At 68.5% G+C, this 54,463-nt stretch carries 70 protein-coding genes (1 of these 70 cut by a window edge); 64 read left to right on the forward strand and 6 right to left on the reverse strand.

Going from position 1 to position 54,463, the window contains the following annotated elements:
• Positions 1-546: thiamine pyrophosphate-binding protein (locus DW297_RS01910; protein ID WP_342589018.1), on the forward strand; the 546-nt coding region annotated here is incomplete at its 5' end.
• Positions 547-562: 16 nt separating this feature from the next.
• A complete protein-coding gene (locus DW297_RS01915; RefSeq protein ID WP_136028843.1) occupies positions 563-1,405 on the forward strand; it encodes a polyphosphate kinase 2 family protein in 843 nt (280 codons plus the stop codon).
• A 15-nt stretch (positions 1,406-1,420) separates the two neighbouring features.
• Here the strand turns inward: DW297_RS01915 and DW297_RS01920 are convergent, their stop codons facing one another.
• Positions 1,421-2,674: an isochorismate synthase gene (locus DW297_RS01920; RefSeq protein WP_136028845.1), complete on the reverse strand. Its 1,254-nt coding sequence runs from the start codon at positions 2,672-2,674 to the stop codon at positions 1,421-1,423.
• 54 nt (positions 2,675-2,728) lie between these two features.
• Between DW297_RS01920 and DW297_RS01925 the strand changes: the two genes are divergently transcribed.
• From DW297_RS01925 to DW297_RS01950, 6 genes are read left to right on the forward strand one after another with little or no spacing between them, the layout of a single operon-like run.
• Positions 2,729-3,292 (forward strand): DUF402 domain-containing protein, encoded by a 564-nt coding sequence (locus tag DW297_RS01925; RefSeq protein ID WP_136028847.1) that lies wholly within the window; start codon positions 2,729-2,731, stop codon positions 3,290-3,292.
• Positions 3,289-4,008, forward strand: a complete 720-nt coding sequence (locus DW297_RS01930) for a class I SAM-dependent methyltransferase (RefSeq protein WP_136028849.1) — start codon at positions 3,289-3,291, stop codon at positions 4,006-4,008. Before DW297_RS01925 ends, DW297_RS01930 begins: the two co-directional genes overlap by 4 nt.
• Positions 4,009-4,051: 43 nt before the next feature.
• On the forward strand, positions 4,052-5,113 hold the full coding sequence (locus DW297_RS01935; protein WP_136028851.1) for a polyprenyl synthetase family protein: 1,062 nt from the start codon (positions 4,052-4,054) through the stop codon (positions 5,111-5,113).
• 56 nt (positions 5,114-5,169) lie between these two features.
• A complete protein-coding gene (locus DW297_RS01940; protein WP_136028853.1) occupies positions 5,170-6,543 on the forward strand; it encodes an FAD-dependent oxidoreductase in 1,374 nt (457 codons plus the stop codon).
• A gap of 60 nt (positions 6,544-6,603) precedes the next feature.
• A complete protein-coding gene (locus DW297_RS01945; protein ID WP_136028855.1) occupies positions 6,604-7,635 on the forward strand; it encodes a hypothetical protein in 1,032 nt (343 codons plus the stop codon).
• 37 nt (positions 7,636-7,672) lie between these two features.
• On the forward strand, positions 7,673-8,683 hold the full coding sequence (locus DW297_RS01950; protein ID WP_136028857.1) for an alpha/beta hydrolase: 1,011 nt from the start codon (positions 7,673-7,675) through the stop codon (positions 8,681-8,683).
• Here the strand turns inward: DW297_RS01950 and DW297_RS01955 are convergent.
• Positions 8,674-9,306, reverse strand: a complete 633-nt coding sequence (locus tag DW297_RS01955) for a GntR family transcriptional regulator (RefSeq protein WP_136028859.1) — start codon at positions 9,304-9,306, stop codon at positions 8,674-8,676. The two genes, DW297_RS01950 and DW297_RS01955, sit on opposite strands and share 10 nt — an antisense overlap.
• A 409-nt stretch (positions 9,307-9,715) precedes the next feature.
• Positions 9,716-10,204, reverse strand: coding sequence for a YajQ family cyclic di-GMP-binding protein (locus DW297_RS01960; protein ID WP_136028861.1), 489 nt, complete (start codon positions 10,202-10,204; stop codon positions 9,716-9,718).
• Positions 10,205-10,393: 189 nt separating this feature from the next.
• On the opposite strand from DW297_RS01960, the gene DW297_RS01965 reads away from it, so the two are divergent.
• The 42 genes from DW297_RS01965 to rplQ all read left to right on the forward strand — a co-directional run bounded on the left by DW297_RS01965 (position 10,394) and on the right by rplQ (position 39,139).
• Complete coding sequence (locus tag DW297_RS01965) at positions 10,394-11,602, forward strand: sugar ABC transporter substrate-binding protein (RefSeq protein WP_136028863.1); 1,209 nt, start codon at positions 10,394-10,396, stop codon at positions 11,600-11,602.
• 72 nt (positions 11,603-11,674) lie between these two features.
• Positions 11,675-13,279 (forward strand): ABC transporter permease subunit, encoded by a 1,605-nt coding sequence (locus DW297_RS01970; RefSeq protein WP_136028865.1) that lies wholly within the window; start codon positions 11,675-11,677, stop codon positions 13,277-13,279.
• A gap of 1 nt (position 13,280) precedes the next feature.
• Positions 13,281-14,183: a sugar ABC transporter permease gene (locus DW297_RS01975; protein ID WP_136028866.1), complete on the forward strand. Its 903-nt coding sequence runs from the start codon at positions 13,281-13,283 to the stop codon at positions 14,181-14,183.
• 69 nt (positions 14,184-14,252) lie between these two features.
• Positions 14,253-14,405 (forward strand): hypothetical protein, encoded by a 153-nt coding sequence (locus DW297_RS18710; protein ID WP_168387200.1) that lies wholly within the window; start codon positions 14,253-14,255, stop codon positions 14,403-14,405.
• 116 nt (positions 14,406-14,521) lie between these two features.
• Positions 14,522-15,664 carry an ABC transporter gene (locus DW297_RS01980; protein WP_136028868.1) on the forward strand — a complete coding sequence of 381 codons (1,143 nt, stop codon included), beginning with the start codon at positions 14,522-14,524 and terminating at the stop codon, positions 15,662-15,664.
• Between the two features lie 65 nt (positions 15,665-15,729).
• A complete protein-coding gene (locus DW297_RS01985) occupies positions 15,730-16,164 on the forward strand; it encodes a hypothetical protein (RefSeq protein ID WP_240744491.1) in 435 nt (144 codons plus the stop codon).
• Between the two features lie 49 nt (positions 16,165-16,213).
• Positions 16,214-16,861 (forward strand): spermidine/putrescine ABC transporter substrate-binding protein, encoded by a 648-nt coding sequence (locus DW297_RS01990; protein ID WP_205812819.1) that lies wholly within the window; start codon positions 16,214-16,216, stop codon positions 16,859-16,861.
• Positions 16,862-17,078: 217 nt separating this feature from the next.
• A complete protein-coding gene (rpsL, locus tag DW297_RS01995; protein ID WP_013584051.1) occupies positions 17,079-17,447 on the forward strand; it encodes a 30S ribosomal protein S12 in 369 nt (122 codons plus the stop codon).
• A gap of 5 nt (positions 17,448-17,452) precedes the next feature.
• Positions 17,453-17,923 (forward strand): 30S ribosomal protein S7, encoded by a 471-nt coding sequence (rpsG, locus tag DW297_RS02000; RefSeq protein WP_017201608.1) that lies wholly within the window; start codon positions 17,453-17,455, stop codon positions 17,921-17,923.
• An 87-nt stretch (positions 17,924-18,010) separates the two neighbouring features.
• Positions 18,011-20,125 (forward strand): elongation factor G, encoded by a 2,115-nt coding sequence (gene fusA / locus DW297_RS02005; protein WP_136028870.1) that lies wholly within the window; start codon positions 18,011-18,013, stop codon positions 20,123-20,125.
• A gap of 148 nt (positions 20,126-20,273) precedes the next feature.
• On the forward strand, positions 20,274-21,464 hold the full coding sequence (gene tuf / locus DW297_RS02010) for an elongation factor Tu (protein WP_136028873.1): 1,191 nt from the start codon (positions 20,274-20,276) through the stop codon (positions 21,462-21,464).
• A 154-nt stretch (positions 21,465-21,618) separates the two neighbouring features.
• Positions 21,619-21,831 (forward strand): hypothetical protein, encoded by a 213-nt coding sequence (locus tag DW297_RS02015; protein WP_105723378.1) that lies wholly within the window; start codon positions 21,619-21,621, stop codon positions 21,829-21,831.
• 841 nt (positions 21,832-22,672) lie between these two features.
• Complete coding sequence (gene rpsJ, locus DW297_RS02020) at positions 22,673-22,981, forward strand: 30S ribosomal protein S10 (protein ID WP_017201594.1); 309 nt, start codon at positions 22,673-22,675, stop codon at positions 22,979-22,981.
• Positions 22,982-22,989: 8 nt separating this feature from the next.
• Entirely contained in the window at positions 22,990-23,649 is a 660-nt protein-coding gene (gene rplC / locus DW297_RS02025) for a 50S ribosomal protein L3 (RefSeq protein WP_136028875.1), read from the forward strand.
• A gap of 2 nt (positions 23,650-23,651) precedes the next feature.
• Positions 23,652-24,314, forward strand: coding sequence for a 50S ribosomal protein L4 (gene rplD, locus DW297_RS02030; RefSeq protein ID WP_136028877.1), 663 nt, complete (start codon positions 23,652-23,654; stop codon positions 24,312-24,314).
• Positions 24,311-24,634, forward strand: a complete 324-nt coding sequence (rplW, locus tag DW297_RS02035) for a 50S ribosomal protein L23 (RefSeq protein WP_025102406.1) — start codon at positions 24,311-24,313, stop codon at positions 24,632-24,634. Before rplD ends, rplW begins: the two co-directional genes overlap by 4 nt.
• A gap of 20 nt (positions 24,635-24,654) precedes the next feature.
• Positions 24,655-25,494, forward strand: coding sequence for a 50S ribosomal protein L2 (gene rplB, locus DW297_RS02040; RefSeq protein WP_136028879.1), 840 nt, complete (start codon positions 24,655-24,657; stop codon positions 25,492-25,494).
• 12 nt (positions 25,495-25,506) lie between these two features.
• Positions 25,507-25,788: a 30S ribosomal protein S19 gene (gene rpsS / locus DW297_RS02045; RefSeq protein WP_017201589.1), complete on the forward strand. Its 282-nt coding sequence runs from the start codon at positions 25,507-25,509 to the stop codon at positions 25,786-25,788.
• Between the two features lie 25 nt (positions 25,789-25,813).
• Positions 25,814-26,212 carry a 50S ribosomal protein L22 gene (rplV, locus tag DW297_RS02050; RefSeq protein WP_136028881.1) on the forward strand — a complete coding sequence of 133 codons (399 nt, stop codon included), beginning with the start codon at positions 25,814-25,816 and terminating at the stop codon, positions 26,210-26,212.
• Positions 26,212-26,964, forward strand: a complete 753-nt coding sequence (gene rpsC, locus DW297_RS02055) for a 30S ribosomal protein S3 (protein ID WP_025102403.1) — start codon at positions 26,212-26,214, stop codon at positions 26,962-26,964. The genes rplV and rpsC overlap by 1 nt, the downstream gene beginning before the upstream one ends.
• Positions 26,964-27,383, forward strand: a complete 420-nt coding sequence (gene rplP / locus DW297_RS02060; RefSeq protein ID WP_025102402.1) for a 50S ribosomal protein L16 — start codon at positions 26,964-26,966, stop codon at positions 27,381-27,383. The genes rpsC and rplP overlap by 1 nt, the downstream gene beginning before the upstream one ends.
• Complete coding sequence (rpmC, locus tag DW297_RS19290; RefSeq protein ID WP_067121112.1) at positions 27,383-27,700, forward strand: 50S ribosomal protein L29; 318 nt, start codon at positions 27,383-27,385, stop codon at positions 27,698-27,700. The genes rplP and rpmC overlap by 1 nt, the downstream gene beginning before the upstream one ends.
• Positions 27,700-28,017, forward strand: coding sequence for a 30S ribosomal protein S17 (gene rpsQ, locus DW297_RS02070; protein ID WP_136028883.1), 318 nt, complete (start codon positions 27,700-27,702; stop codon positions 28,015-28,017). Before rpmC ends, rpsQ begins: the two co-directional genes overlap by 1 nt.
• Complete coding sequence (rplN, locus tag DW297_RS02075; RefSeq protein WP_102191664.1) at positions 28,014-28,382, forward strand: 50S ribosomal protein L14; 369 nt, start codon at positions 28,014-28,016, stop codon at positions 28,380-28,382. The genes rpsQ and rplN overlap by 4 nt, the downstream gene beginning before the upstream one ends.
• 2 nt (positions 28,383-28,384) lie before the next feature.
• A complete protein-coding gene (gene rplX, locus DW297_RS02080; RefSeq protein ID WP_136028885.1) occupies positions 28,385-28,744 on the forward strand; it encodes a 50S ribosomal protein L24 in 360 nt (119 codons plus the stop codon).
• The gene (gene rplE, locus DW297_RS02085; protein WP_136028887.1) at positions 28,744-29,334 is read left to right on the forward strand and encodes a 50S ribosomal protein L5; all 591 of its coding nucleotides are present in this window, start codon (positions 28,744-28,746) and stop codon (positions 29,332-29,334) included. The genes rplX and rplE overlap by 1 nt, the downstream gene beginning before the upstream one ends.
• Positions 29,335-29,467: 133 nt before the next feature.
• Complete coding sequence (gene rpsH, locus DW297_RS02090) at positions 29,468-29,866, forward strand: 30S ribosomal protein S8 (RefSeq protein ID WP_136028890.1); 399 nt, start codon at positions 29,468-29,470, stop codon at positions 29,864-29,866.
• Positions 29,867-29,872: 6 nt separating this feature from the next.
• A complete protein-coding gene (rplF, locus tag DW297_RS02095) occupies positions 29,873-30,409 on the forward strand; it encodes a 50S ribosomal protein L6 (RefSeq protein ID WP_136028892.1) in 537 nt (178 codons plus the stop codon).
• Between the two features lie 2 nt (positions 30,410-30,411).
• The gene (gene rplR, locus DW297_RS02100) at positions 30,412-30,771 is read left to right on the forward strand and encodes a 50S ribosomal protein L18 (protein ID WP_136028894.1); all 360 of its coding nucleotides are present in this window, start codon (positions 30,412-30,414) and stop codon (positions 30,769-30,771) included.
• A gap of 20 nt (positions 30,772-30,791) precedes the next feature.
• Positions 30,792-31,466, forward strand: coding sequence for a 30S ribosomal protein S5 (rpsE, locus tag DW297_RS02105; protein ID WP_200838869.1), 675 nt, complete (start codon positions 30,792-30,794; stop codon positions 31,464-31,466).
• Positions 31,466-31,651, forward strand: a complete 186-nt coding sequence (rpmD, locus tag DW297_RS02110) for a 50S ribosomal protein L30 (RefSeq protein ID WP_067121122.1) — start codon at positions 31,466-31,468, stop codon at positions 31,649-31,651. Before rpsE ends, rpmD begins: the two co-directional genes overlap by 1 nt.
• Entirely contained in the window at positions 31,651-32,286 is a 636-nt protein-coding gene (rplO, locus tag DW297_RS02115; protein WP_136028896.1) for a 50S ribosomal protein L15, read from the forward strand. Before rpmD ends, rplO begins: the two co-directional genes overlap by 1 nt.
• 152 nt (positions 32,287-32,438) lie before the next feature.
• Positions 32,439-33,761: a preprotein translocase subunit SecY gene (gene secY / locus DW297_RS02120; RefSeq protein ID WP_136028899.1), complete on the forward strand. Its 1,323-nt coding sequence runs from the start codon at positions 32,439-32,441 to the stop codon at positions 33,759-33,761.
• Positions 33,758-34,363 (forward strand): adenylate kinase, encoded by a 606-nt coding sequence (locus DW297_RS02125; RefSeq protein WP_136028900.1) that lies wholly within the window; start codon positions 33,758-33,760, stop codon positions 34,361-34,363. Before secY ends, DW297_RS02125 begins: the two co-directional genes overlap by 4 nt.
• Before the next feature lies 1 nt (position 34,364).
• Positions 34,365-35,216, forward strand: coding sequence for a type I methionyl aminopeptidase (map, locus tag DW297_RS02130; protein WP_136028902.1), 852 nt, complete (start codon positions 34,365-34,367; stop codon positions 35,214-35,216).
• Positions 35,216-35,887 carry a DsbA family protein gene (locus DW297_RS02135; protein WP_136028904.1) on the forward strand — a complete coding sequence of 224 codons (672 nt, stop codon included), beginning with the start codon at positions 35,216-35,218 and terminating at the stop codon, positions 35,885-35,887. The genes map and DW297_RS02135 overlap by 1 nt, the downstream gene beginning before the upstream one ends.
• 168 nt (positions 35,888-36,055) lie before the next feature.
• Positions 36,056-36,277 (forward strand): translation initiation factor IF-1, encoded by a 222-nt coding sequence (gene infA, locus DW297_RS02140; protein ID WP_028496510.1) that lies wholly within the window; start codon positions 36,056-36,058, stop codon positions 36,275-36,277.
• A 64-nt stretch (positions 36,278-36,341) separates the two neighbouring features.
• Positions 36,342-36,458 carry a 50S ribosomal protein L36 gene (gene rpmJ, locus DW297_RS02145; RefSeq protein ID WP_005050492.1) on the forward strand — a complete coding sequence of 39 codons (117 nt, stop codon included), beginning with the start codon at positions 36,342-36,344 and terminating at the stop codon, positions 36,456-36,458.
• Between the two features lie 149 nt (positions 36,459-36,607).
• The gene (gene rpsM, locus DW297_RS02150; protein ID WP_062632862.1) at positions 36,608-36,982 is read left to right on the forward strand and encodes a 30S ribosomal protein S13; all 375 of its coding nucleotides are present in this window, start codon (positions 36,608-36,610) and stop codon (positions 36,980-36,982) included.
• 30 nt (positions 36,983-37,012) lie between these two features.
• Positions 37,013-37,411, forward strand: coding sequence for a 30S ribosomal protein S11 (gene rpsK, locus DW297_RS02155; RefSeq protein WP_045249905.1), 399 nt, complete (start codon positions 37,013-37,015; stop codon positions 37,409-37,411).
• Positions 37,412-37,542: 131 nt separating this feature from the next.
• Positions 37,543-38,532, forward strand: a complete 990-nt coding sequence (locus DW297_RS02160; protein ID WP_136028906.1) for a DNA-directed RNA polymerase subunit alpha — start codon at positions 37,543-37,545, stop codon at positions 38,530-38,532.
• A gap of 34 nt (positions 38,533-38,566) precedes the next feature.
• On the forward strand, positions 38,567-39,139 hold the full coding sequence (gene rplQ / locus DW297_RS02165) for a 50S ribosomal protein L17 (protein WP_136028908.1): 573 nt from the start codon (positions 38,567-38,569) through the stop codon (positions 39,137-39,139).
• Positions 39,140-39,203: 64 nt separating this feature from the next.
• Here rplQ and DW297_RS02170 read toward each other — a convergent pair whose 3' ends face one another.
• Positions 39,204-40,424, reverse strand: coding sequence for a PAS domain-containing protein (locus DW297_RS02170; protein WP_136028910.1), 1,221 nt, complete (start codon positions 40,422-40,424; stop codon positions 39,204-39,206).
• A 160-nt stretch (positions 40,425-40,584) separates the two neighbouring features.
• Here DW297_RS02170 and DW297_RS02175 point away from each other — a divergent pair, with 160 nt between their 5' ends.
• From DW297_RS02175 to DW297_RS02240, 14 genes are all read left to right on the forward strand, one after another.
• Entirely contained in the window at positions 40,585-41,604 is a 1,020-nt protein-coding gene (locus DW297_RS02175) for a Bug family tripartite tricarboxylate transporter substrate binding protein (RefSeq protein WP_136028913.1), read from the forward strand.
• A gap of 1 nt (position 41,605) precedes the next feature.
• Complete coding sequence (locus DW297_RS02180) at positions 41,606-42,163, forward strand: tripartite tricarboxylate transporter TctB family protein (protein WP_136028915.1); 558 nt, start codon at positions 41,606-41,608, stop codon at positions 42,161-42,163.
• Positions 42,163-43,710 (forward strand): tripartite tricarboxylate transporter permease, encoded by a 1,548-nt coding sequence (locus tag DW297_RS02185; RefSeq protein ID WP_136028917.1) that lies wholly within the window; start codon positions 42,163-42,165, stop codon positions 43,708-43,710. Before DW297_RS02180 ends, DW297_RS02185 begins: the two co-directional genes overlap by 1 nt.
• 46 nt (positions 43,711-43,756) lie before the next feature.
• Complete coding sequence (locus DW297_RS02190) at positions 43,757-44,554, forward strand: sulfite exporter TauE/SafE family protein (RefSeq protein ID WP_136028919.1); 798 nt, start codon at positions 43,757-43,759, stop codon at positions 44,552-44,554.
• 187 nt (positions 44,555-44,741) lie between these two features.
• Positions 44,742-45,746: an SIS domain-containing protein gene (locus DW297_RS02195; RefSeq protein WP_136028921.1), complete on the forward strand. Its 1,005-nt coding sequence runs from the start codon at positions 44,742-44,744 to the stop codon at positions 45,744-45,746.
• A gap of 16 nt (positions 45,747-45,762) precedes the next feature.
• The gene (locus tag DW297_RS02200) at positions 45,763-47,049 is read left to right on the forward strand and encodes an extracellular solute-binding protein (RefSeq protein ID WP_168442772.1); all 1,287 of its coding nucleotides are present in this window, start codon (positions 45,763-45,765) and stop codon (positions 47,047-47,049) included.
• A 63-nt stretch (positions 47,050-47,112) separates the two neighbouring features.
• Entirely contained in the window at positions 47,113-47,994 is an 882-nt protein-coding gene (locus DW297_RS02205) for a carbohydrate ABC transporter permease (RefSeq protein WP_136028925.1), read from the forward strand.
• A 1-nt stretch (position 47,995) separates the two neighbouring features.
• Entirely contained in the window at positions 47,996-48,838 is an 843-nt protein-coding gene (locus tag DW297_RS02210) for a carbohydrate ABC transporter permease (RefSeq protein WP_136028928.1), read from the forward strand.
• Positions 48,835-49,767 (forward strand): PfkB family carbohydrate kinase, encoded by a 933-nt coding sequence (locus DW297_RS02215; RefSeq protein WP_168442773.1) that lies wholly within the window; start codon positions 48,835-48,837, stop codon positions 49,765-49,767. Before DW297_RS02210 ends, DW297_RS02215 begins: the two co-directional genes overlap by 4 nt.
• The gene (locus DW297_RS02220) at positions 49,764-50,501 is read left to right on the forward strand and encodes a GntR family transcriptional regulator (RefSeq protein ID WP_136028931.1); all 738 of its coding nucleotides are present in this window, start codon (positions 49,764-49,766) and stop codon (positions 50,499-50,501) included. Before DW297_RS02215 ends, DW297_RS02220 begins: the two co-directional genes overlap by 4 nt.
• Before the next feature lie 46 nt (positions 50,502-50,547).
• Positions 50,548-51,006, forward strand: coding sequence for an FAS1-like dehydratase domain-containing protein (locus DW297_RS02225; protein ID WP_136028932.1), 459 nt, complete (start codon positions 50,548-50,550; stop codon positions 51,004-51,006).
• Positions 51,006-51,407, forward strand: coding sequence for a MaoC/PaaZ C-terminal domain-containing protein (locus tag DW297_RS02230; protein WP_136028934.1), 402 nt, complete (start codon positions 51,006-51,008; stop codon positions 51,405-51,407). Before DW297_RS02225 ends, DW297_RS02230 begins: the two co-directional genes overlap by 1 nt.
• On the forward strand, positions 51,404-52,534 hold the full coding sequence (locus tag DW297_RS02235) for a UDP-N-acetylmuramate dehydrogenase (RefSeq protein ID WP_136028937.1): 1,131 nt from the start codon (positions 51,404-51,406) through the stop codon (positions 52,532-52,534). The genes DW297_RS02230 and DW297_RS02235 overlap by 4 nt, the downstream gene beginning before the upstream one ends.
• A 30-nt stretch (positions 52,535-52,564) precedes the next feature.
• Positions 52,565-52,969: a VOC family protein gene (locus tag DW297_RS02240; protein WP_136028939.1), complete on the forward strand. Its 405-nt coding sequence runs from the start codon at positions 52,565-52,567 to the stop codon at positions 52,967-52,969.
• 73 nt (positions 52,970-53,042) lie between these two features.
• On the opposite strand, the gene DW297_RS02245 is transcribed toward DW297_RS02240, so the two are convergent.
• Positions 53,043-54,242, reverse strand: coding sequence for a pyridoxal phosphate-dependent aminotransferase (locus DW297_RS02245; protein WP_136028942.1), 1,200 nt, complete (start codon positions 54,240-54,242; stop codon positions 53,043-53,045).
• A gap of 81 nt (positions 54,243-54,323) precedes the next feature.
• Positions 54,324-54,463 carry the 3' end of an alanine dehydrogenase gene (gene ald / locus DW297_RS02250; protein WP_136028944.1) on the reverse strand. It continues 952 nt past the right edge of the window, so 140 of the gene's 1,092 nt are visible here — the last part of the coding sequence; its start codon lies off the right edge, out of view; it ends in the stop codon at positions 54,324-54,326.

Raw genomic sequence — 54,463 nt, forward strand, 5'->3', positions numbered from 1 at the left:
CCGCTCGACCGCGAGCGGCTGGTCGACGCGGTGTGGCGGGCCACGTGGCCGCACGACCGCCTCGTGTTCGGGTCGTCCCGGCTCGTGCGCGTGGCCGACGAGGTCCTGGCGGGCAAGAAGGTCCCGGTGCACGCCAACCGCGGGCTCGCGGGCATCGACGGCACGATCGCCACCGCCACCGGTATCGCGGTCGCGAGTCAGGCCGCCGGCGCCCCCGGGATCACGCGGGTGCTGCTGGGTGATCTCGCGTTCCTGCACGACGTCGGGGCGCTGCTGCTGCCGCCCGGAGAGCAGGAGCCGCGGCTGCAGGTGATCGTCGGCAACGACGGCGGCGGCACGATCTTCGACGGGCTCGAGGTGGCGTCGTCGGCGCCGTCCGCGCATCTCGACCGGGTCTTCTACACCCCGCATGGCGTGCGCCTGGAGCATCTCGCGCTGGCGTACGGGTGGGAGTATCAGCGCGTCACGACCCGGACGGCGCTGGATCAGGCCCTCACGTCCCCGCACGGCGGACGTCAGATCATCGAGGTGCCGCTGGCGCGGTGACTGGCAGGATGTGCGTATGAACGCGCACACCTGGACTCAGAACCTGCGGGTGGGGCCCGGCTTCCGCCTCGCCGATGTCGATCCGGACGCCACGCCGGGGTACGACCACGGCAAGTCGCGCGGGAGGGAGGACCTCGCCGCCGGGCTGGAGCGGTTGAACGACCTGCAGGAGCGTCTGTTCGCGCAGAGTCGGGTCGGCACGGCGCAGGACGCGGTGCTTCTGGTGCTGCAGGCGATGGACTCGGCGGGCAAGGGCGGCATCGTCCGGCACGTGGTCGGCGGTGTGGATCCGCAGGGCGTCGCGCTCGCCGCGTTCAAGGCCCCGACCGAGGAGGAGCGGCGGCACGACTTCCTGTGGCGCGTCGAGAAGCGCCTCCCGGAGCCCGGCTTCATCGGGGTGTTCGACCGTTCGCACTACGAGGACGTGCTGATCGGGCGGGTGCGGCAGCTCGCCGATGCCGCGGAGATCGAGCGCCGCTACGACGCGATCACCGCGTTCGAGGAGCGGGTCGCGGCCTCCGGCGTCCGCATCGTCAAGGTGATGCTGCACATCTCGCCCGAGGAGCAGAAGGCGCGACTCATGGAGCGGCTGGAGCGTCCGGACAAGCACTGGAAGTACAACCCGGGCGACGTGGACGAGCGGATGCTGTGGCCGCAGTACATGCAGGCCTACCAGACGGTGTTCGACCGCACCTCGACCGACGCGGCGCCGTGGTACGTGGTGTCGGCGAACGCCAAGTGGTACGCGCGGCTCGCGGTGCAGGAGCTGCTGCTCGCGGCGCTGCAGGACATCGACCCGCAGTGGCCCGTCGCCGACTTCGACGTGGAGGCGGAGAAGAGGCGGCTGGCCGCGAGCTGACCGGGGCTGTGGTCGTCAGGCCAGGGCGTCGACCAGGGGGCGGAACTTCACGCGGGTCTCCAGCAGTTCGCTCTCGGGATCGGATCCCGCCACGATCCCGGCGCCGGCGTAGGCGGTCACCGCGATCGCGCCTCCGGTCGCCGTGAACTGCGCGCACCGGAGCGCGATGGCCCACTCGCCGTTGCCGTCCGCGTCGACCCAGCCGACCGGTCCGGCGTAGCGCCCGCGGTCGAAGGGTTCCAGGTCGCGGATGGCGGAGACCGCCGCGGCCGTGGGCGTTCCGGCGACCGCCGCGGTCGGATGCAGCGCGCGCACGAGGTCGAGGGCCGATCTCCCCTCCTCGAGCTCGCCCTCCACATCGGTCGCGAGGTGGAACAGGTTCGGCAGCTTCAGGAGGAACGGCTGCTCGCTCGCGGCCAGCGCCCTGGTGTGCGGGCGGAGCTCCGTGAGCACGCTCTGCACCGCGTACTGGTGCTCGTCGAGATCCTTGACGCTGGAGGCCAGGTGCGTCGACGCGGCCGTGTCGGCGTCGGCGTCGGCACCGCGGCCGATGGTGCCGGCGAGCACGCGCGCGGTGACGGTGCGGTCCTGCACGGTCACGAGGGTCTCCGGGCTCGCGCCGATGAGCCCGTCCACCGCGAACGCCCAGGTGTCGGGGTAGCCGGTCGCGAGGGCTCGCACGAGGCGCCGTAGATCGGACCCGGCGGGGACGGTGCCGCGCAGGTCGCGCGCGAGCACGACCTTGCTGAGCTCCCCGTCGGCGATGCGCTCGAGCGCGGCGCGGACCGCGTCCTGGTAGCCCTGCGGGCTCTGCGCGCCGGGGCCGACCGTACCGGCCCAGTGCGGACCGTACGGGCGGGTCTCGAGCGCTGTGGGTCGCGCGGTGTCCTCGGCCAGGCGGATCCGCGTCTCCCAGAACCGGTCGCCGTGGCGGCCGAGCACGCGGGAGGGGATCGTGAGCACGCTGTCGGCGGTGGACGACGGATCGAACGTGAAGGCGCCGAACGCCACGAGCCCGGTGCCCGGCAGCCCCAGGGGGTCGGTCACGTCGGCCTGGGCGGACAGCCCCCGCCAGAACGTCGCGAGGGCTTCGAGACGCGTCTGCCCCGGTTCGGCGGTCGGACGGATCTCGGCGAACGGCTCGCCGACCGCGACGATCCCGTCTCCACGGCGGAGCCAGGCGAGGGGGCGTGCGGGGTCGGCGTAGGCGAGGAGGTCTTCGACCGGGTCGATCTGTCGGGTCTCCACGACCAGGTGGGTGTGATGCACGTGTCCAGCCTAGGCCGCGGCACGGGCGGCGATCCCGCGTCGTAGGGTGGGCGGATGAGCGACGCGCGCCCCGCACCCGGCACCGAGATGGTCTTCCAGTGGCGCAAGTGGGACGGGTCGCCGCACTGGCGGCACGAGTGCGTCTACCTGGGTGCCGATCACTGGGGCGACTGGGTCGGTCAGCCCGCCGGCTGGCACAGCGTCCGCCCGGGGGCGGAGTTCCACGCCGCGACGCCCAATGTGACGCTGGTCCCGCCGAGTCGCGACTTCGCCCTGACCGTGAACCGGCGGCACCCGCGCGGCCTGCGCATCTACATCGACCTGGGGTGGGAGGTGCAGTGGTCGGACGACCCACTGCGTGCCGTCGGGATCGACATGGACCTCGACGTCGTGCGCGTGGAGGGGGAGCGCGGCACCTGGGTCGACGACCGCGACGAGTGGGCCGAGCACAGCGTCGTGTACGGGTATCCGGCCGACGTCATGACCCACCTGGAGGCGCTCGCGCTCGACCTGGAGGGGCGGGTGCGGGCGAGGGTCGCGCCGTTCGACGATGCCACCGCCGACGTCTGGCTCGACCGGCTGGAGGCGCTTGATCTCGCGCCTAGACTGAACGCGTGACCTCGAACGACAAGAACCGCGCCGACCTCGGCAAGGACCCCGCCCGCGTGAGCGGCATGTTCGACCAGGTCGCGGCGGGCTACGACCGCACGAACACGGCCATGACCTTCGGCAACGACGCCCTGTGGCGCGCCGCCACCACCCGGGCCGTGGCGCCGAAGCCGGGGGAGCGCATCCTCGACCTCGGGGCGGGCACGGCGTCGTCCTCGGCGTCCCTGGCCCGCAGCGGCGCGCAGGTCGTCGCGGCCGACTTCTCGCCGGGCATGCTCGCGGAGGGCCGACGTCGGCACGGAGCGATGCGCAACCTGTCCTTCGTGCAGGCCGATGCCACCGCCCTCCCGTTCGAAGACGGGGAGTTCGACGCGGTCACCATGTCGTACGCGCTGCGCAACGTGAACGATCCGAAGAAGGCCCTGCGCGAGCTCTACCGCGTGACCAAGCCCGGCGGACGCCTGGTGATCAACGAGTTCTCGACGCCGCCGGGCAAGCTGTTCCGCGGGGCGTACCGCTTCTACAACGCCCAGGTGCTCCCGCGGGTGGCCCGGGTGGCCGGGACGAACGGCGATGCGTACGACTATCTGAACGAGTCGATCCGCGAGTGGCCGGACCAGAAGCGGCTGTCCGCGTGGATCCGCGATGCCGGGTGGCAGGACGTCGCGTACCGCAACCTCTCGTTCGGCATCGTCGCCCTGCACCGCGCGCGCAAGCCCGCGTGAGCACGGCGCGAACCGCGGCATCCGACGCGGGTAGGCTGGGAGCGTGACTTCGAGCCCCCACCCCCCGGGTTCGCGACTGGCGAGCCGTCTCGGCTTCAGCGATCGCGTGTTCATCGGCCCCGCCGGACGCCGGGTGGCCCGCACGATCGAGGACGGGCTCGAGCTCGTGGAGACCGGGCTCGCCGATGACGTCCGCGTGGCCGATCCGCTGGCCGACGCTGCGAGCCGCTATCTGTACGAGGCCGGCGGCAAGCGCATCCGGCCCGTGCTCACGCTGCTCGCCGCGCAGCTGGGTGACGGCAACACCCCCGAGGTGATCGACGTCGCGAAGGCGCTGGAGATCACCCACCTCGGATCGCTGTATCACGACGACGTCATGGACGGCGCCGACCGCCGCCGCGGGGTGCCCGCTGCCCATGCGGTCTGGGGCAACAACATCGCCATCCTCACCGGCGACATCCTGTTCTCCCGGGCCAGCCAGCTCATGTCGCGGCTCGGCGAGCGGGCGATCCGTCTCCAGGCCGACACGTTCGAGCGCCTCGTCCTCGGACAGATGCACGAGACGCTCGGTCCGCAGCCCGATGACGACCCGATCGCGTTCTACATCCAGGTGCTGGCCGACAAGACCGGTTCGCTCATCGCCGCGGCGACGCAGGGGGGCGTGATCTTCTCGAACGCGCCGACCGAGTACGAGGAGCCGCTGCGGGTGTACGGCGAGAAGATCGGCGTCGCGTTCCAGCTGCTCGACGACGTGATCGACCTGTCGGCCAAGCCGGAGGAGACCGGCAAGGTGCCGGGCACCGACCTGCGCGCCGGCGTGCCGACCATGCCCTACCTGCTGCTCAAGGCGCAGAAGGATGCGACGGCCGAAGACCTGGCGGCCCGCATCGACGACGGCGTCGCGCTCATCGCGGACGGAGCCGACCCCGCGATCCTCGACGGCCCCCTGGACGAGCTGCGCGACCACCCGGTCACGCAGAAGACCCTCGAACTCGCGCATGCGTGGACCCAGGAGGCGATCGACGCCCTCCGGCCGTTGCCGCGCGGCACCGTGCGCGAGGCATTGACCCGATTCGCCGAGACCCTCGCCGAGCGCTCGAGCTGACGCGACCCGCGGCTTCGCGCCGCGTGACGGCGGCGACGGCATACGAAAGGACCTCCATGACCAAGCTCCGACTGGCCATCGTCGGCGCCGGCCCCGCCGGTATCTACGCCGCGGACATCCTGCTGAAGGCCGAGCGCAAGTTCGACGTCTCGATCGACCTGTTCGAGCAGCTGCCGGCCCCCTACGGGTTGGTGCGGTACGGGGTCGCCCCGGACCACCCGCGCATCAAGGGCATCATCACGGCCCTCCGCGATGTGCTCGACCGCGGCGACATCCGCCTGTTCGGCAACGTGCGCTTCGGCGAGGACATCACGCTGGACGACCTCAAGCGGCACTATCACGCGGTGATCTTCGCGACGGGCGCGATCCGCGACACCTCCCTCGACATCCCCGGCATCGATGCGGTCGGATCGTACGGCGCCGCCGACTACGTGAGCTGGTTCGACGGCCACCCCGACGTGCCGCGCGAGTGGCCTCTCGACGCGGAGTCGGTCGCGGTGCTCGGCAACGGCAACGTGGCGCTCGACGTGTCGCGCATGCTGGCCAAGCACGCGGAGGACCTGCTGGTGACCGAGGTCCCGGAGAACGTGTACGAGGGGCTGAAGGCGAGCGCTGTCACCGACGTGCACGTGTTCGGTCGCCGCGGTCCGGCCCAGGTCAAGTTCACCCCGTTGGAGCTGCGCGAGCTCGGGGAGCTGCGCGACGTCGACATGGTCGTGTACGACGAGGACTTCGACTACGACGAGGCGGCGCGCGACGCGATCGCCAGCAACAAGCAGGTCATGGTGATCGACCGCATCCTGCAGTCGTGGCGCAAGCGCGACTCCGTCAACAACGCGGGGGGAACGGCCTCGCGCCGCCTGCACCTGCACTTCTGGGCGAAGCCGGTCGAGGTGCGCAAAGACGACCAGGGCCGCGTCGCCGCCCTGGTGTACGAGCGCACGAAGCCCGACGGGCAGGGTGGCGCGATCGGCACGGGCGAGCTCCGTGAGGTCCCGGTGCAGGCGCTGTACCGCGCGATCGGCTACTTCGGCTCCCCGCTCCCCGGTGTTCCGTTCGACAAGAAGCACGGCGTGATCCCGAACCGCGAGGGCCAGGTGCTGGCGAAGGACTCCAACGAGCGCGTGCCCGGCGTCTATGCGACGGGATGGATCAAGCGCGGACCTGTCGGGCTCATCGGGCACACGAAGTCCGACGCCATGGAGACCGTGCGGCACGTCATCAACGACCAGGGCTCCTGGTGGCACCCGGAGGATCCGTCGGAGGAGGCCATCCCGGCGCTGCTGGCCGAACGCGGCGTCGCGTGGACCGACCTCGACGGGTGGCACCGCCTCGACGAGCACGAGATCGCGTTGGGCGCCCCGCACGAGCGCGCCCGCGTGAAGGTCGTGCCGCGCGAGGAGATGGTGCGGGTGTCGCGGGGCGAGTGACCCGCCCGGATCGCCGCAGCGCGCCCGGGCCGGAGGAGCACTCCGCTCTAGGCTGAGGGCATGCGACACCGCCCCCTCCTGGCCCTCGCGGCCGTGACCGTGCTGCTGCTCTCCGGATGCGCGCCGGAGCCTGAGCCCACCGAGACGTCGACGCCGTCGGCCTCGGCATCGCCCACGCCGACGTCGGATCCGATCGTCGCCCCGACGCCGGCGTTCGATGTGAGCTGCACCGACGTGGCCGCCGAGATGACCGCCGCCACCGGTGAACCGGCCGGCGAGGTCGCGGAGGTGCTGGGGGTGTGGTCGGCGCCGAGCTGGTATCCGGGACCCGCACAGCACATGTTCCAGCGGGCGGGCGGCATCGCGTGCTCGTCCGGTACGAGCGAGCGCAATTGGGAGGTCTCGGTCGCACCGGGCGCGACGGCCCTGATCGAGGGCGCGGAGTCGCGCGGTGGCTACGCGGGTGAGGAGGCGCGCTGCGAGGTCGGCGGGTACTGCTTCTTCCAGGTCGTGGAGGGCGAGGTGCTGGTGTCCGGGGCGGTCGTGGATCCGGCGCTCGGCCCGGACGATGCGCCGGCGATCAAGGAGGGACTGCGTCGCATCGGCGCGGCCGCCGCGGCGTCGCTGCGTGAGGTCGTGGTGCCGGAGAGCGCGATCGCGGGCGTGGAGTGCTCGCGGTTCCTCACCGACGTCGAGTTCGGTGAGCAGCTCGGCACCGAGGTGCACGTGATCGACGGCTTCGGCGGGTGGTCCATCCCGGCCGAGGTGTACCAGACGGTCAACGGTTCCCGCATCTGCTACTACGCTTCAGGCGACGACGAATACAGCGCGCAGGGCTACCTGATGCTGACGACACTGCCCGGAGGGGCGTGGGCGTTCGAGCAGATCGAGGGCGAGAAGCCGGTGGAGGTCGCGGGCGCGGATGCCGCGCTCACGGGTGTGGACGAGCAGGGCCGCACGGTGCTCGACGTCCGCGTCGGGACGGATTGGCTGCGGCTGATCACCTTCCAGGGATCGGGCATCAGCGACCTCGCGCCGCTCGCGTCGACCATCGTGGAGAACTTCGGTGTCGGTCGCCCGGGCGGTCAGTAGCCCCGTGGGCTAGCCTGGCGGCGACGGGGGGAGACGCATGGCCGAGTGGATCCCGGATGTGCTGGGCGAGGAGTTCGAACAGCTGACGCTCGACCTCGGCGTCGATGACCAGGGACCCGTGGTCGCCACACTGGTGCGTGCGCTGCCCGCGCCGTCCGGCTGGTGGGATCGTGCCAGGGGGCGTCGGCGCCCGCTCGAGGGCGTGGACGTGCTCTACATCCACGGCTGGTCGGACTACTTCTTCCAGAAGCGGCTGGCGCGCTTCTGGACGGCTCGCGGGGCGCGCTTCTTCGCGCTGGACCTGCGCAAGTACGGACGCAGTCTGCGCGAGGGCCAGACCCCGGGGTACATCAGCGATCTGGCGACCTATGACGAGGACATCGCCGCCGCACTGACGGCGATGGGCCGAGGTGAGGGGGGAGAGGAGTCCGCACGGCGGCTGGTCCTCCTCGGTCACTCGACCGGCGGGCTCACGTTGAGCCTGTGGGCGTCCCGGCACCCGCACACCGCGGACGCCCTCATCCTGAACAGCCCGTGGTTGGAGTTCCAGTTCGCCCCCGTCCGCGCGGCGATCGCGCCGATGGTCGAGTTCCAGGCGCGGATCCGGCCGCTGGACGCGGCGCCCCAGGTCGACCTCGGCTACTACACCAGGGCCCAGCAGGAGGTGGCCGACCCCGACGACCCGATGGACGTGAACCTCGCCTGGCGTCCGGTGCAGACCATGGCCGTGTACGCCGGCTGGTTGAACGCGATCCTGTCGGGCCATCGGACGGTGGCGGCCGGGCTGTCGATCGAGGCACCGGTGTGCGTGCTGCTGTCGGCGCGTTTCGTCCCGCCGACGCGATGGTCGGACGACCTCACGTCGGCGGATTCGGTGCTCGTGGTCGATGACATCGCCCGTGCAGCGCTCCGGCTGGGCTCGACGGTGACCGTCGAGCGCATCGACGGAGCGCTGCACGACGTGTTCCTGTCGCGACACGCGGCCCGTGAGGACGCGTATCGACGCCTGGACCGCTGGGTGGTCGGCTGGAGGGCCGCTCAGACGTAGTACATCGCACGGGCCAGGCGTTCCGCCTCGTCCCCGTTGCCCCGCGTGACGGCGATCTCGAAGTCGTCGTACACCTGTCGCATGCGCTCACGGTCTCCGCGAGGGACCACCCACGCGCGCAGGTTACGGGCGAGGGCGACGTCGACGTCGGTGATCAGCATGCGGTGCTGGTGGTTGCCGCTGTGCTCCGCGAGATACGCGAACACGGCCCACCGCGCACTCGAGGTCGATGCCCCGTCGCGCAGCGTGCGGCGCACCTCTTCCATCAGGCGGACGACCCGCTGGCGCTCCGCCGGGCTGAGCCGTGGCACGGCCATCCGGGCGGCGATGCCCGCCTGGTACCCGGCGAACTCGAGCGACTGCGTCACGACGGCCGCCGTCACCGCGGTCACCTCGGTGTACCGACTCGGGTACATCGTCACGAGCCCGAGTCTCTCGAGTCGCTGCAGCGCCTCTCGGACCGGGGTCCGGGAGACGTGGAGCTCATCGGCCACGTCGACGTCGCGGATGCGCTCGCCCTCCCCCAGTTCGCCCTCGACGATGAGTCTTCCGATGTGGTGGAAGACCTCGTCGGCGAGGAGTTGCTTGCTTTCTCCGATGGTCTTCGTCTCGACGTGCCCCATGGACCAGCCCCCAGTTTCACTTCTTGTCACGGTTCCGCGGTCCCCCCGTGTGGCGGTGGGGCCGGCGACGCCGTGCCGATCTTTCTCACCTGCGGATCCGATGTTCGTGGGGGCGGGCAGCGGGCCGGTGAGCTGTTTCTTTCTTCCTTCACCGTGGTGCGGGCACTTCGGATCCGGTGACGCGAGCCCGCGGTGCCTGCACCCTCGTCCCCACGAGAGCACCTGCGAATCCCGGGCACCTCGTTCCGCGCGGGCGGCGTGCAACGAGGGCGTCCATGGCTCCGACGGATCGGGGCCGCTTCCAGTCTTGGTCAAGCACACCGATATCTCGATATGCGTTGACCGGGGAAAGTCGGAGCGCACGCGAAAGGGGACCCGGCGACGCCGGATCCCCTCTGTGCCGCGCGACCTAGCGGTAGTTGACGAACTGCAGGTCGATGTCGAGGTCGGAGCCCTTCAGGAGAGCGATCACGGCCTGGAGGTCGTCGCGGCTCTTCGACTGCACGCGCAGCTCGTCGCCCTGGATCTGGCTCTTCACGCCCTTGGGCCCCTCGTCGCGGATGATCTTGCCGATCTTCTTCGCGTTCTCCGACGAGATCCCGTCCTTGAGGCTCGAGACGATGCGGAACTCCTTGCCGCTCGCGAACGGCTCGCCCGAGTCCAGGCTCTTCAGGGAGATGCCCCGCTTGATGAGCTTCGACTGGAACACGTCGAGCACGGCCTTCGCGCGCTCCTCCGAGCTCGCCGTGATGAGGATCTGCTCCCCGCTCCACGCGATGGATGCCCCGGTGCCCTTGAAGTCGTAGCGCTGCTCGACCTCTTTCCGTGCCTGGTTCAGGGCGTTCTCGGCCTCCTGATGATCCACTTTCGAGACGATGTCAAAGGAACTGTCAGCCATACAGGCAGTGTATCGAGCAGCCCTCGTGACGACAGGCGTGGAAGCGTTTTCAGTCGGGTGCCGCCCCGCGTGCCCCATCACAGGTTGATATCGACGCTGCTCTCGATTGCGATCCCGCTCCTGATCGATGCATACTGTAAGCGCTTGCAGTCCTTGCAGGTTGAACAGCATTGAGAGAGGCACACACCAATGAAGGTGAACAAGAGGGGCGTGCTCGCCGCGGGCGCGATCGCCATCGTTTCGACTCTGACGCTCGCCGGCTGCTCCGCGGGGACCAGCGGCGGATCCTCCTCCGGCGGCGACGACAGCGGCTCGCTCACGGTCTGGGTCGACGCCGAACGTGTCGACGCCCTCCAGGGTGCGGCCGACGCCTATCAGGACAAGACCGGCGTCAAGGTCGAGCTGGTCGGCAAGTCCGTCGACGACATGAAGGACGACTTCATCCAGCAGGTGCCGACGGGCAAGGGCCCCGACATCGTGATGGGCGCCCACGACTGGCTCGGCGAGCTGTCGACCAATGGCGTCGTCGCCCCGATCGAGCTCGGTGACAGCTCCGAGGACTACCTCCCGGTGGCCCTCCAGGCTGCGACCTACGACGGAACGGTCTACATGCTGCCGTACGCGGTCGAGAACATCGCCGTCCTGCGCAACGCCGACCTCGTGCCCCAGCCGGCCACCAGCTTTGACGACATGGTCTCGAAGGGGAAGTTCGTCGTCGAGCAGGGCACCGAGGGCAACCCGTACCACCTGTACCCGTTCCAGACCGCGTTCGGCGCCCCCGTCTTCGGCACCGACGACAGCGGCAGCTACGACCCGAGCGACCTGCAGCTCGGCAGCGAGGGTGGCTTCGCCTTCGCCGACTGGCTGGGCGCTCAGGGTGCGGCCGGCACGCTCAACACCGACGTGGACGGCGAGATCGCGAAGCAGCAGTTCCTCGACGGCACGGCCGCGTTCTGGCTGACCGGCCCGTGGAACGTGGGTGCGGCCACCGACGCCGGCATCAACGTCGCGATCGACCCGATCCCGAGCCCCACCGGCCAGACCGCCTCCCCGTTCGCGGGCGTGAAGGGCTTCTTCGTGAGCGCCGAGTCGAAGAACAAGGTCGCGGCGAACGACTTCCTCGTCAACTACATCGGCACCGAGGACGTGCAGCTCGAGCTGTTCAAGGCGGGCAACGTGCTGCCCGCCCTCACCGCTGCGGCCGACTCCGCGGCGTCCGACCCGATCATCGCCGGATTCCAGGCCGTGGGTGCCGACGCCGTCCCGATGCCGGCCATCCCCGCGATGGGCGCAGTGTGGCAGTACTGGGGTGTGGCCGAGGCCGCCATCATCAACGGTGCGGACCCGAAGGCGACGTGGCAGAAGCTCGTCGACGACGTGACCGCCGCGATCAAGTAACCGCCGCAACGGCACAGACCCTGCCGGAGCGGGCCGCACCGCCCGCTCCGGCAGGATCATGACGAGGACGACATGACAGACACCGACGAGCGCATCGCGCCTCTGACCAAACGACAGCGCCAAGCCGCCGCCATCGCCGAAGCGGCGTCCCGACCGATCGGCTGGATGCTGCTGAAGATCCTGCTGCTGGCCATCGTCGACGCGATTGCGGTCTATGCGGCCTTCGTGCTCTTCGCGCACCGGGAGTGGCTGATCCTCGCGATCGTCGTCCTGGTGACGATCCTCGTCAACTACATCTACTTCTCGCGCCGGCGCGTCCCGGCGAAATACCTGACCCCCGGCATCATCTTCCTCGTCCTCTTCCAGGTGTTCACGCTGCTCTACACCGGGTACATCGGGTTCACGAACTACGGCACCGGCCACAACGGCACCAAGGAGCAGGCGATCTCCTCGCTCCTCGCCTCCGCGCAGGAGCGCGTCGAGGACTCGCCGACCTACCCCGTGACCGTGGTCGAGCAGTTCGGCACCTACGGCTTCCTGGTGACCGACCCCGAGACGGGCGATGCGCTGCTCGGCACGGCCGACGAGCCGCTGCACGAGGTCGACGCCGACTTCCAGGGCGGGCAGGCGGTCGCGGTCGACGGGTGGACCACCCTTCCGCTCGCGACGGTGTTCACGCTGTCCGACCAGCTGGATCAGCTCTCGGTGCCGTTCAGCGACGACCCGAACGATGGGAGCCTCCGCGCGCCGGACGGGCAGAAGGGCTACCTGTACGTCTCGACGCTCGCGTACGACGCGACGGCCGACACCATCACCGACACGGACACGGGCACGGTGTACCGCGACACGGGGGAGGGTGCGTTCACCGCCGAGAACGGCGATCAGCTCCTTCCCGGCTGGCAGACGACGGTCGGCTTCGACAACTTCGTACGCGCGGTGACGGACTCCTCGATCCGGGGTCCGCTCATCTCGGTCACCGTGTGGACGTTCGTCTTCGCCCTGGTCTCGGTGGCCTCCACGTTCTTCCTCGGGCTGCTACTGGCGCTCGTGTTCAACAACACGCGGATGCGGTTCCGCAACGGCTACCGCATCATCCTGATCCTGCCGTACGCGTTCCCCGCGTTCCTCTCGGCGCTGGTGTGGGCCGGCATGATGAACGAGAGTTTCGGCTTCATCAACCAGGTGCTGTTCGGCGGTGCCGCGATCCCGTGGCTCACCGATCCCGTGCTGGCGAAGGTGTCGGTGCTCCTGGTGAACCTGTGGCTCGGGTTCCCGTACATGTTCCTGGTGTGCATGGGCGCGCTGCAGGGCATCCCGGAGGACGTGAACGAGGCGGCCGTCATGGACGGGGCGAACGCCTGGCAGATCTTCCGGCGCATCAAGCTCCCCCTGCTGCTGGTGACGGTGGCCCCGCTGCTGATCTCGTCGTTCGCGTTCAACTTCAACAACTTCAACCTGATCTACATGCTGACCAAGGGGGGTCCCCGGTTCAGCGACGTGTCGATCCCGGTCGGCCACACCGACATCCTCATCTCGATGGTCTACAAGGTCGCCTTCACCGGACAGACCCGCGACTACGGACTCGCCTCGGCGTTCACGATCCTGATCTTCATCGTCGTCGCGACCATCTCGATCATCAGCTTCCGCAAGACCAAGGCCCTCGAGGAGCTGAACTGACATGAGCACGACCAGCCCCACCGCCGCCCGTCCGGCTCCGCGCCGCCGCTCGTTCCGCGCCTGGTTCGCCGACACCGGTTGGCGGCACCTCGTCGCGATCGTCGTGAGTGCGTTCGCCCTCTTCCCGCTGCTCTACGTGGTCTCGGCCTCGCTCAACCCGAAGGGCACCCTGACCGGTTCGAACCAGCTGTTCTCCGCCATCGGCATCGACAGCTACGTGCGCATCCTGAGCGACCCGCAGAACCCGTACGGCACCTGGTTCCTGAACACCCTGCTCATCGCGGTGGTCACCGGCGCCGTGACGGTGTTCATCGGAGCCTGCGCCGCGTATGCCTTCTCGCGCATGCGTTTCGCCGGTCGCCGGGTCGGTCTCGTCACGATCGTCGTCGTGCAGATGTTCCCGCAGCTCCTCGCGGTCGTCGCGATCTTCCTGCTCATGTCGACCATCGGCGACTGGTTCCCGGCGATCGGGTTGAACACCCATACCGGGCTGATCCTGGTCTACCTCGGTGGAGCGCTCGGGGTGAACACGTATCTGATGTACGGCTTCTTCAACACGATCCCCAAGGAGATCGACGAGGCGGCGCGCATCGACGGTGCGGGTCACGCACGCATCTTCTTCACGATCATCCTGCGCCTCGTCGCGCCCATCCTGGCCGTGGTCGGGCTGCTGTCATTCATCGGCACGGTCAACGAGTACGTCATCGCGAGCGTCATGCTCGTCGACGTCGATCAGCAGACACTCGTGGTCGGGCTCACCAAGCTCGTCGCGAACCCGCGCTACGCGGACTGGTCGGCCTTCAGCGCCGGTGCGGTCATGGCCGCGATCCCGGTGATGATCCTGTTCCTGTTCCTGCAGAAGTACATCGTGGGCGGCCTCACCGCCGGTGCCACGAAGGGCTGAGCCGTCCGGTCGCCCGTCACCTCGGCGTTGCACCCCGGCGGTCGACGGGGCGCGACGTACCCTGGCGACATGGCACGGGTGGGTGGTCGCAGCATCGGGATGAGCTGGGTGGCCGGGGTGATCTGCACCGTGATCATCGGCGGCCTGCTCTGGCTGTCGTTGCCGATGATGCCGGTGCTCGCGCAGTTCTTCGGCGACGCTCTGCGTTCCGCCCTGCCCTGATCCGCGGTTCCCCCCTCCGCAGGCACCGACCCGGCGACACGTCGGCACGCCTCCGTGAGCGCCAGGACGGGCGGCGGTACCCTCGCAGAGCACACATCGATGAGAGGCGCACCCCCATGAGTGATCCCGAGGCTCGTCAGCCCGAGAAGCCGCGCGACGTCGACGACGTCGTCGGCAGCGCGAACGCCGGTCTCGATGCTGCCGCCGCAGCCCGAGCGGACGTTCCCGGCTCCGACGCGGAGGCCGAGGCGGAGCGCACGCCCGCCGACGCGAACCCGGAGCGCCAGGACCCGCCGGTCGACCCCGATCTCGCCGCGTTCGAGGCCGCCGAGCGCGACCACCCCGGCACCTTCAGCTCGACCGCTCCCGCCGCGGGCGCGGTACCCGTCGCCGACCGTGCGGCCGCCGCCGAGCAGCGAGCGGATTCCGACCGGCTCGCCGACGACCGCGGTGCCGAGCGTCTTCCCGCCGACCGGCTCGCGGGCGACCGTCCGGATGACCGCGTCGCGGACGATCGTCGCGACGCCGATGCGACCGCGGCCTTCCCGACTCCCGGGGCGGCCTCCTGGTCGCCACGTCACGAGGAGTCGTCCATGGCGGACACGGCATACGCCCCGCACTCCGACGACGCCGACACACGCATCGTCCCGTCGGAGCCGTACGTCGGGACAGCCGGCGCCGCCGCAGCTCAGCCTCAGCCGATCTTCGTTCAGGCTCCGGAGCCGCCGCGCGACCGCGGAAACCGCGGAACGGCCGGGGCGATCGGCCTCCTGGCGACGGTCGCCTTCGCCATCCTCTACCTCGGCACCGCGGTCGGCCTGCGCGCCATCGCCGGAGACGTCACGGGCGAGAACATCGGCGAGGCCTTCCTCGCGCCGCTGCTCACGTGGGGCTACTGGACGCCCGTCGTCGTGTTCTTCCTCGGCTTCTGGCTCCTCGGTGCGATCATCAACCGCGGCCGCTGGGGCCTCTGGGTGGTGTTCGGCATCATCGTCGGGCTCATCGCGTACGCGGGACACATCCTGGGACAGCTGTTCGAGGCGCCGTTCTGGAAGCTCACCGCTTCGCAGGGCCTGGAGCTCGCGGGGGAGCAGCTGCTCGCCCCGCTCGCCATCGCTGCATTCGTGTTCGCCAGGGAGCTGACCATCTGGTTCGGTGCCTGGGTGGCCCGCAGCGGCGCCCGCAAGACGGAGCTGAACGCCGAGGCGCAGCGCGAGTACGAGCGCACCCTCGAAGCCGGCCCGACGCTGGCGAGGTAGTCACGCACGCCACCACGCCGAACCCCCGCGGGCCCGAGTCCGCGGGGGTTTCGCCTGTCCTCGCGGTGGTGCTCGCCTCCATCGGGTTCTTCGCGCTGTCGGTGTTCGGGCTGGGCGCGCTGAGCGTGGCGACGGATCGGGACATCATCGCGGTGGAGGGCCTCGGCCAGGTGCCGGGTGCGGTGGGCATGATCCTGGCGGTGGTCGCGTTCGCTCTGTCGCTCGGCGCGACGCTGCGGCGCCGGCGTCCGTCGTTCGGCTCCGCGCTGGTGATCGCACTCCTCACCGCGCTGGTCCATCTCGCGACGCTGTGGATTGCGGTGCTGGCTGCCGCAGAGAGCCTCATCATCGCGACGGCCGTCGCGGGAGACCTCGTCCGGGGCGGCGCTAGCGCGGTGGTCCTGGTGGCGGCGGCGATCGCGGGCTGGAGTGGTATCGCCCTCCGTCGGACCCGCAGCGAACGTCCGCGATGGCCCTGGGAGCACGACGAGGGGGAGTGACCCCCCGCAAATCCGCGCGGGGAGCGGTGACGCGCCGTACGCTGGTGTCGTGGAGCGCTCACTGGAGACGCAGGTGGACCAAGCCGTCGAGGCGTGGTTGCGCTGGGTGCCGCGCTGGGAGCCGGCCACCCACCGCGGCCGGGTCGCGCCGTGCCGTCGCTGTCTCGGTTCGCCCATCCTCGCCGCGGCCGGGATCGCGGGCGACACACCCCACGGCGTGCAGCACGGGCTGTCGACGCGCATCAAGACGATCGTCGACCACGCGGTCGCGGACTACACGGCCCGCAACCTTCCGATGCTCCAGCGCGAGCTCGACAGCCAAGCGGCCAGGAACAGAGCACGCAGCTACCGCCCGACCGAGGACCTGGCTCCCGAGTTCGAGGGCCTGCCGCTCGACCCGGAGCCGGTTCCCGGCGCACCGTTCCTGTTCACGATCGCCGGTCTCGCCGACGACTCCGCGGCGGAGCTCCCGCCGCTGCCGCCCCTGTCGGAGGAGGCGAAGATCGCGCTACGGCAGGAAGTGGCCCTCGCCGACGAGTACGCGAACCTCATCGGCCGCGAGATCTGCGGCCTGCTGCTGCGCCACCGCGTCTCCATTCAGGCGGCGGTGTCCCAGCACGTCGAACCGCAGATCGAAGCCATGCTCGCCGAACTCACGGAGTCGCTCGACTCCCCGTTCGGCCCCGACGTGAGCTGAGGCGGCGCCGGTCGCCCTCATTTGACCGCGTTGGTTACGCGGCATTACACTTGATCAGGTGTGTGCACGTCCTGACGTGCGCGCTGGGCGTCGGCCCCATGCCGGTCCGCCCCCACGGCATACCCACCACACCAAAAGCTCGCCGGTTCCGGCGTGCCGGTGGGTCATGATGTGAAACCCATCACGCTGTCACCGTGCAGCACTATGAGGAGAGAACGTGCCAACCATTCAGCAGTTGGTTCGCAAGGGTCGCTCGCCCAAGGTCTCGAAGACCAAGGCGCCGGCGCTCAAGTCGAACCCGCAGCAGGCCGGGGTCTGCACCCGCGTCTACACCACCACCCCGAAGAAGCCGAACTCGGCGATGCGCAAGGTCGCCCGTGTGAAGCTCCGCAACGGGACCGAGGTCACCGCGTACATCCCCGGTGAGGGCCACAACCTGCAGGAGCACTCGCTGGTGCTCGTCCGCGGCGGTCGCGTGAAGGACCTCCCCGGTGTGCGTTACAAGATCGTCCGTGGCGCCCTGGACACCCAGGCCGTCAAGAACCGTAAGCAGGCTCGTTCCCGCTACGGCGCGAAGAAGGGTTGAGTTAGATGCCTCGTAAGGGTCCCGCCCCGAAGCGCCCCGTCGTCAACGACCCGGTCTACGGCGCACCGATCGTCACCTCGCTGGTGAACAAGATCCTCGTCGACGGCAAGAAGTCGCTGGCCGAGTCGATCGTCTACGGCGCCCTCCGCGGCGTCGAGGCGAAGAACGGTCAGGACGCCGTCGCCACGCTCAAGAAGGCGCTCGACAACGTGCGCCCCACGCTCGAGGTCCGCAGCCGCCGCGTCGGTGGCTCGACCTACCAGGTTCCGGTCGAGGTCAAGCCGCACCGCGCGAACACCCTCGCGCTGCGCTGGCTCGTGAGCTACGCGAAGGGTCGTCGTGAGAAGACGATGACCGAGCGTCTCCAGAACGAGATCCTGGACGCGTCGAACGGCCTCGGTGCCGCGGTCAAGCGCCGCGAGGACACCCACAAGATGGCCGAGTCGAACCGCGCGTTCGCTCACTACCGCTGGTAATCAGCTCGGCCCGTCCCTCGGCCACCCGCCGAGGGACGGGCACCCCCTCTTCGCAGTACGACTGCTCCAAAAGATAAGGACACTCCTGTGGCACAAGACGTGCTCACGGACCTGAGCAAGGTCCGCAACATCGGCATCATGGCGCACATCGATGCCGGCAAGACCACGACGACCGAGCGCATCCTGTTCTACACGGGCGTCAACCACAAGCTCGGCGAGACGCACGACGGCGCCTCGACCACCGACTGGATGGAGCAGGAGAAGGAGCGCGGCATCACGATCACGTCTGCCGCCGTGACCTGCTTCTGGAACAAGAACCAGATCAACATCATCGACACCCCCGGTCACGTGGACTTCACGGTCGAGGTGGAGCGCTCGCTCCGCGTCCTCGACGGTGCGGTCGCCGTGTTCGACGGCAAGGAGGGCGTGGAGCCCCAGTCCGAGACCGTGTGGCGTCAGGCCGACAAGTACAACGTCCCCCGCATCTGCTTCGTCAACAAGATGGACAAGCTCGGCGCGGACTTCTACTTCACGGTCGACACGATCATCAACCGCCTCGGTGCCAAGCCGCTCGTGCTGCAGCTCCCGATCGGTGCCGAGAACGACTTCGTCGGCGTCATCGACCTCGTGGAGATGCGCGCACTGGTGTGGCCCGGCGACGCCAAGGGTGACGTGACCATGGGCGCCTCGTACGAGGTGCAGGAGATCCCGGCCGACCTCAAGGACAAGGCTGAGGAGTACCGCCAGCAGCTGCTGGAGACGGTCGCGGAGACCGACGAGGAGCTTCTCGAGAAGTTCTTCGGCGGCGAGGAGCTGACGGTCGCAGAGATCAAGGGCGCCATCCGCAAGATGGTCATCGCCAGCGAGATCTACCCGGTGCTCTGCGGCTCGGCGTTCAAGAACCGCGGCGTGCAGCCGATGCTGGACGCCGTCGTCGACTACCTCCCGTCCCCGCTGGACGTGCCCGCCATCGAGGCGCACGACCCGAAGGACGAGGAGAAGATCATCGAGCGTCACCCCGACGCGAAGGACCCGTTCGCGGCCCTGGCCTTCAAGGTCGCCGTGCACCCGTTCTTCGGTCGCCTGACGTACGTGCGCGTCTACTCGGGTGAGCTCGAGTCGGGCGCTCAGGTCATCAACTCGACCAAGGGCAAGAAGGAGCGCATCGGGAAGATCTTCCAGATGCACGCCAACAAGGAGAACCCGGTCGACAAGCTGACCGCCGGCAACATCTACGCCGTGATCGGACTGAAGGACACCACCACCGGTGACACCCTGGCCGACCCGCAGCAGCCGGTCGTGCTCGAGTCGATGACGTTCCCCGAGCCGGTGATCGAGGTCGCCATCGAGCCGAAGACCAAGGCCGACCAGGAGAAGCTGGGTCTCGCCATCCAGAAGCTCGCTGAGGAGGACCCGACCTTCCGCACGGAGCTCAACCCCGAGACCGGTCAGACGACCATCAAGGGCATGGGCGAGCTGCACCTCGACATCCTCGTCGACCGCATGAAGCGCGAGTTCCGCGTCGAGGCGAACGTCGGCAAGCCGCAGGTGGCGTACCGCGAGACGATCCGCAAGGCCGTCGAGAAGCACGACTACACGCACAAGAAGCAGACCGGTGGTTCGGGTCAGTTCGCCAAGATCCAGTTCAACATCGAGCCGCTCGAGCTCGACGGCGAGAAGACGTACGAGTTCGTGAACGCGGTCACGGGTGGCCGCATCCCGCGCGAGTACATCGGCTCGATCGACGCCGGTTTCCAGGACGCGATGAACGTCGGTGTCCTGGCGGGCTACCCGATGGTGGGCGTCAAGGCGACCATCGTCGACGGTGCGGCACACGACGTCGACTCCTCGGAGATGGCGTTCAAGATCGCGGGCTCCATGGGCTTCAAGGAGGCCGCGCGTCGTGCCAACCCCGTGCTGCTCGAGCCGCTGATGGCCGTCGAGGTCCGTACTCCCGAGGAGTACATGGGCGACGTCATCGGTGACCTGAACTCGCGTCGTGGCCAGATCCAGTCGATGGAGGACGCCGCCGGCGTCAAGGTCGTGCGCGCTGCGGTGCCGCTGTCCGAGATGTTCGGCTACATCGGCGACCTGCGTTCCAAGACCTCCGGTCGCGCCGTCTACTCCATGGAGTTCGACAGCTACGCCGAGGTCCCGCGCGCGGTGGCCGACGAGATCGTCCAGAAGGCCAAGGGCGAGTAACACTTCCTGGGAACAGGGCCCGCCGTCCTGTTCCCAGGTCACCTACAACTTCACATTCCCTCTCTACTAAACTGAGAACCTAACCCGTAGAGAACCGGTCGCAAACCAGTGCCCGGCACCTCTACAACGACGTCCTGAGGAGGACCCAGTGGCTAAGGCCAAGTTCGAGCGGACCAAGCCGCACGTCAACATCGGAACGATCGGTCACGTCGACCACGGCAAGACCACGCTCTCCGCAGCGATCTCGAAGGTGCTTGCTGACAAGTACCCGTCCGACACGAACGTGCAGCGTGACTTCGCTTCCATCGACTCGGCGCCGGAAGAGCGCCAGCGTGGTATCACGATCAACATCTCGCACATCGAGTACGAGACCCCGAAGCGCCACTACGCGCACGTCGACGCTCCCGGCCACGCCGACTACGTCAAGAACATGATCACGGGTGCGGCTCAGATGGACGGCGCGATCCTCGTGGTCGCCGCCACCGACGGCCCGATGGCCCAGACGCGCGAGCACGTGCTGCTCGCCAAGCAGGTCGGCGTTCCCTACCTGCTGGTCGCGCTGAACAAGTCGGACGCGGTCGACGACGAGGAGATCCTGGAGCTCGTCGAGCTCGAGGTCCGCGAGCTGCTCGCCGGCCAGGGCTTCGACGAGGACGCTCCTGTCGTCCGCGTCTCCGCTCTCAAGGCTCTCGAGGGCGACGAGAAGTGGACCCAGGCGATCCTGGACCTGATGCAGGCTGTCGACGACAGCGTTCCGGACCCGGAGCGTGACCGTGACAAGCCCTTCCTCATGCCCGTCGAGGACGTCTTCACGATCACCGGTCGTGGCACCGTCGTCACGGGTCGCGCCGAGCGTGGCACGCTGGCCATCAACTCCGAGGTCGAGATCGTGGGTCTGCGTCCGACGCAGAAGACGACCGTCACCGGTATCGAGATGTTCCACAAGCAGCTCGACGAGGCCTGGGCCGGCGAGAACTGTGGTCTGCTCCTCCGCGGCACCAAGCGCGAGGACGTGGAGCGTGGCCAGGTCATCGTGAAGCCGGGTTCGGTTACGCCGCACACCGACTTCGAGGGCACCGCGTACATCCTGTCCAAGGACGAGGGTGGCCGCCACAACCCCTTCTACACGAACTACCGCCCGCAGTTCTACTTCCGCACCACGGACGTCACCGGCGTCATCTCGCTGCCCGAGGGCACCGAGATGGTCATGCCCGGCGACACCACCGACATGACGGTCGAGCTGATCCAGCCGATCGCCATGGAGGAGGGCCTCGGCTTCGCCATCCGTGAGGGTGGTCGTACGGTCGGCGCCGGTACGGTGACGAAGATCATCAAGTAAGCATCTGCTTCCTCGCAAAGGGGTCGGACCTTCGGGTCCGGCCCCTTTGTCGTTTTCCACGCTCTAATCGTGCTTCCGCGGGCGGGGGAAGGCATGCACAATGAGTGTGTCCGGTCTCATCGGCCGGACACACACACCTCCGAAGGGGAGCCACATGGGTATCGACGACGCCGTGAACAAGGGCAAGGACCTGTACGAGCAGAACAAGGACAAGATCGCCGAGGCCGTCAAGAGCGAGCAGGCCGAGGACATCAGCGACAAGGTGCTCGACGGTGTCGCCGACTTCGCTAAGAAGATCGCTCCCGGTGCGGCCGACAAGATCGACGAGATCCGTGACAGCGCGGACAAGGCGGTCGGCAACGAGTAGCCCGAGATCGTTCACGAGCGGCGCTTCCTCCGAGGGGCGCCGCTCTTCTCGTACCCGGGCGCTCTGGAATCTCGGCACGCGCGAGCGCGAACTGGCGAACTGACGGAGAGATCGAGTAGGATGATGCAGACCGCCTGGGGATCTTGCGGTCGGGGAAACCGAAGGGGTTCGGTTTCCTGAAGCACGCGGTTCTACCGCGTTCACACTGGGGAAAACGATCTTGGGGATCATCGTGCGACGCGCGCACTCTTTGCGCCAGAGCGTCTCCCCGCCTGCGCGGCGGGTCTTCCGCCGTGCCCTCGGTCGAGGCGTCCGGCGTCCCTTCACGCTGGGCACCTCGCGTTCGGTGTGCCCCCTCGCACTGAACGCCCTCCCCAAGCGGGGCGAGGCATGGGGATGCCTCGCCCCGCGCTCCACTCGGGCCTGAGACGAGCTGCAGACCCCCGCCGAAGAGGGCGGACACGAGGCGCGACACGCCCGGGTTTGCAGAAGTGAAATCGCCCGTGGCAGAATAGACAGGTTCGATATTCCGTCGCCGCTGTGCGTGCGCCGGATCACTGCCAGGGCAGTGCATAGACGGTGCCTCTTCGGAAGCACAGGGTTCTAGGCCGCGGGTAGCAGAACACAATCCCGACACCTTCATCTCGAGGGCATCGCCGTGCGCGGCGAGGGTCGGGCATCCGTTCGCCTCCGGGCGTCCGGCTGACAGCAGAACAGTGGTGCAGCAGATCGGTTCGCAGAGCCGTTCTCGTGCCGAGGCGCAATCCGCGCCGACGTGCGTCCAATGCCCCAGGGCCACCCGGTCCAGGACGGTACGACGCTTATAGAGAGAGAGCAGACAATGGCGGGACAGAAGATCCGCATTCGCCTGAAGTCGTATGACCACGAGGTCATCGACACGTCCGCACGCAAGATCGTCGACACCGTGACCCGTGCGGGCGCGACCGTCGTCGGACCCGTGCCCCTTCCGACCGAGAAGAACGTCGTGTGCGTCATCCGGTCGCCCCACAAGTACAAGGACAGCCGCGAGCACTTCGAGATGCGCACCCACAAGCGTCTGATCGACATCGTCGACCCGACGCCCAAGGCCGTCGACTCGCTGATGCGCCTCGACCTGCCGGCCGACGTCAACATCGAGATCAAGCTCTGAGGTTCGACATGGCTGACATCAACTCCAAGGTTTCCAAGGGCATGCTGGGCACGAAGCTCGGCATGACCCAGGTGTGGAACGAGAACGGCAAGCTCGTTCCCGTCACCGTCATCGAGCTCGCGCCGAACGTGGTCACGCAGATCCGTACGCCCGAGAAGGACGGCTACAACGCCGTGCAGATCGCGTACGGCCAGATCGACCCCCGCAAGGTGAACAAGCCCCTCTCGGCTCACTTCGAGGCAGCCGGCGTCACGCCGCGTCGCCACGTGACCGAGATCCGCACGGCCGACGCCGCCGACTACTCGCTGGGCCAGGAGCTCACGGTGGACGGCACGTTCGAGGCCGGCCAGCTCGTCGACGTCGTCGGCACGAGCAAGGGCAAGGGCACCGCCGGTGTCATGAAGCGCCACAACTTCAAGGGCGTCTCCGCCTCGCACGGTGCGCACCGCAACCACCGCAAGCCCGGTTCGATCGGCGCCTCGTCGACCCCGAGCCGTGTCTTCAAGGGCATGCGCATGGCCGGCCGTATGGGTGGCGAGCGCGTGACCGTCCTCAACCTCACGGTGCACGCCATCGACATCGAGAAGGGTCTGATGCTCGTCAAGGGCGCCGTCCCCGGTGCTCGTGGCCGCATCGTCTACGTCCGCAACGCAGTGAAGGGTGCCTGATCATGGCTGACTCCACTCTCGCGCTCGACGTCCTCAAGGCAGACGGCAAGAAGGCTGGCTCGGTCGAGCTTCCCGCCGCTCTGTTCGACGTCAAGACGAACATCCCGCTCATCCACCAGGTCGTCGTCGCGCAGCTCGCGGCGGCTCGCCAGGGCACGCACTCGACCAAGCGTCGTGGCGAGGTCTCGGGTGCCGGCCGCAAGCCCTTCAAGCAGAAGGGCACGGGTAACGCCCGTCAGGGCTCGATCCGCGCGCCGCACATGACCGGCGGTGGCATCGTCCACGGCCCGAAGCCGCGTGACTACTCGCAGCGCACGCCCAAGAAGATGATCGCGGCCGCCCTCCTCGGCGCGCTCAGCGACCGCTTCCGCGGCGACCGCCTGCACGCGATCGACACGTTCGGCACCGACGGTGCTCCGTCGACCAAGGCCGCCGCGGGCTTCCTCGCCCAGGTCGCCACGTCGAAGAACGTGCTCGTGGTCATCGAGCGCGGCGACGAGCTCGCGCTCAAGAGCCTGCGCAACCTCGGCAACGTGCACCTGCTGTCGTTCGACCAGCTCAACGCCTACGACGTTCTCGTCTCCGACGACATCGTCTTCACCCAGGCCGCGCTCGAGGGCTTCATCGCCTCCAAGTCCGGCGCCAACCAGGAGGTCTCCGCATGAGCGAGCAGGCATCTGTTCTCCAGACGGCCCTGAACAAGGACCCGCGCGACATCATCCTGAAGCCGGTCGTGTCCGAGAAGAGCTACGGGCTCATCGACGAGGGTAAGTACACCTTCCTCGTCGACCCGCGCGCTTCGAAGACCGAGATCAAGCTCGCCATCGAGAAGATCTTCGGTGTCAAGGTCGCGTCGGTCAACACGATCAACCGCGTCGGCAAGGCCCGTCGCACCCGCTTCGGCACGGGCAAGCGCAAGGACACCAAGCGCGCCATCGTGAGCCTGAAGTCGGGCACCATCGACATCTTCACGGCAATCGGCTGATCCGGGGGATAAGGACAATCATGGCTATTCGCAAGTACAAGCCCACGACCCCGGGCCGTCGCGGCTCGTCGGTGGCTGACTTCGCCGAGATCACCCGATCGACGCCGGAGAAGTCGCTGCTGCGCCCGCTCTCGAAGACCGGTGGTCGCAACAACCAGGGCCGCATCACGACCCGTCACATCGGTGGTGGCCACAAGCGCCAGTACCGCGTCATCGACTTCCGTCGCAATGACAAGGACGGCGTGAACGCCCGTGTCGCTCACATCGAGTACGACCCCAACCGCACCGCGCGCATCGCGCTCCTGCACTACTTCGACGGCGAGAAGCGCTACATCCTCGCGCCGGCGAAGCTGAACCAGGGCGACATCGTCGAGTCGGGCCCCGCGGCGGACATCAAGCCGGGAAACAACCTCCCGCTGAAGAACATCCCCACGGGTACCGTCATCCACGCCATCGAGCTCCGCCCCGGCGGCGGCGCGAAGATGGCGCGCTCGGCCGGTGCATCCGTCCGCCTCGTGGCGAAGGACGGCCCCTACGCCCAGCTGCGTCTGCCCTCCGGCGAGATCCGCAACGTCGATGCGCGCTGCCGCGCGACCATCGGCGAGGTCGGCAACGCCGAGCAGTCGAACATCAACTGGGGCAAGGCCGGCCGTATGCGCTGGAAGGGCGTCCGCCCGACCGTCCGTGGTGTCGCGATGAACCCGGTCGACCACCCGCACGGTGGTGGTGAGGGCAAGACGTCCGGTGGTCGTCACCCGGTCTCCCCGTGGGGTCAGGCCGAGGGTCGCACCCGTCACGCCAACAAGGAAAGCGACAAGTACATCGTGCGTCGTCGCAACGCCGGCAAGAAGCGCAAGTAGGAGTAAGAGAAGATGCCTCGCAGTCTTAAGAAGGGCCCCTTCGTCGACGAGCACCTGCTTCGCAAGGTGGTCGTGCAGAACGAAGCCGGCACCAAGAACGTCATCAAGACCTGGTCCCGTCGGTCCATGATCATCCCGGCCATGCTGGGTCACACGATCGCGGTCCACGACGGACGCAAGCACATCCCCGTGTTCGTGTCCGAGACCATGGTCGGTCACAAGCTGGGCGAGTTCGCGCCCACCCGCACCTTCCGCGGCCACGAGAAGGACGACAAGAAGGGCCGTCGCCGCTGACGCGGGGACGATAGAGGAGAGAGAAATGGTGGAGTCCATCGCACGCGTGCGACACATCCGCGTGACCCCTCAGAAGGCTCGTCGTGTCGTCGCGCTCATCAAGGGCAAGCAGGCCCAGGAAGCTCTCGCGATCCTGAAGTTCGCGCAGCAGAGCGCCAGTGAGCCGATCTACAAGCTTGTCGCGTCGGCCATCGCCAACGCGCAGGTCAAGGCGGATCGTGACGGCGAGTACCTCGACGAGCAGGACCTGTACGTGAAGAACGCGTACGTGGACGAGGGCACGACGCTCAAGCGTTTCCAGCCCCGTGCACAGGGTCGCGCTTTCCAGATCAAGAAGCGCACGAGCCACATCACGGTCGTGCTCTCGACGCCGGAGGCGGCTCCTGCCGCGGCCGGCGACAGCAACAAGAAGGCGAGCAAGTAATGGGACAGAAGGTCAACCCGTACGGCTTCCGCCTCGGCATCACCACGGACCACGTGTCGCGCTGGTTCTCCGACTCGACGAAGCCGGGTCAGCGTTACGCCGACTACGTGGCCGAGGACATCAAGATCCGTCGCCTGCTGCAGACGCAGCTCGACCGTGCCGGCGTCTCGAACATCGAGATCGAGCGCACCCGTGACCGCGTCCGCGTCGACATCCACACCGCCCGTCCGGGCATCGTGATCGGTCGTCGTGGTGCAGAGGCCGAGCGCATCCGCGGCGACCTCGAGAAGCTCACGGGCAAGCAGATCCAGCTGAACATCCTCGAGGTCAAGAACCCCGAGGCCGACGCTCAGCTGGTCGCGCAGGGCATCGCCGAGCAGCTCTCTGCTCGTGTGGCGTTCCGTCGCGCGATGCGCAAGGGTCTGCAGGGCGCTCAGCGCGCCGGCGCCAAGGGCATCCGCATCCAGGTCTCGGGCCGTCTCGGCGGCGCTGAGATGAGCCGCTCGGAGTTCTACCGCGAGGGTCGTGTGCCGCTGCACACGCTGCGCGCGAACATCGACTACGGCTTCTACGAGGCCAAGACCACCTTCGGCCGCATCGGCGTGAAGGTGTGGATCTACAAGGGCGACCTCACCGCCAAGGAGCTCGCACGCGAGCAGGCCAACGCGCCGAAGTCGCGCCGCGACGACCGTGGTGACCGCCGCCGTGCCCCGCGCAACGAGGCACCTGTTGCAGAAGGAGCTTCGGCATAATGCTCATCCCCCGTAAGGTCAAGTACCGCAAGCAGCACCACCCGGGTCGCTCGGGTCAGGCCACCGGCGGCACGAAGGTCTCCTTCGGCGAGTTCGGCATCCAGGCCCTCACGCCCGCGTACGTGACGAACCGTCAGATCGAGTCCGCTCGTATCGCGATGACCCGTCACATCAAGCGTGGCGGCAAGGTGTGGATCAACATCTACCCGGACCGTCCGCTCACGAAGAAGCCGGCCGAGACCCGCATGGGTTCCGGTAAGGGTTCCCCCGAGTGGTGGGTCGCCAACGTCAAGCCGGGCCGTGTCCTCTTCGAGGTCGCGGGTGTCGACGAGCAGCTCGCTCGCGAGGCACTGACCCGTGCAATCCACAAGCTGCCGCTCAAGGCACGCATCATCAAGCGCGAGGAGGGCGACGCGTAATGGCGATCGGCACCAAGGAGCTCGCTCCGGCAGAGCTCGACACGTTCGAAGACCAGCGCCTCGTTGAGGAGCTGCGCAAGGCCAAGGAGGAGCTGTTCAACCTCCGTTTCCAGTCGGCCACCGGCCAGCTGGAGAGCCACGGCCGCATCCGCGCCGTCAAGCGCGACATCGCGCGCCTGTACACCGTGATCCGCGAGCGTGAGCTGGGCATCCGTGCGACGCCCGCTCCGGTCGAGGCTCCCGCGAAGAAGGCGACCAAGTCGAAGGCGAAGAAGGCGGACGCCGCCGACGACGCCGTGAAGGAAGAGGCTGAGTGATGGCCACCAAGAAGGAAGCTGCCGTCGAGGTTGAGCACGCCGCTCACGACGTGCGCGACGCGGACGCCCGCGGGTACCGCAAGGCCCGTCGCGGCTACGTCGTCAGCGACAAGATGGACAAGACCATCGTCGTCGAGGTGGAGGACCGCGTGAAGCACCCGCTTTACGGCAAGGTCATCCGCCGCACGTCGAAGGTCAAGGCGCACGATGAGGCGAACACCGCCGGCATCGGCGACCTGGTCCTGATCAACGAGACCCGCCCGCTGAGCGCCACGAAGCGCTGGCGCCTGGTGGAGATTCTGGAGAAGGCCAAGTGATTCAGCAGGAGTCCCGACTCAAGGTCGCCGACAACACCGGCGCCAAGGAGCTGCTCACGATCCGCGTTCTCGGTGGTTCGCGCCGCCGCTACGCGGGCCTGGGCGACACCATCGTCGCGACCGTCAAGGACGCGATCCCCGGTGGCAACGTCAAGAAGGGCGACGTCGTCAAGGCGGTCATCGTCCGCACCAAGAAGGAGGTCCGTCGTCCGGACGGCTCCTACATCAAGTTCGACGAGAACGCCGCCGTCATCCTGAAGAACGACGGGGAGCCCCGCGGCACCCGTATCTTCGGCCCGGTCGGCCGTGAGCTTCGCGACAAGAAGTTCATGAAGATCGTCTCGCTGGCACCGGAGGTCATCTGATCATGGCGAAGATCAAGAAGGGCGACCTGGTTCAGGTCATCTCGGGCGCCAAGCCCGAGCGTGGTGGCGACCGCGGCAAGCAGGGCAAGGTGCTCGACATCCTCGTCGAGCAGAACCGTGTCGTCGTCGAGGGCGTCAACTACGTCACCAAGCACACCCGCGTCGGTCAGACGCAGCGTGGCACCAAGACGGGTGGCCTCGAGACCGTCGAGGCGCCCATCCACATCTCGAACGTCGCACTCGTCGACCCCTCGACCAAGAAGCCGACCAAGGTCGGCCACCGGGTCGAGGAGCAGACCAAGGACGGCGTCAAGCGCACCGTCCGCGTGCGGTACGCGAAGAAGAGCGGTAAGGACCTCTGATGGCAACGACCGACGCTGCGGTGGCTGGCAAGATCCAGCCCCGCCTGAAGGCGAAGTACAACGCCGAGATCAAGAAGGCTCTGCAGGACGAGTTCGGCTACTCGAACGTCATGCAGATCCCCGGCCTGGTCAAGGTGGTCGTGAACACCGGTGTCGGCGAGGCGGCTCGCGACAGCAAGGTGATCGATGGTGCGGTCGAGGACCTCACCCGCATCACCGGTCAGAAGCCGATCGTCACGAAGGCTCGCAAGTCGATCGCGCAGTTCAAGCTGCGTGAGGGACAGGCCATCGGCGCGCACGTCACCCTCCGCGGTGACCGCGCGTGGGAGTTCGTGGACCGTCTGGTGTCGCTCGCTCTGCCCCGCATCCGCGACTTCCGCGGTCTGTCGGCCAAGCAGTTCGACGGCAACGGCAACTACACGTTCGGTCTCCAGGAGCAGAGCGTGTTCCACGAGATCGATCAGGACAAGATCGACCGCGTCCGGGGCTTCGACATCACCGTCGTGACCTCGGCGAAGACGGACGACGAGGGCCGCGCGCTTCTGCGTCACCTCGGCTTCCCGTTCCGCGCGGACGACGCTCAGGCGTAACACCGTCGACGGGCTCAGTGGTCTCGTGTCACTGAGCCCGTCGATGTGCACGTACAATTGAAGATTGCGTGCTCATCGCAGGCCGTCTGTCGTGTAACGGCAGCCGGAACCTCATGAACGAAAGTAGACAACCATGACAATGACAGACCCGGTCGCAGACATGCTGACCCGTCTGCGCAACGCGAACTCGGCGCACCACGACTCCGTGACCCTGCCGTCGAGCAAGCTCAAGACGCACATCGCGGAGATCCTCCAGCAGGAGGGCTACATCGCCGGTTGGGAGACGTCCGACGCGCGCGTGGGCAAGAACCTCACGCTGACGCTGAAGTACGGCCCGAACCGCGAGCGCTCCATCGCGGGCATCAAGCGCGTGTCGAAGCCCGGCCTTCGCGTGTACGCGAAGTCCACCGAGATCCCCACGGTCCTCGGCGGCCTCGGCGTGGCCATCCTGTCCACCTCCTCCGGTCTCCTCACGGACCGCCAGGCTGAGCAGAAGGGCGTGGGCGGAGAAGTTCTCGCCTACGTGTGGTAATCCGAAATGTCGCGTATTGGACGACTTCCCATCGACGTTCCCGCGGGCGTGACCGTTTCGGTCGACGGCCGTGAGGTCGCGGTGAAGGGCCCCAAGGGTGAGCTCACCCTCACGGTGGCCAGCCCCATCGAGGTGTCGGTCGAGGAGAACCAGGTTCTCGTCACCCGCCCCGACGACGAGCGCGAGTCCCGGTCGCTTCACGGCCTGACCCGCACGCTCATCAACAACAACATCATCGGCGTGACCCAGGGCTACTCCAAGGGTCTCGAGGTCGTCGGCACCGGTTACCGCGTGCAGCAGAAGGGCAGCTCGGTCGAGTTCGCCCTCGGCTTCTCGCACCCGGTCCTGATCGACCCGCCCGCCGGCATCACGCTCACGGTCGAGGGCACGAACAAGCTCACCGTCAGCGGGATCGACAAGCAGGCCGTCGGTGAGGCGGCTGCGAACATCCGCAAGATCCGCAAGCCCGAGCCGTACAAGGGCAAGGGTGTGCGCTACGCCGGCGAGGTCGTGCGTCGCAAGGCCGGAAAGGCTGGTAAGTAACCATGGCTGTGAAGTCGAAGTCCGACGCCCGCGCGCGTCGTCACGCCCGTCTTCGCAAGAAGATCGTGGGCACCGAGGCGCGTCCGCGTCTCGTCGTCAACCGTTCGGCGCGTCACGTCTTCGTGCAGCTCGTCGACGACAGCAAGGGTCACACGGTCGCGTCGGCATCGACGCTCGAGACCGACCTGCGCTCGCTCGAGGGCGACAAGACCGCCAAGGCTCGCAAGGTCGGCGAGCTGCTCGCCGAGCGTGCGAAGGCTGCCGGCGTTTCCGAGGCTGTGTTCGACCGTGGCGGCAACCGCTACGCGGGTCGTGTCGCCGCCATCGCCGACGGCGCCCGTGAAGGGGGTCTGGCACTGTGAGTGACAACAAGGAGAACGAAGTGACCGAAGCGGCAGCTGCCACTTCCGAGACGGCCGCCGGCACCACGCAGGCTGAGCCGACTCGTGACCAGCGGGACGGCCGCCGCGGCGGACGTGACCGCAACCAGGGCGGCCGCGACCGCAACTCGCGCGACCGCGGCGACAACCAGTTCCTGGAGCGCGTCGTCACCATCAACCGCGTCTCGAAGGTCGTGAAGGGTGGTCGTCGCTTCAGCTTCACCGCTCTCGTGGTCGTCGGTGACGGCAACGGTCTGGTGGGCGTCGGCTACGGCAAGGCCCGCGAGGTCCCCCTGGCGATCTCGAAGGGTGTCGAAGAGGCCAAGCGCAACTTCTTCCGCGTGCCCCGCGTCGGCAGCACCATCCCGCACCCCGTGCAGGGTGAGTCGGCCGCCGGTGTCGTGCTGCTGCGTCCGGCCGCTGCCGGTACCGGTGTGATCGCCGGTGGTCCGGTCCGCGCCGTGCTCGAGTGCGCTGGTATCCACGACGTGCTGTCCAAGTCGCTCGGCTCGTCGAACACGATCAACATCGTGCACGCGACGGTCACCGCCCTGAAGGAGCTCGAGGAGCCCCGCGCCGTCGCCGCACGTCGTGGTCTCGAGTTCGACCAGGTCGCCCCGGCGCGTCTCGTCCGCGCCGAGGCCGAGGCCATCGCCGCACAGAAGGTAGGTGCCTGATGGCCGCGCGACTCAAGGTCACGCAGATCAAGTCCAAGGTGAGCGAGAAGCAGAACCAGCGCGACACGCTGCGCAGCCTCGGTCTCAAGCGGATCGGTGACAGCACCGTCCGCCCCGACGACGCGCAGACGCGCGGCTACGTCAAGACCGTCGCCCACCTCGTCAAGGTTGAGGAGATCGACTAATGGCTGAGAAGAACGACGCCGCCGTCGAGGCCGAGAAGGCCCCGAAGAAGGCTGCCGCTCCCAAGGCTGCTGCTGAGAAGAAGCCCGCTGCGAAGAAGGCGCCGGCCAAGACGGCCGCCTCCGACGCGAAGGCCGACGCCGCCGCGAAGCCGGCTGCGAAGAAGGCCGCGCCGAAGAAGGACGCTCCTGCGTCCCGCCCCGGCGTGCTCAAGGTGCACCACCTGCGTCCTGTCCCCGGCGCCAACACCGCCAAGACCCGTGTGGGTCGCGGTGAGGGCTCGAAGGGCAAGACCGCCGGTCGCGGCACGAAGGGCACGAAGGCCCGCAACACCGTGCGCGTCGGCTTCGAGGGTGGGCAGATGCCGCTGCACATGCGCACCCCGAAGCTGCGCGGGTTCAAGAACCCGTTCCGCGTCGAGTACCAGGTCGTGAACCTGGAGAAGCTCGCGGAGCTCTACCCCCAGGGCGGCGACGTGACCGTCAGCGACCTGGTGGCCAAGGGTGCGGTCCGCAAGAACGAGAAGGTCAAGGTTCTCGGCAACGGCGACATCGCCGTGAAGCTCACCGTCGCGGTCGACAAGGTCTCGGGTTCCGCCGAGCAGAAGATCGTGGCTGCGGGCGGATCCGTCAAGTAACCACCGCAGAAGAGGGGTCGGAGATTCTCCGGCCCCTCTTCTGATTCGGCAGGCGGGCACGCGGCGACGCCGCAATCGCAGACCTCGGAGTGAGTTACCCTGGTCTTTCAGCCGTCCTTCAGAGACCGGCAACCTTTTCAGGAGGAACGTCCTTGTTTAGCGCCATCGCGCGGATCTTCCGCACGCCCGACCTGCGTCGGAAGATCGGTTTCACGCTCGCCATCATCGCGATCTACCGACTCGGCTCGAACGTCCCCGCGCCGTTCGTGAACTTCCCGAACGTCGAGGAGTGCCTCGCGGCCAACACCGGCACCGAGGGTCTGCTCGGACTGGTCAACCTCTTCTCCGGCGGCGCGCTGCTGCAGCTGTCGATCTTCGCCCTCGGCGTGATGCCGTACATCACCGCGACGATCATCACGCAGCTCCTCCGCGTCGTCATCCCGCACTTCGAGGCGCTGCACAAGGAGGGTCAGGCCGGACAGGCGAAGCTGACCCAGTACACGCGGTACCTCACGATCGCGCTCGCGCTGCTGCAGTCGACGACGCTCGTCACGGTCGCCCGCAGCGGTCAGCTGTTCGGCGCGACCGACATCGCGGCCTGCCAGCAGCTGCTCACGAACGACGTGTGGTGGGCGCAGCTGCTCATCATCATGGCGATGACCGCCGGTACCGGCCTCATCATGTGGTTCGCGGAGCTCGTGACCGAGCGCGGCATCGGCAACGGCATGTCGCTGCTGATCTTCACCTCGATCGCCGCCACCTTCCCGGGCGCCATGAGCATCATCTGGCAGACGAAGGGCTTCGAGATCTTCCTGCTCGTGCTCGTGGTCGGCATCATCGTGATGGGCCTGGTGGTGTTCGTCGAACAGTCGCAGCGCCGCATCCCGGTGCAGTACGCCAAGCGGATGGTGGGCCGGCGCACGTACGGCGGCACGAACACGTACATCCCGATCAAGGTGAACATGGCGGGTGTGATCCCCGTGATCTTCGCGTCGTCGCTGCTGTACATCCCCGCGCTGATCGCGCAGTTCAACACCCCGCAGGACGGCTCGACGCCGCCCGCCTGGGTGAGCTGGGTCACGGCGAACTTCACGAGCGGCAACAGCCCGATCTACATGATCGCCTACTTCCTGCTGATCATCGGGTTCACCTACTTCTACGTCGCGATCACGTTCAACCCGGTCGAGGTCGCCGACAACATGAAGAAGTACGGCGGCTTCATCCCCGGCATCCGCGCGGGTCGCCCGACGGCCGAGTACCTCGACTACGTGCTCACCCGCATCACGCTGCCCGGCTCGCTCTACCTGGGTCTGATCGCGCTGATCCCGCTGATCGCCCTCGCCACGGTCGGTGCCAACCAGAACTTCCCGTTCGGTGGCGCGTCGATCCTCATCATCGTCGGCGTCGGACTGGAGACGGTCAAGCAGATCGACGCCCAGCTGCAGCAGCGACACTACGAAGGGCTTCTCCGATGACAGCATCCGCACGTCTTCTCATCGTCGGTCCGCAGGGTTCCGGCAAGGGCACGCAGGGTGTGCGCATCGCCGAGACCTACGGCATCCCGGTCGTCTCGACCGGAGACATCTTCCGCGCGAACATCAAGGAGGGGACGGCGCTCGGCCAGCAGGTCACGGCCATCCTCGACAAGGGCGACCTCGTGCCGGACGAGCTGACGAGCGAGATCGTGCGCGACCGGCTGAGCCAGGAGGATGCCGCGAACGGCTTCCTGCTCGACGGCTACCCCCGGAACACGGCTCAGGTCGAGCACCTCGACGCGTTCCTGGAGGGCCGGGGGGAGGCGCTCGACGCCGTGATCCTGCTCGACGTCCCGCGCGAGGAGAGCATCGCGCGTCTCGCGCTCCGTGCCGCGGAGCAGGGGCGCTCGGACGACACGGACGAGGCCATCGCACACCGCCTGGACATCTACGAGAGCGAGACGGCCCCGATCATCGAGGTCTACAGCGCGCGCGGGATCGTCGACCGCATCGACGGCGTCGGCTCGCTCGAGGAGATCACCGAGCGCATCGCTGCAGCACTCTCCGCGAGGGGTCTGCGCTCCGCGGCCTCCGCAGCCTGAGATGTTCCGCCGCTCGATCTACAAGACCCCGGCGCAGTTGCGCGCCATGGTCGAGCCCGGGCTGATCACGGCCGCGGCACTCGATGCCGTCCGTCCCCTCATCAGGGCGGGCGTGAAGACCATCGAGCTCGACGCCGCAGCCAACCGCGCGATCCGCCAGCGCGGGGCCGAGTCGAACTTCCAGCTCGTGCGCGGCTATCACCACACGATCTGCGTGTCGGTGAACGAGCAGGTGGTCCACGGCATCCCGGGGGAGCGCGTGCTCGAGCCCGGCGACATCGTGTCGGTGGACTGCGGCGCCCAGTACGAGGGATGGAACGGCGACAGCGCGATCACGGTCGTCGTCCCCGACGCGGAGCGTCCGGAGCTCGTGGCCCGTCGCGAGGAGCTCTCGCGCGTGACCGAGGGGTCGATGTGGGCGGGCATCGCCGCGATGGCCACCGCGACCTCGATCGACGAGATCGGCGCCGCGATCCAGGACTACATCGAGGCGCAAGGGCCGTCGGCGGTGTCGGGGCAGCCGTACGGCATCCTCCGCGAGTACGTCGGCCACGGGATCGGCCGCAAGATGCACGAGGCCCCGAGCGTCTTCAACTACCGCACGCCCGACCGCAGCGCCGACGTGAAGCCCGGGCTCGTGCTGGCGATCGAGCCGATGGTCACCGCCGGCGGCGAGGCCACGTTCATCGAGGACGACGACTGGACCGTGACCACGGTCGACGGCACTGACGGCTCACATTGGGAACATAGCGTCGCCCGACATGATGGTGGCATATGGGTGCTCACCGCGCCCGATGGCGGAAGAGCCGGACTCGCCCCGTTCGGGGTCGAGCCTCGAGAGATCGGAAAGTAATGGCAGCGGCGAAGAGCAACACCAACTGGTTCGCGATCGGCATCTCCATCGCCGTCGTCGTGGTCCTGGTCGCGATCGGTGGACTCGTGGTGTTCCTCAACAACCAGGCCACGTCGCCGGGAGCCGTGCCGAGCGCCAGCAAGAACTTCGACCCCGAGGCCGGTTCGATCAGCAAGGGCGACGGCAAGGACACCGTCGCGGTGTTCCTCGACTTCCAGTGCCCGGCGTGCAAGGCCTTCGAGGACCAGTTCGGTGCGCAGCTGGAGGAGAAGGCGGCGAGCGGGGAGATCACGCTCGTGAACCACCCCATCGCGATCCTCGACCGCTTCTCGCAGGGCACCGAGTACTCGTCGCGTTCGGCCGGGGCGGCGTTCTGCGTCGCGGAGTCCGACGCCGACCTCTACTTCGACTACGCGAAGGTGCTGTTCGAGAACCAGCCGACGGAGAACACCGCGGGTCTGACCACCGACCAGCTGGCCGAGTTCGCGAAGCAGGTGGGTGCGGACGACGACGTCGTCTCGTGCATCACCGACGAGACCTATCGCAAGTTCGGCGCCGCCCAGGCGAAGAAGAACGACATCAAGGGCACCCCGACCGTGGAGATCAACGGCGAGCGGCTCGACCTGCAGAATCAGGCCGACATGAAGAAGCTCACCGACCTCCTGAGCTGAGTGTGATCCACCCCGATGCCCCGTCCGGCCAAGTTGCCGGACGGGGCATCGTCGGATAACATAGATCTTTGGTGCCTTGTGCCATGCGTTCGGCGTGTCCGATCGGCCAGGCGCCACCCCCACCCATCCACCGCAGATCGACCGGTCTGCAGAAGCGTCAGCGAGGCTATGGCTAAGAAAGACGGTGTCATCGAGATCGAAGGCGTGATCTCCGAGGCTCTGCCCAACGCGATGTTCCGCGTTGAGCTCACCAACGGACACAAGGTCCTGGCGACGATCTCCGGAAAGATGCGGCAGAACTACATCCGCATCATCCCCGAGGATCGTGTCGTCGTGGAGCTCAGCCCCTACGATCTGACCCGCGGCCGCATCGTCTACCGCTACCGCTGATCGGTCGAGAAGTAACACCCCAGGCATTCCGCCTGCCCGGTGAAGACAGCGAACAGGAAACAACATGAAGGTCAACCCCAGCGTCAAGCCGATCTGCGACCACTGCAAGGTGATCCGTCGCCACGGCCGCGTCATGGTGATCTGCAAGAGCAACCCGCGTCACAAGCAGCGCCAGGGCTGAGTGCCCACCGCTGCGTGAGCAGCGCTCTCGCAATCTCATAACTCAATACGACACGGCAGGATCAGAACCCGCGACAGCGGGGGACACCTCGGGGCGGAGGCCCGGGCACCGATCCTGCTCCACACCTCCACAACACCCAGGAGAACCGCATGGCACGTCTTGCCGGCGTTGACATCCCGCGCGACAAGCGCGTGGTGATCGCCCTTACCTACATCTACGGCGTCGGCCGTACCCGCTCGGTCGAGATCCTCAAGGCGACCGACATCGACGAGAGCATCCGCGTGAAGGACCTCAGCGACGACCAGCTCGTCGCCCTCCGCGACTACATCGAAGGCAATTACAAGGTGGAGGGTGACCTTCGCCGCGAGGTCGCCGCAGACATCCGCCGCAAGGTCGAGATCGGCTCCTACGAGGGCCTGCGCCACCGTCGTGGCCTCCCGGTCCGCGGCCAGCGCACCAAGACCAACGCCCGTACCCGCAAGGGCCCGAAGCGCACCGTCGCCGGCAAGAAGAAGGCCCGCTAAGCAGCGGCCAGGGACTAGGAGAACACTTTCATGGCTGCACCCAAGGCCGCCGCGCGCAAGCCGCGCCGCAAGGAGAAGAAGAACATCGCGCTGGGCCAGGCCCACATCAAGTCGACGTTCAACAACACCATCGTTTCGATCACCGACCCGTCCGGCGCTGTCATCAGCTGGGCGTCGTCGGGTGGCGTGGGCTTCAAGGGCTCCCGCAAGTCGACCCCGTACGCCGCAGGCATGGCCGCCGAGTCGGCCGCCCGCCAGGCGCAGGAGCACGGCGTCAAGAAGGTCGACGTCTTCGTGAAGGGTCCGGGCTCCGGCCGCGAGACCGCGATCCGCTCGCTGCAGGCCGCCGGCCTCGAGGTGGGCTCGATCCAGGACGTCACCCCGCAGGCGCACAACGGCTGCCGCCCGCCGAAGCGTCGCCGCGTCTGATGCGTGCACCGAGCCGCTCGTCTCTCCGGAGCCGAGCGGCTCGGCGCCCCGCGCGGGCATCGACTTCCACAACTCAAGACCTCACCCCACCACATGTCATATAGCGGGCATGTGATCGAAAGGAACACAGAGTGCTTATTGCACAGCGTCCCACACTGACCGAGGAAAAGATCGTCGAGAACCGGAGCCGGTTCATCATCGAGCCTCTGGAGCCCGGCTTCGGCTACACGATCGGCAACGCGCTGCGCCGCAGCCTGCTGTCGTCGATCCCCGGCGCCGCTGTCACCAGCGTCCGTATCGACGGCGTGCTGCACGAGTTCAGCACCATCCCCGGCGTGAAGGAGGATGTCACCGAGATCATCCTCAACATCAAGCAGCTGGTCGTCTCCAGCGAGCGCGACGAGCCCATCACGGCCTACCTGCGCAAGACCGGTGCCGGTGAAGTGACCGCCGCCGACATCTCGGCTCCGGCCGGTGTCGAGGTGCACAACCCCGAGCTCGTCATCGCCACGCTCAACGACACCGCCAAGTTCGAGCTCGAGCTGACGATCGAGCGCGGTCGTGGCTACGTCTCGGCGACGCAGAACCGCAACGAGTACGCCGAGGCGGGCCAGATCCCGATCGACTCGATCTACTCTCCGGTCCTCAAGGTCAGCTACCGCGTCGACGCCACCCGTGCCGGTGAGCGCACCGACTTCGACAAGCTCGTCCTCGACGTCGAGACCAAGTCGGCGATCAGCCCGCGCGACGCCGTCGCCTCGGCCGCCAAGACGCTCACCGAGCTGTTCGGTCTCGCCCGCGAGCTGAACGTCGAGGCCGAGGGCATCGAGATCGGCCCGGCGCCCGTGGAGGCTGTGAACTCCAACGAGCTGTCGATGCCGATCGAGGACCTCGACCTGTCGGTCCGCTCGTACAACTGCCTGAAGCGTGAGGGCATCAACACCGTTTCGGAGCTCGTCGCCCTCTCGGAGACGCAGCTCATGAACATCCGCAATTTCGGCCAGAAGTCGGTCGACGAGGTGCGCGACAAGCTCATCTCGCTCGGTCTGTCGCTCAAGGATTCGGTGCCCGGTTTCGACGGCGCCCACTTCTACGGCGGCAGCGAAGACGAGTCCTTCTGATACCCGACCTTTCCTGACCAGGAGTTAGACGATTATGCCCAAGCCCACGAAGGGTCCCCGCCTCGGAGGCGGCCCCGCCCACGAGCGCCTGCTGCTTGCCAACCTGGCTGCCGCGCTGTACACCCACAAGTCGATCAAGACGACCGAGACCAAGGCCAAGCGCCTGCGTCCGCTCGCCGAGCGCCTGATCACCTTCGCCAAGCGCGGAGACCTGCACGCACGCCGTCGCGTGCTGTCGGTCATCGGTGACAAGGAAGTCGTGCACGTCCTGTTCAACGAGATCGCTCCGCTCGTCGCGGACCGCGAGGGTGGCTACACGCGCATCACCAAGGTCGGCAACCGTAAGGGCGACAACGCTCCGATGGCCGTGATCGAGCTCGTCCTCGAGCCCGTCACCCCGAAGGCGAAGTCGACCAAGAAGGCTGCTGCCGCGCCGAAGGCCGAGAAGCCCGCCGCCGAGGAGACCCCCGCCGAGGAGACCACCGAGGCTCCGGCCGAGGAGACCCCGGCCGAGGACGCCGCTGCCGAGGCCGGCGCCGAGTCGCAGGCCGAGGGCGAGGCCGCTGAGGCCGCCGCCGAGGACGCTGTCGAGAAGAAGTCCGAGTAACACTCGAACGCCACGAAGCCCGCCGCCCCCTGGGGGTGGCGGGCTTCGTCGTCACCGCGGGTCGTCAGCGGCCGTCGGTGCTGCGGTACCGCGCCCCCGGTCGGCCCTTCGTGCTGTAGTCGAGCGAGCGCACCGCCTGCCCGGTGGCAGCCAGATGCTCCAGGTAGCGGCGGGCGCTCACGCGGGAGATGTCGAGGTCGGCGCCCAGCTCCGCCGCTGAGGCGTCCGGACGGGCGGCGAGTGCCGTGGACACGCGGTGGAGCGTCTCCGCGCTCAGTCCCTTCGGCAGGCCGAACCGCTCGCGGAACGCGATGATGGCGTCTGCCGCCTCGACACGCTGCACCACGTCGTGCAACTCGGTGTGGTCGCGCAGCAGCAGGGTCGCGCCACGGTCGGCGTCGTCGTCGCGGCTCGCGGTGCTGCGGGCGACGAGCACGTGCGACCCTACGATCACCGGGCGGCCCGCGGCCTCGCCCTCACGCAGCACCGTCGTGAGCTCCTCGCCCAGGACGTCGGCCGCTACGGCACCGTCGAGGTCGCCCGCGTCTCGTCCGAGGAAACGGGCGGCCGCGTCGTTCGCGAGCGTGATGCGCCCGGAGCCGTCGACCGTGACCACGCCCTCGCTGAGCCCGTGCAGCGTGGTCTCCTGGTTCTTCACGAGTGCCGCGATCTGATGGGGCTCCAAGCGGTAGATGCGGCGCCGGATCACCGAGGTCACCCATGCCGCTCCGAACACGCCCAGCACGGCAGCGGCGAGCATGGCGGAGATCAGCCACACCAGGTTGGCGGTGAACTCCTCACTGAGCTCCGACTCCAGGATGCCCACCGATGCCGTGCCGATCACGGCGCCGTCCTCATCCCGGATCGGCACCTTCACGCGCCAGGAGGTGCCCAGCGTGCCGGTCTGCGTTCCCACGTAGATATCGCCGCCGAGCGGGATCGACGGATCGGTCGAGACCCGTTCGCCGATGCGCTCCGGGTTCGGGTGCGAGTACCGGATGCCGTCGTCGTTGGCGACCACCACGTACGCGAGGTCGGACGCCTCCCTGATCACCTCCGCGACCGGCTGGATCGCCGCGGAGGGATCGTCGTCGTCGAACGCGTCGAGCACCACGGGCAGCGCGGCCACGGACTGCGCGACCGCCTGCATGCGATCCTTGTAGGCCTCGCGGAGTGCGTTCTCCTGGAACGCCCCGGCGGCGATCCCCGTGGCGAGGGTCACCAGGAACACGATCAGCGCCTGCAGTGCGAGCAGCTGCATCCGGAGCGTCATCTTCGAGGCCACCCGCTCATTCTCCCGGCTGTCGAACCAGGGCGCGAGCCGCGCGGACCGGCGTTCGCGACCAATACTTACGGAACGCGACCAATGGTTTCGGAAGCTTGAGCGGCCGCATCCACACCTCGATGGTGGACGGATTGCACTCGAACGCTCAAGGAGGAGCGCCATGAAGTACGTCCGCATCGCCACCCTGACCGCCGCGGTCGCCGCCACCGCCCTCGCTCTCACCGCGTGCTCGTCGGGAGGCGGAGACGCCGGAGGCTCGGACGGAGACGGCGAAGCCGTCGCCATCACCGACCTGAACATCGTGGTCCCCGCCGACCCTGGCGGCGGGTGGGACCAGACCGGCCGCGCGATGTCGCAGCTGCTCACGGAGGAGGGGATCGTCGGCTCCGCCCCGGTCACGAACGTCGGAGGCGCCGGGGGGACCGTCGGCCTCGCGCAGCTCGCCAACGAGAAGGACCCGGCGACGCTCATGGTGATGGGACTGGTCATGGTCGGAGCGGTCGAGACCAACGCGTCCGCGGTCCGCATCGAGGACATGACGCCGATCGCCCGCCTCACCGACGAGCCGCTCGTGGTGGTCGTGCCCGCGGAGTCGGAGTACGACACGCTCGAGGACCTGGTGGAGGACGTCGTCGACCGCGGACAGGCCGTGACCATCACCGGCGGTTCGGCGGGCGGGGCCGACCACATCCTGGCCGGGCTCCTGCTGGAGGAGGCGGGCCTGGACGGCGGGGAGATCGCGGAGAAGCTCAACTACACGCCCAACTCCGGTGGCGGCGAGGCGACGTCGCTGATCCTCGGCGGCAAGGTCGCCGCGGGCATCTCGGGCGTCGGCGAGTTCCTGCAGCACATCGAGGCGGGGACGATGAAGGCGCTCGCGGTGTCGTCCGACGAGCCCGTCGCGCAGCTGCCCGACGTGGACACCATCACCGACGCCGGCTACGACGTGGTGCTCACCAACTGGCGCGGCGTGATCGCCCCGGGGGGCATCGACGACGCCGAGCGCGCGGAGCTGGAGCGCATCGTGACGGAGCTGGAGGAGTCGGACGCCTGGAAGGACGAGCTGGAGACCCGTGGGTGGGCCGACGCGTTCCTCACCGGTGCGGAGTTCGACGAGTTCCTCGCCGGCAACATCGGCGAGGTCACCACGACGCTGCAGAACATCGGGCTGGTCGGCTGACATGTCGACCGGGTCTCCCGGACCCTCGGGCCTGCAGACCGGCACACGCCGGTCCGTGGGCTCGCTCGGGTCCCTGCCGCGGGGCGAGCTCGTCTTCGCCCTCCTCATGGTCGCGCTCGGTGTGTTCGCCCTCGTCGGCGTGTTCTCCATCCACGTCCCTGCCGGGGCCCAGGTGGGTCCGACCGTGTTCCCCCTGTTCGTGTCGGTGCTGCTGCTCGGGTCGGCGGTGGCCGTGGTCGTGAGCATCCTCCGCGGTCACCGCGGCGTCCCGGAGGACGGCGAGGACATCGACCAGGCGCTCCCGACGGACTGGCTCGCGCTCGTGAAGATCGTGGCGCTCGTGGTGGCGCACCTGCTGCTGATCGAGCCGCTCGGGTGGGCGCCCGCCGCGGCGCTGCTGTTCGGCGGTGTCGCCTGGGCGCTCGGAGCACGCCGATGGTGGGTGGCACTGCTGGTCGGTGCGGCCATCGCGCTCGTGGTGCAGATCGTGTTTGGCGGACTGCTCGGGCTGTCGCTCCCCTGGGGGCCGGCGCTCGGCTGGCTGGGGAGGATGCTCTGATGGACAGCTGGACCCTGCTCCTGGAGGGCTTCGCGACCGCGCTGCAGCCCCAGTACCTCGTGTTCGCGTTCTTCGGCGTGCTGATCGGCACGGCAGTGGGCGTGCTCCCGGGTATCGGCCCCGCCATGACGGTGGCCCTCCTCCTGCCGCTCACCTACACGCTGGAGCCGGCCGCGGCCCTGATCACCTTCGCCGGCATCTACTACGGCGGCATGTACGGCGGATCGACCACGAGCATCCTCCTCAACACTCCCGGGGAGTCCTCCTCGATCGTCACCGCGATCGAGGGCAACAGGATGGCCAAGCTCGGCCGGGGCGCCGCGGCCCTCGCGACCGCGGCGATCGGCTCGTTCGTCGCCGGCACGCTCGCGACGATCGGCCTCACGCTGCTGGCGCCGGTGCTGGCGCAGTTCGCCGTGAACCTCGGACCGGCGGACTACGTGGCGCTGATCGTCGTCGCGTTCGTCACGGTCGGCGCGCTCATGGGATCCTCGGTGCCGCGGGGCCTGCTGTCGCTCGGCGTCGGGCTGTTCCTCGGGCTGGTCGGCACCGACTGGCTGTCCGGGCAGCAGCGCTACACCCTCGGCCTGCTGCCGCTCGCGGACGGCATCGACGTGGTGCTGGTGGCGGTGGGCCTGTTCGCCGTGGGGGAGACGCTCTACGTCGCCGCCCGTCTGCGCCACGGTGCGGTCGACGTGATCCCGGTGGCGCGCGGCTGGCGGAGCTGGATGACGAAGGACGACTGGCGGCGGTCGTGGAAGCCCTGGCTGCGCGGCACCGCCATCGGGTTCCCGATCGGGACGATCCCGGCGGGCGGTGCCGATGTCGCGACCTTCCTGTCGTACGCGACGGAGCGGAAGCTCTCCCGCCGCAAGGACGAGTTCGGGCGTGGCGCCATCGAGGGGGTGGCCGGGCCGGAGTCGGCGAACAACGCGGCAGCGGCCGGAGTGCTCGTGCCGCTGCTGACGCTCGGCCTGCCGACCACCGCGACCGCGGCGATCATCCTGACCGCGTTCCAGACGTACGGCCTGCAGCCGGGCCCGCTGCTGTTCACGGGACAGTCCGACCTGGTGTGGGCGCTGGTGGCGAGCCTGTACATCGGCAACGTCATCCTGCTCGTGCTCAACCTGCCGCTCGTGGGCATGTGGGTGAAGCTGCTGCAGATCCCTCGGCCGTACCTCTACGCGGGCATCCTGCTGTTCGCCGCGTTCGGTGCCTATGCGCTGAACTTCGCGGTCGTCGACATCCTGATCCTGCTCATCATCGGTGTGCTGGGGTACTTCCTCCGCCGGTACGGGTTCCCGGTGGCACCGCTCGTGGTGGGCATGATCCTCGGGCCGATGGGCGAGGAGCAGCTGCGTCGCGCACTTCAGTTGAGCCAGGGCGACCTGACGACGCTCGTCGCGCAGCCGTTCGCGGCCGTCGCCTACGCCGTGCTCGCGCTGCTGATCGCGGGCGGGCTGTGGCTGCGGCGTCGGCAGCGGCGGTACGAGCAGGCGCTCACGGCGTCGATCGCGGTGCCGGTGAAGGCCGACTCCGAGGTGTGAGAGCCGCGGGTTCGAGCAGGGGAGGGGCCGGGAGTAGGCTGGTCCGGTGACTGACGCGCAGGCCCTGAGACGCGGGCCTCGCGCCTACACGGCATTCATCGGCATCGGCCTGCTCGCCGGTCTCCTCTCCGGCCTGTTCGGCGTCGGCGGCGGCACGGTCATCGTCCCGCTCCTGGTGCTCCTGCTGCACTTCGACCAGCGGCTCGCGGCCGGCACCTCGCTGGCCGCGATCGTGCCGACCGCCAGCGTCGGTGTCATCTCGTACGCCACCACCGGATCGGTGGCATGGATCCCGGCCCTGATCCTCGCCGCGGGCGCCGTGGTGGGCGCGCAGATCGGCACGCGCCTGCTCCCGCGCATCTCGCAGACCGCGCTGCGCTGGGGCTTCGTGGGCTTCCTGGTCGTGGTGATCGTGAGCCTGTTCCTGGTGATCCCCTCGCGGGACGCCGTGTTCGAGCTGACCTGGCTCACCGGTATCGCCCTGGTCGGCGTCGGCGTGGGCACCGGCATCCTCGCCGGACTCATCGGCGTCGGCGGCGGTGTGATCGTGGTGCCGGTGCTCATGCTCGCGTTCGGCACCAGCGACCTGGTCGCCAAGGGCACGTCGCTGCTGATGATGATCCCGACCGCGATCTCCGGCACCGTCGGCAACCTCCGCAACCGGAACGTCGACCTGCTCGCCGCCGCGCTCATCGGTGTCTCGGCGTGCACGACGACCGCGCTCGGCGCGTGGCTCGCGACGATCGTCAACCCCTCCGTGGGCAACATCCTGTTCGCCGCGTACCTCGTGGTGATCGCGGTGCAGATGGCGATCAAGGCCGTCCGCGGCCGTCGTCGCGCCTGATTCCGCGCTTTCCGCTCGCCGGCTCCTGACCCGCGCCGACAGGGTCCTTCGTCGCCGGGAGGTTTTCTGCGACCCCTTTTTCCGCAGACCTCTTTACAAGCCGACCGGTCTCTCGCTAACGTCAGTCATCACATGACGTCATATAACAAGTCATGATGTTTGCTACCGGTCATCAGAAGGGACCATCTTGTCTGCCACCGCTCTGTTCGTCGACTCCGCCGCCATCGAGAATCAGCTCGCTGCGGCTCGCCAGGCGATCGCGACCCGGGACACCATCTCGCGCGTCGTGCTCACCGCCTGCGGCGGCTCCTACGCCGTCATGCAGCCCATCGAGTACCTCTTCGGAACGAAGGCCGTCCGGCTCGAGGCGACCGCCCTGAACGCCGCCGAGTTCACCTCGCGCGCCTCGTCCCGCGTCGACGCGGACACCCTCGTCCTCCTCTGCTCGCACTCGGGCACCACCCCGGAGACGGTCGAAGCCGCCCGTCACGCCCGCGAGCGCGGCGCCCTCACCGTCGCCTTCACGTTCGACCCCGCCTCCCCGTTGGCCGAGGCCGCGGAGCATGTCGTGGCCTACCAGCACGGCGAGGGCAAGAGCGAGGCCCACGTCGGGCCGGCGCTCCTCCTGCGCCTCGCCGCCGGCATCCTCGACGACCGCGAGCAGGCGGGTATCGCGACCGCCGTCGACGACGCCGTGGCACAGTTGCCCTCGCTCGTTCCCGCAGCCCGCGAGGCGCACGCCGCCGCCGCCGATGCCTGGGGCTACGCCTCCCGCCGCGAGCCCCTCATCTACACCATGGCCGCGGGATCCAACTTCGGCTCGGCCTACTCCTTCGCCATCTGCCTGCTGCAGGAGATGCAGTGGGTGCACTCCGCCGCGATCCACGCCGGCGAGTACTTCCACGGCCCGTTCGAGATCACCGAGGAGGACGTGCCCTTCATCGCGCTGCTCGGCCTCGACGAGACCCGCGCCGTGGAGCAGCGCGCCGTCGACTTCGTCACGAAGCACTCGAAGCGGGTGCTGGTGCTCGACGCGCAGGAGTTCGGCCTGGACGTCGTCGCCCCCGAGGTCCGTGGCGTCTTCGCCCACCTGCTCTTCAACATCGTGCTGCGCGCCTACGCGGACGCGCTCGCCGACCACCGTGGTCACCCCCTCAGCGTGCGCCGCTACATGTGGCGCATGGAGTACTAGGAACGAAAGGATCGCAATGATGCGAACGTCAACCCGGATCGGCGTGGCGGCTGCGGCCGCTGTCGCCCTCGTCGTCCCCCTGGCCTCGTGCGCCGGAGGCGAGAGCGAGGCCGCGGACGGCCAGGTGGAGATCAGCTTCTTCCACCGCTGGCCGAACGAGCCGAAAAACTCGTACTACAGCGACATGGTGGCGGAGTTCGAGAAGGAGAACCCCGACATCACCGTCTCCGTCGAGAGCGTGCTCAACGACGCCTACAAGGACAAGGTCAAGGTCGTCGCCGGCTCCGCGAACGCCCCGGACGTGCTCTTCACGTGGAGCGGATCGTTCGTCGATGAGCTCGTCGCCAACGACGCGCTGCTCGACCTGGGGCCGTGGCTCGAAGAGGACACCGCGTTCCGTGACAGCTTCTACCCGAGCCAGCTCGAGGCCTTCGAGGTCGACGGCACCTCCTACGGTCTGCCTGTGGGGATGCAGTCGAAGCTGTTCTTCTACAACAAGGACGTCTTCGATGAGCTGGGGCTCGAGCCGCCGACGACGTGGGACGAGTTCATCGACGTGCTGGAGGAGATCCAGGACGCGGGGATGACCCCCATCGAGTACGGCGCGCAGGAGCAGTGGACGATCGCGCACTACGTGGGCACGCTCAACCAGCGCGTGGTCGACCCGGAGGTCTTCGCCGCGGATCAGGATCCCGCCACCGGCGAGTTCACCGACCCCGGGTACGTGACCGCTCTGGAGAGGTTCCAGGAGCTGGCGGAGTACATGAACGACGACCTCACCGCCGTCGGGCACGAGATCGCGCGCAACGCGTGGATCGCGGGGGAGGCGCCCATCATGTACATGCAGAGCGCCGAGGTAGGGTACTTCGGCGACGCGCAGTTCGAGTACGGCACGTTCAACTTCCCGGCCGTCGAGGGAGGCAAGGGCGACCCGGAGGAGTTGACGGGGGCACCGGAGGGCTTCGCGATCTCGAGGACCACGAAGCACCCGGAGGAGGCGCAGCGCTTCCTGGAGTTCCTGCTCAGCAAGCAGAGCGGCATCGCCTACGCCGAGCGGGCGGGGGAGCTGAGCCCGGTGAAGGGTGCCGTGGAGGAGGCGGACGTGCCCGAGATCTCCCAGGAGCTCGCGCAGGGGATCGTCGACGCCTCGGCGATGACCACCTGGCTCGACAACGCCTACGATCCGCAGATCGTGCAGGCGTACCTGTCCGAGACGCAGCTGATGCTCAGCGGCCAGCAGACCCCGGAGGGTGTCATGGCCGCCGTGCAGGAGGCGGCGACGCGGGTGCGCGACGCCTCCTGATCCGCCTCGGGGCCGCCGTCGCCCGCCGTCGGCGGCCCCTCCCACTTCGGAAGAGACACCGTGATGAGAACACGATCCCGAGCCTGGTCGAACCTGCTCTACGTGCTTCCCGCGATCATCCTGATCGGGGTGTTCGTGTACTACCCGCTGGTCGCCAACGCGGCCTTCGGCTTCTTCTCCTTCAGCGCCGGCGCCGGTGAGATGCGCTTCGTCGGCCTCGACAACTTCGCCCGCCTGCTGTCGGACCCCGTGATCGCGACCGCGCTGGGCAACAACATCCTGTACGCGGTCGTGTCGATCGTGTGCCAGGTGCTGGGCGCTCTCGTGATCGCGGCCTGGCTCACCCGGCTGCTGGGACCGCGCATGGGCGCGTTCCTGCGGAGCGTCTACTTCCTCCCCGCCGTCATCTCCATGACGGTGATCGCGCTGCTGTTCACGTTCGTCTACAACGCCCGTGGCGGACTGCTCAACGCCCTGCTGGAAGCCGTCGGGCTCGGCGGCCTGCAGACCGCGTGGCTCGCCGACGTCGACACGGCCATGGGGGCGGTCATCGGCGTCTCGCAGTGGCAGAGCATCGGCTACGTCTGCATGCTCTACGTCGTGGCGCTGCAGCAGATCCCCGAGGAGTACTACGAGGCGGCGTCGCTCGACGGCGCCGGCCGCATCCGCCAGTTCTTCAGCATCACCGTGCCGCAGGCCAAGGAGATGATCTTCGTCGCCATGATCCTCACCGTCTCTGGGGCCTTCACGGTCTTCAACGAGCCCTACATCCTCACCAAGGGAGGCCCGGGCAACACCACCCAGGTGCTGGCGACCTACATGTACAACCAGGGCTTCTTCCAGAACCAGATGGGCTACGCCTCGGCCATCGCCAGCCTGATCTTCGTGATCACCCTCGTGCTGTCGGTCGTGCAGATGGTGTCGTTCCGAAGCGGGAGGGACTGAGATGAGCGGCACCCGGCTCCGTCCGGCGGAACGTCTCCGCCAGGTTCCCGTCCACCTCGTCCTCGTGATCTACGCCGTCGTGATCGCCTACCCGCTGCTGTGGATGGTCATCTCGTCGTTCAAGTCGTCGTCCGAGATCTTCACCGACCCCTGGGGACTGCCGTCGGTCTGGCTCGTGCAGAACTACGCGGCCGCCTGGGACCGCGGCATCTCCGACTACTTCGTGAACTCGGTCGTCGTCACGATCGTCTCGACGGTGGCCACGGTGGCGATCGCGGCACTGTGCGCGTACGGCATGGTGCGACTGTCGAGCCGGATCGCGAACATCGTCCTGATCATCGCCATGGGCGGCCTGGTCGTCGCACCGCAGGTGAGCCTGATCCCGCTGTACCGGCTGCTGGACGCGATGGGCCTGCTGAACACCTCCTGGGCGATGATCCTGCCCTACGTGGCGTTCCGGCTGCCGATGGCGATCCTCCTCATCCGGTCGGTGTTCCTCGGGATCCCGCGCGAGCTGGAGGACGCCGCGACCATCGACGGCTGCCGCTCGTTCGGCGTCTTCCGCCACGTCTACCTCCCGCTGAGCGCCTCGGTGCTCACCACGGCCGCCGTGCTGACCGGCTACTTCGCCTGGAACGAGTTCCTCTTCGCGATCGTCTACATCGACGCCGATGCGCTGCGCACCATTCCCGCCGGACTGATGGCGTTCCGGGACTCGCTGTCGACCGAATGGGGGGTGCTGCTGGCAGGATTGACGATCGCCGCCCTCCCGATCGTGGTGGTGTTCCTCGCACTGCAGCGCTACTTCGTGGCGGGCGTCGCGGCGGGGAGCGTGAAGGGATGACCATGGACGTGGATGACCTCCGCACCGCGCTCGCCGCGGTGCCCCCGCCCTCGCTCGTCGGCGTGGGTGACAACGTTCTCGACTGCTACCTGCACGAGGACCTCGCCTATCCCGGGGGCAACGCCCTGAACGTCGCCGCCTACAGCCGGCTGTTCTTCGGGGGAAGTGCCGCGTTCATGGGCATCATGGGCGACGACCGGTTCGCCGACCACGTGCGCGGCGTGCTCGACGAGATCGGCGTCGACGCCGCCCGGGTCCGTCGTGTGCACGGCGCCAACGGGATGGCGTTCGTCGCCCTCGACGACGACGGCGACCGGCGCTTCGTGGCCTCCAACCGCGGCGGGGTGCAATCCGAGCTGCGGCTGCGGCTGAGCGAGGTCGACCACGAGTATCTCGCCCGCTTCGCCCGCGTGCACACGTCGGTGTACTCGTCGCTGGAGCCCGAGCTGCCCGCCATCGCCGAGCGCGGGACGCGGGTGTCGTTCGACTACTCCGACGACGCGTCACCCGAGGTGATCCGCAGCACGGCACCGCACGTCGACGTCGGCTTCTTCTCCGGGGGCGGACTCTCCGATGCCGAGGTCGAGGAACTGGGCCGCTACGCCGTGCGCTGCGGCATCGGGTCGGCCGTGGTCACCCTGGGCGCCCGCGGATCCCTCGCCTTCGACGCGCAGTCCGTGCATCGCACCGGCATCCGCCCGGTCACCGCGGTCGACGCCCTCGGCGCGGGCGACGCGTTCCTCACCGGGTTCCTCGCGGCGCGGGCGGCCGGCGCCGACCTCGGCGACTGCCTCGACGTCGCCGCGACGAGCGGGGCGCTCGCCTGCACCCTGCGCGGTGCCTTCGGATACCCTGTGCATGCCGGGGACGACGCGCGAGCGCAGATGCTGCGCCACTATCCGGCGCCGGAGAGGAGGGCTTCGACGTGACTCAGCTGTCGCCGGGGGTGGGATCGACGCCGCTGCACGAGCAGGTCCGCGGGCTGCTCCTGCGCGAGATCGACGCGGGCACCTACGGCGAAGGGGAGCGGTTGCCGTCCGAGCCGGAGCTGTGCGAACGCTTCGGCGTCAGTCGCATCACGGTGCGTCGCGCGGTCGCCGATCTGGAGAGCCTCGGCATCGTGCGACGGCAGCAGGGCCGTGGCACGTTCGTGGCGCCGCGCCGCGAAGTGATCGGAGCCATGACGCTGGGCGGATTCGCCGACACGGTCGTCGCCGACGGCGTCAAGTCCCGTCGCATCATGCGCGCCGAGACCGTCCCCGCCGACGAGAAGCGCGCGCGCCGTCTCGGCGTGCAGGTGGGTGACCCGGTGTTCCGTCTCGTGCGCGTCTTCGCCCTCGACGACATCCCGCTGTCCATCGACGACAGCCGGTACTCCCTCACCCGCTTCCCCGAATTCGACCGGCACATCCGCGACGACACCTCCACCTACCAGGTGCTCCGCGACGTCTACGGCGTGGAGTTCTCGGAGATGTACCGCGAGATCGACGTGGGGTTCACGAACGCGCAGACAGCGGAGTGGCTCGCGCGCCCCGAGCACGATCCGCTCATCGTCATCCGCAAGCGTGCTCTCGACCGCTCCGGCGAGATCGTGCACACCTCCCGGGTGAAGGTCGTCCCCAGCCGGATGACGTTGAACATGGTGGCGCGATCGAAGGACTGACGGTCGCGAGGGCGTCCGGTGTCCACCCCCTCGGTAGGATCGAGGGGTGGCAGTCAACCAAGATCTGATCGGCCGGGAGTTCCCGCCGACCGCCCCCTATCTGGTCGGCAGGGAGAAGGTGCGCGAGTTCGCGCGCGCCGTCTTCGCCGACGCCCCGCAGCACACCGACGTCGAGGCGGCCCGCGCAGCCGGCTACGCCGACGTGGTCGCCCCGCCGACCTTCGCGATGGTGATCCAGGACCTCACGCTCCAGCAGCTGCTGGGCGACGAGAACGCCGGGATCGAGCTGTCGCGCACGGTCCACGCGGAACAGCGGTTCCGCTACTCGCGGCCGATCGTGGCGGGCGACGAGCTCACCGCACAGCTGCGGGTCACCGGCATCCGCATGATGGGCGGCAACGCCATGATCACGAGCGAGACCGAGATCGTCGATGACGAGGGTGCGCACGTGGTCACCGCCACCACCGTGCTGCTCGTCGGCGCGGAAGAGGGAGAGGACGCCTGATGGGCTTCACCGTCGGAGACGTGGTCGCCGAGCGCACCGTGCACCTCACCCGCGAGTCCCTGGTGCGCTACGCCGGTGCCTCTGGAGACTTCAACCCCATCCACTACCGCGACGACGTGGCCGCATCGGTCGGGCTCCCCGGCGTGCTCGCGCACGGCATGCTCACGATGGGCATCGCCTCGTCGGTGGTCGTGGCCGCGCTCGACCCCGCCACGCGCATCGTCGACTACGGCGTGCGCTTCACCAAGCCCGTCGTGGTCGACACGGTGGACGGTGCCGACATCCATGTGGCGGCGACGGTCGGCGCGGTCGACGACGACACCGCGCGGATCGACCTGAAGGTCACGTTCGACGACACGAGCGTGCTCGTCAAGGCGCAGCTGCGCGTCGCCGTCCGATGAGAGAGGTCGAACCCCTGCGGCTGGCCGAGCTCACGACGCTGCGCACCGGCGGCGCCCCCGAGCGCATGTTCGACGCCACCACGACCGAGGGTCTCGTCGAGGCGCTCCGCGAGACCTGGGAGCGGGGCGACCCGTGGTTGGTGCTGGGCGGCGGCTCCAACCTCTTCGTGGGGGACGAGCCGTTCGACGGCACCGTCATCCGCGTCCGCACGACCGGGATCGAGGAGCTCCCCTCGCCGCATGCGGGTCGTATCCGGCTGCGCGTGCAGGCGGGCCACGGCTGGGATGACCTCGTCGCCTACGCGGTCGAGCACGGGTACGCCGGCCTGGAGGCCATGAGCGGCATCCCGGGGACCGTCGGTGCATCTCCCGTGCAGAACATCGGCGCCTACGGCCAGGAGATCCAGGAGACGCTGGTCGAGGTCGAGCTGATCGACGAGTCCACGGGTGAGATCTCGACCGTGCCCGCGGCGGAGCTCGGGCTGGGCTTCCGCACCTCGGTGCTCAAGCATCACCACGGCAGCGAGCCGAAGCGCCGCGCCGTGATCCTGTCGGTGACGGTCGACCTGCTGGTCGCGGGGGAGCGGGTGGTGCGCGGTGAGCAGCTCCGTCGCGCGCTCGGGCTGACCGACGACGCGCCGGTGCCGCTGACCTGGGTGCGGGAGCGCATCCTGGCGACCCGCGGGTCGAAGGGCATGCTGCTCGACGAGCACGACCCCGACACGCACGGCGTCGGCTCCTTCTTCCAGAACGCGATCGTGACGGCTGCGCAGGCGCGCACGCTGCCCCCGGAGTGCCCGCGCTGGCCGGTGGCCCCCGACCTCGACGCCGTGACGGTCATCCCGCTCGCGTCGTACGACGGGTACGTGCCGCCGACCAGGGCCGAGGCGCCCGACGTGAAGGTGAGCGCGGCCTGGCTGATCGAACAGGCGGGTATCCGCAAGGGCTTCAAGCTCCCGCGGTCGCGCGCCTCGGTCTCCACCAAGCACGCCCTCGCCCTCACGAACCGCGGTGGGGCGACCGCGGCGGAGGTCGCGGAGCTGGCGCGGTTCATCCAGAGCCGCGTGCACGCCGAGTTCGGGCTGGTGCTGCAGCCGGAGCCGGTGCTGCTCGGCGTCGACCTCTAGGGCGTCCGACCCGCGTCGTACACTCGCCGCATGAGTGGACTGATCCCGTACCTGCTGTTCCCCGGCACCGCCGCCGAAGCCCTCGGCCACTACCGCGACGTGTTCGGGGGTGAGTTGCAGCTGATGGACTACGCGCAGGCCGGTCGCCACGACGGTCCTGGTGACGCCGTCGCGCACGGGCAGCTCAGCGGCGGCCCGGTCGAGCTCGCCGGAGCGGATGCGGGCGCCGACGACGACGCGGTGCAGATGAGCGGCATGTTCCTGTCGCTTCTCGGAACGGCGGATGCGGCGACACTGACGCGCTGGTTCGGTGAGCTCGCCGCCGGCGGGCGAGTGATCGATGCGCTGCAGCGGCGGCCGTGGGGCGACCACGACGGAACGCTCGTCGACCGCTACGGCATCCGCTGGCTCATCGGCTTCCACCCCGAGGACTGACCCGCGCGCAGCACCGGGACAGACGACGAGACCCGCCCGGCCGGGAGCGGCGGGGCGGGTCTCGGGGTGTCGGTCAGGAGAACAGTCGCTGCAGGCGCTGCACGCCCTCGAGGAGCTGCTCGTCGCCGAGCGCGTACGACATGCGGATGTAGCCGGACGGGCCGAACGCCTCGCCGGGCACCACGGCGACCTCGGCCTGGTCGAGGATGAGGTCGGCGAGCTCCAGCGACGTGGTCGGGGTCACCCCGCCCCACGTGCGACCGAGCAGGCCCTGCACATCGGGGTACACGTAGAACGCGCCGAGCGGGTTGGGCACCACGAGGCCGTCGATCTTCGACAGTTCCGACACGATGAGGCGACGACGCCGGTCGAACGCCTCGCGGAACTGCTCGGCCTCGGTCTGCGGGCCGTTGAGCGCCGCGATCGCCGCCTTCTGCGCCACGTTGTTCACGTTGCTGGTGAGGTGCGACTGCAGGTTGCCGGCGATCTTGATCGCGTCGGCCGGGCCCACCATCCAGCCCACCCGCCACCCGGTCATGGCGTACGTCTTGGCGACGCCGTTGACGAGGATCGTCTGGTTCGCGGCCTCGGGCACGGCCTCCACGATCGACGTGGCCTTCACGCCCTCGTAGGTGAGGTTCTGGTAGATCTCGTCGCTGATGATCCAGATGCCGTGCTCGACGGCCCACTCGCCGATGGCCTTCGTCTCCTCGGCCGTGTACACCGAGCCGGTGGGGTTCGACGGCGACACGAACACGAGCACGGTGGTGCGCTCGGTGCGCGCCGCCTCCAGCTGCTCGACCGTGACCTTGTACTCCTGGTCGGCGCCCGCGAACACCTCGACCGGCGTGCCGTCGGCGAGTCGGATGGCCTCGGGGTACGTGGTCCAGTACGGGGCGGGCAGCAGCACCTCGTCGCCCGGGTTCACGACCGCCTGGAAGGCCTGGTACACCGACTGCTTGCCGCCGTTGGTGACGATGACCTGGCTGGGCGACACCTCGAGTCCCGAGTCGCGGAGCGTCTTCGCGGCGATGGCCTCGCGCAGCGCGGGCAGTCCGGGAGCCGGGGTGTAGCGGTAGCTGGCCGGGTCGGCGAGGGCCTCGGCGGCGGCGTCGACGATGAACTGCGGCGTCGCGAAGTCGGGCTCGCCCGCCGCATACGAGATGACGGGCTTGCCCTCGGCCTTGAGGGCCTTCGCCTTGGCATCGACCTTGAGCGTCGCGGACTCGGCGATGGCGGACAGTTTGCGGGAGAGAGGAGCGCGTTCGGTCACGGTTACGAGCGTACTCGCGTCGCCACGGCGGTCGACATGTGGAGACCGGCCAAGATCCGCGGTTCTTTCGGGTCGGGAAGGTCAGTCCGCGAGGCCGTGGGCGCGGGCGACGGCCTCGAGCGTGATGCGTCCGCCCTGGACGTTGAGCCCCTTCGCTAGCGCCGCGTCCTCGGCGGCCGCGCGCTCCCAGCCCTTGCCCGCGATCGCGGACACGTAGGGCA

The organism is Microbacterium sp. PF5, assembly GCF_004794315.1.
GTDB lineage: Bacteria > Actinomycetota > Actinomycetes > Actinomycetales > Microbacteriaceae > Microbacterium > Microbacterium sufflavum.

Excerpts from the sequence above, each read along its gene's own strand:
- DW297_RS01970 (WP_136028865.1), top strand. The coding sequence starts at position 11,675 with ATGACAGACACCGACGAGCGCATCGCGCCTCTGACCAAACGACAGCGC.
- DW297_RS02230 (WP_136028934.1), top strand. The coding sequence starts at position 51,006 with ATGGGCTTCACCGTCGGAGACGTGGTCGCCGAGCGCACCGTGCACCTC.
- rplO (WP_136028896.1), top strand. The coding sequence starts at position 31,651 with ATGGCTGAGAAGAACGACGCCGCCGTCGAGGCCGAGAAGGCCCCGAAG.
- DW297_RS02240 (WP_136028939.1), top strand. The coding sequence starts at position 52,565 with ATGAGTGGACTGATCCCGTACCTGCTGTTCCCCGGCACCGCCGCCGAA.
- map (WP_136028902.1), top strand. The coding sequence starts at position 34,365 with ATGTTCCGCCGCTCGATCTACAAGACCCCGGCGCAGTTGCGCGCCATG.
- DW297_RS02175 (WP_136028913.1), top strand. The coding sequence starts at position 40,585 with ATGAAGTACGTCCGCATCGCCACCCTGACCGCCGCGGTCGCCGCCACC.
- rplR (WP_136028894.1), top strand. The coding sequence starts at position 30,412 with ATGGCTGTGAAGTCGAAGTCCGACGCCCGCGCGCGTCGTCACGCCCGT.
- DW297_RS02205 (WP_136028925.1), top strand. The coding sequence starts at position 47,113 with ATGAGAACACGATCCCGAGCCTGGTCGAACCTGCTCTACGTGCTTCCC.
- DW297_RS02215 (WP_168442773.1), top strand. The coding sequence starts at position 48,835 with ATGACCATGGACGTGGATGACCTCCGCACCGCGCTCGCCGCGGTGCCC.
- rpsJ (WP_017201594.1), top strand. The coding sequence starts at position 22,673 with ATGGCGGGACAGAAGATCCGCATTCGCCTGAAGTCGTATGACCACGAG.
- DW297_RS02185 (WP_136028917.1), top strand. The coding sequence starts at position 42,163 with ATGGACAGCTGGACCCTGCTCCTGGAGGGCTTCGCGACCGCGCTGCAG.
- rplD (WP_136028877.1), top strand. The coding sequence starts at position 23,652 with ATGGCTGACTCCACTCTCGCGCTCGACGTCCTCAAGGCAGACGGCAAG.
- rplW (WP_025102406.1), top strand. The coding sequence starts at position 24,311 with ATGAGCGAGCAGGCATCTGTTCTCCAGACGGCCCTGAACAAGGACCCG.
- DW297_RS01945 (WP_136028855.1), top strand. The coding sequence starts at position 6,604 with ATGCGACACCGCCCCCTCCTGGCCCTCGCGGCCGTGACCGTGCTGCTG.
- rpsM (WP_062632862.1), top strand. The coding sequence starts at position 36,608 with ATGGCACGTCTTGCCGGCGTTGACATCCCGCGCGACAAGCGCGTGGTG.
- DW297_RS02180 (WP_136028915.1), top strand. The coding sequence starts at position 41,606 with ATGTCGACCGGGTCTCCCGGACCCTCGGGCCTGCAGACCGGCACACGC.
- DW297_RS02015 (WP_105723378.1), top strand. The coding sequence starts at position 21,619 with ATGGGTATCGACGACGCCGTGAACAAGGGCAAGGACCTGTACGAGCAG.
- DW297_RS01960 (WP_136028861.1), bottom strand. The coding sequence starts at position 10,204 with ATGGCTGACAGTTCCTTTGACATCGTCTCGAAAGTGGATCATCAGGAG.
- DW297_RS01925 (WP_136028847.1), top strand. The coding sequence starts at position 2,729 with ATGAGCGACGCGCGCCCCGCACCCGGCACCGAGATGGTCTTCCAGTGG.
- rpsQ (WP_136028883.1), top strand. The coding sequence starts at position 27,700 with ATGGCCACCAAGAAGGAAGCTGCCGTCGAGGTTGAGCACGCCGCTCAC.
- DW297_RS01955 (WP_136028859.1), bottom strand. The coding sequence starts at position 9,306 with ATGGGGCACGTCGAGACGAAGACCATCGGAGAAAGCAAGCAACTCCTC.
- rpsC (WP_025102403.1), top strand. The coding sequence starts at position 26,212 with ATGGGACAGAAGGTCAACCCGTACGGCTTCCGCCTCGGCATCACCACG.
- rpmJ (WP_005050492.1), top strand. The coding sequence starts at position 36,342 with ATGAAGGTCAACCCCAGCGTCAAGCCGATCTGCGACCACTGCAAGGTG.
- rpsG (WP_017201608.1), top strand. The coding sequence starts at position 17,453 with ATGCCTCGTAAGGGTCCCGCCCCGAAGCGCCCCGTCGTCAACGACCCG.
- rpmC (WP_067121112.1), top strand. The coding sequence starts at position 27,383 with ATGGCGATCGGCACCAAGGAGCTCGCTCCGGCAGAGCTCGACACGTTC.
- DW297_RS01915 (WP_136028843.1), top strand. The coding sequence starts at position 563 with ATGAACGCGCACACCTGGACTCAGAACCTGCGGGTGGGGCCCGGCTTC.
- DW297_RS01980 (WP_136028868.1), top strand. The coding sequence starts at position 14,522 with ATGAGTGATCCCGAGGCTCGTCAGCCCGAGAAGCCGCGCGACGTCGAC.
- rplC (WP_136028875.1), top strand. The coding sequence starts at position 22,990 with ATGGCTGACATCAACTCCAAGGTTTCCAAGGGCATGCTGGGCACGAAG.
- rpsH (WP_136028890.1), top strand. The coding sequence starts at position 29,468 with ATGACAATGACAGACCCGGTCGCAGACATGCTGACCCGTCTGCGCAAC.
- DW297_RS02200 (WP_168442772.1), top strand. The coding sequence starts at position 45,763 with ATGATGCGAACGTCAACCCGGATCGGCGTGGCGGCTGCGGCCGCTGTC.
- DW297_RS01975 (WP_136028866.1), top strand. The coding sequence starts at position 13,281 with ATGAGCACGACCAGCCCCACCGCCGCCCGTCCGGCTCCGCGCCGCCGC.
- rpmD (WP_067121122.1), top strand. The coding sequence starts at position 31,466 with ATGGCCGCGCGACTCAAGGTCACGCAGATCAAGTCCAAGGTGAGCGAG.
- infA (WP_028496510.1), top strand. The coding sequence starts at position 36,056 with ATGGCTAAGAAAGACGGTGTCATCGAGATCGAAGGCGTGATCTCCGAG.
- rplQ (WP_136028908.1), top strand. The coding sequence starts at position 38,567 with ATGCCCAAGCCCACGAAGGGTCCCCGCCTCGGAGGCGGCCCCGCCCAC.
- DW297_RS01950 (WP_136028857.1), top strand. The coding sequence starts at position 7,673 with ATGGCCGAGTGGATCCCGGATGTGCTGGGCGAGGAGTTCGAACAGCTG.
- rplV (WP_136028881.1), top strand. The coding sequence starts at position 25,814 with ATGGTGGAGTCCATCGCACGCGTGCGACACATCCGCGTGACCCCTCAG.
- rplP (WP_025102402.1), top strand. The coding sequence starts at position 26,964 with ATGCTCATCCCCCGTAAGGTCAAGTACCGCAAGCAGCACCACCCGGGT.
- DW297_RS02135 (WP_136028904.1), top strand. The coding sequence starts at position 35,216 with ATGGCAGCGGCGAAGAGCAACACCAACTGGTTCGCGATCGGCATCTCC.
- DW297_RS01940 (WP_136028853.1), top strand. The coding sequence starts at position 5,170 with ATGACCAAGCTCCGACTGGCCATCGTCGGCGCCGGCCCCGCCGGTATC.
- rplB (WP_136028879.1), top strand. The coding sequence starts at position 24,655 with ATGGCTATTCGCAAGTACAAGCCCACGACCCCGGGCCGTCGCGGCTCG.
- DW297_RS18710 (WP_168387200.1), top strand. The coding sequence starts at position 14,253 with ATGGCACGGGTGGGTGGTCGCAGCATCGGGATGAGCTGGGTGGCCGGG.
- rpsS (WP_017201589.1), top strand. The coding sequence starts at position 25,507 with ATGCCTCGCAGTCTTAAGAAGGGCCCCTTCGTCGACGAGCACCTGCTT.
- DW297_RS01965 (WP_136028863.1), top strand. The coding sequence starts at position 10,394 with ATGAAGGTGAACAAGAGGGGCGTGCTCGCCGCGGGCGCGATCGCCATC.
- DW297_RS02210 (WP_136028928.1), top strand. The coding sequence starts at position 47,996 with ATGAGCGGCACCCGGCTCCGTCCGGCGGAACGTCTCCGCCAGGTTCCC.
- rpsK (WP_045249905.1), top strand. The coding sequence starts at position 37,013 with ATGGCTGCACCCAAGGCCGCCGCGCGCAAGCCGCGCCGCAAGGAGAAG.
- rplF (WP_136028892.1), top strand. The coding sequence starts at position 29,873 with ATGTCGCGTATTGGACGACTTCCCATCGACGTTCCCGCGGGCGTGACC.
- rplE (WP_136028887.1), top strand. The coding sequence starts at position 28,744 with ATGGCAACGACCGACGCTGCGGTGGCTGGCAAGATCCAGCCCCGCCTG.
- DW297_RS02235 (WP_136028937.1), top strand. The coding sequence starts at position 51,404 with ATGAGAGAGGTCGAACCCCTGCGGCTGGCCGAGCTCACGACGCTGCGC.
- rplX (WP_136028885.1), top strand. The coding sequence starts at position 28,385 with ATGGCGAAGATCAAGAAGGGCGACCTGGTTCAGGTCATCTCGGGCGCC.
- DW297_RS02125 (WP_136028900.1), top strand. The coding sequence starts at position 33,758 with ATGACAGCATCCGCACGTCTTCTCATCGTCGGTCCGCAGGGTTCCGGC.